The 57,671-nt window shown below is 64.9% G+C and carries 54 protein-coding genes and 2 pseudogenes (1 of these 56 running past the window's edge); 31 read left to right on the top strand and 25 right to left on the bottom strand.

Translation table 11 applies throughout. From position 1 onward, the window contains the following. Positions 1-379: 379 nt before the first annotated feature. Positions 380-729 (bottom strand): annotated as a pseudogene (locus ORS3428_RS17725) (MucR family transcriptional regulator). On the opposite strand from ORS3428_RS17725, the pseudogene ORS3428_RS31585 reads away from it, so the two are divergent. Then, a pseudogene (locus ORS3428_RS31585) lies at positions 722-977 on the top strand (ThuA domain-containing protein); the annotation flags it as partial. The pseudogenes ORS3428_RS17725 and ORS3428_RS31585 sit on opposite strands and share 8 nt — an antisense overlap. Positions 978-1,019: 42 nt before the next feature. Here the strand turns inward: ORS3428_RS31585 and ORS3428_RS17730 are convergent. The 8 genes from ORS3428_RS17730 to ORS3428_RS17760 form a co-directional block, all read right to left on the bottom strand. Further along, a complete protein-coding gene (locus tag ORS3428_RS17730) occupies positions 1,020-1,994 on the bottom strand; it encodes a branched-chain amino acid ABC transporter permease (RefSeq protein WP_071099597.1) in 975 nt (324 codons plus the stop codon). Continuing rightward, a complete protein-coding gene (locus ORS3428_RS17735) occupies positions 1,991-2,869 on the bottom strand; it encodes a branched-chain amino acid ABC transporter permease (protein WP_071099598.1) in 879 nt (292 codons plus the stop codon). Before ORS3428_RS17735 ends, ORS3428_RS17730 begins: the two co-directional genes overlap by 4 nt. A gap of 3 nt (positions 2,870-2,872) precedes the next feature. Then, positions 2,873-3,583 carry an ABC transporter ATP-binding protein gene (locus tag ORS3428_RS17740; protein WP_071099599.1) on the bottom strand — a complete coding sequence of 237 codons (711 nt, stop codon included), beginning with the start codon at positions 3,581-3,583 and terminating at the stop codon, positions 2,873-2,875. Further along, positions 3,576-4,376, bottom strand: a complete 801-nt coding sequence (locus ORS3428_RS17745) for an ABC transporter ATP-binding protein (protein WP_071099600.1) — start codon at positions 4,374-4,376, stop codon at positions 3,576-3,578. The genes ORS3428_RS17740 and ORS3428_RS17745 overlap by 8 nt, the downstream gene beginning before the upstream one ends. 4 nt (positions 4,377-4,380) lie before the next feature. Continuing rightward, the gene (locus ORS3428_RS33675; protein ID WP_210185692.1) at positions 4,381-4,596 is read right to left on the bottom strand and encodes a hypothetical protein; all 216 of its coding nucleotides are present in this window, start codon (positions 4,594-4,596) and stop codon (positions 4,381-4,383) included. 75 nt (positions 4,597-4,671) lie between these two features. Beyond that, the gene (locus tag ORS3428_RS17750; protein ID WP_201788328.1) at positions 4,672-5,730 is read right to left on the bottom strand and encodes an ABC transporter substrate-binding protein; all 1,059 of its coding nucleotides are present in this window, start codon (positions 5,728-5,730) and stop codon (positions 4,672-4,674) included. Positions 5,731-5,744: 14 nt separating this feature from the next. After that, positions 5,745-6,845 (bottom strand): class II histone deacetylase, encoded by a 1,101-nt coding sequence (locus ORS3428_RS17755; protein ID WP_071099601.1) that lies wholly within the window; start codon positions 6,843-6,845, stop codon positions 5,745-5,747. Between the two features lie 106 nt (positions 6,846-6,951). Next, positions 6,952-9,693, bottom strand: a complete 2,742-nt coding sequence (locus ORS3428_RS17760; protein ID WP_071099602.1) for a LuxR C-terminal-related transcriptional regulator — start codon at positions 9,691-9,693, stop codon at positions 6,952-6,954. A 202-nt stretch (positions 9,694-9,895) separates the two neighbouring features. Between ORS3428_RS17760 and ORS3428_RS17765 the strand changes: the two genes are divergently transcribed. The 10 genes from ORS3428_RS17765 to ORS3428_RS17810 all read left to right on the top strand — a co-directional run bounded on the left by ORS3428_RS17765 (position 9,896) and on the right by ORS3428_RS17810 (position 21,780). Further along, the gene (locus ORS3428_RS17765; protein ID WP_083355183.1) at positions 9,896-10,639 is read left to right on the top strand and encodes a FadR/GntR family transcriptional regulator; all 744 of its coding nucleotides are present in this window, start codon (positions 9,896-9,898) and stop codon (positions 10,637-10,639) included. A gap of 86 nt (positions 10,640-10,725) precedes the next feature. Beyond that, on the top strand, positions 10,726-11,889 hold the full coding sequence (gene dgoD, locus ORS3428_RS17770; RefSeq protein ID WP_244508020.1) for a galactonate dehydratase: 1,164 nt from the start codon (positions 10,726-10,728) through the stop codon (positions 11,887-11,889). A gap of 2 nt (positions 11,890-11,891) precedes the next feature. Next, positions 11,892-12,668, top strand: coding sequence for an SDR family oxidoreductase (locus tag ORS3428_RS17775; protein WP_071099604.1), 777 nt, complete (start codon positions 11,892-11,894; stop codon positions 12,666-12,668). 83 nt (positions 12,669-12,751) lie between these two features. Beyond that, a complete protein-coding gene (locus ORS3428_RS17780; RefSeq protein ID WP_083355188.1) occupies positions 12,752-13,744 on the top strand; it encodes a substrate-binding domain-containing protein in 993 nt (330 codons plus the stop codon). Between the two features lie 49 nt (positions 13,745-13,793). After that, on the top strand, positions 13,794-15,314 hold the full coding sequence (locus tag ORS3428_RS17785; protein ID WP_071099606.1) for a sugar ABC transporter ATP-binding protein: 1,521 nt from the start codon (positions 13,794-13,796) through the stop codon (positions 15,312-15,314). Then, a complete protein-coding gene (locus tag ORS3428_RS17790; protein WP_083355184.1) occupies positions 15,311-16,300 on the top strand; it encodes an ABC transporter permease in 990 nt (329 codons plus the stop codon). Before ORS3428_RS17785 ends, ORS3428_RS17790 begins: the two co-directional genes overlap by 4 nt. A 2-nt stretch (positions 16,301-16,302) precedes the next feature. Continuing rightward, complete coding sequence (locus ORS3428_RS17795; protein WP_071099607.1) at positions 16,303-17,268, top strand: ABC transporter permease; 966 nt, start codon at positions 16,303-16,305, stop codon at positions 17,266-17,268. Positions 17,269-17,299: 31 nt separating this feature from the next. Next, positions 17,300-18,382 (top strand): ABC transporter substrate-binding protein, encoded by a 1,083-nt coding sequence (locus ORS3428_RS17800; RefSeq protein ID WP_083355185.1) that lies wholly within the window; start codon positions 17,300-17,302, stop codon positions 18,380-18,382. A gap of 12 nt (positions 18,383-18,394) precedes the next feature. After that, a complete protein-coding gene (locus tag ORS3428_RS17805) occupies positions 18,395-20,905 on the top strand; it encodes an ATP-binding cassette domain-containing protein (protein ID WP_071099609.1) in 2,511 nt (836 codons plus the stop codon). 5 nt (positions 20,906-20,910) lie between these two features. Beyond that, the gene (locus ORS3428_RS17810; protein WP_071099675.1) at positions 20,911-21,780 is read left to right on the top strand and encodes an SMP-30/gluconolactonase/LRE family protein; all 870 of its coding nucleotides are present in this window, start codon (positions 20,911-20,913) and stop codon (positions 21,778-21,780) included. A 97-nt stretch (positions 21,781-21,877) separates the two neighbouring features. Here ORS3428_RS17810 and ORS3428_RS17815 read toward each other — a convergent pair whose 3' ends face one another. The 3 genes from ORS3428_RS17815 to ORS3428_RS17825 form a co-directional block, all read right to left on the bottom strand. Beyond that, positions 21,878-23,233: a glutamine synthetase family protein gene (locus tag ORS3428_RS17815; protein WP_071099610.1), complete on the bottom strand. Its 1,356-nt coding sequence runs from the start codon at positions 23,231-23,233 to the stop codon at positions 21,878-21,880. Positions 23,234-23,616: 383 nt separating this feature from the next. Then, positions 23,617-24,315, bottom strand: coding sequence for a GntR family transcriptional regulator (locus tag ORS3428_RS17820; RefSeq protein WP_071099611.1), 699 nt, complete (start codon positions 24,313-24,315; stop codon positions 23,617-23,619). 164 nt (positions 24,316-24,479) lie between these two features. Further along, positions 24,480-25,262 carry an SDR family NAD(P)-dependent oxidoreductase gene (locus ORS3428_RS17825; RefSeq protein ID WP_071099676.1) on the bottom strand — a complete coding sequence of 261 codons (783 nt, stop codon included), beginning with the start codon at positions 25,260-25,262 and terminating at the stop codon, positions 24,480-24,482. A gap of 266 nt (positions 25,263-25,528) precedes the next feature. On the opposite strand from ORS3428_RS17825, the gene uxuA reads away from it, so the two are divergent. Next, positions 25,529-26,713: a mannonate dehydratase gene (uxuA, locus tag ORS3428_RS17830; RefSeq protein ID WP_071099612.1), complete on the top strand. Its 1,185-nt coding sequence runs from the start codon at positions 25,529-25,531 to the stop codon at positions 26,711-26,713. 14 nt (positions 26,714-26,727) lie between these two features. Here uxuA and ORS3428_RS17835 read toward each other — a convergent pair whose 3' ends face one another. Continuing rightward, positions 26,728-27,537, bottom strand: a complete 810-nt coding sequence (locus tag ORS3428_RS17835) for a LuxR C-terminal-related transcriptional regulator (RefSeq protein WP_071099613.1) — start codon at positions 27,535-27,537, stop codon at positions 26,728-26,730. A gap of 95 nt (positions 27,538-27,632) precedes the next feature. On the opposite strand from ORS3428_RS17835, the gene ORS3428_RS17840 reads away from it, so the two are divergent. The 5 genes from ORS3428_RS17840 (at position 27,633) to ORS3428_RS17860 (ending at position 32,460) form a co-directional block, all read left to right on the top strand. Next, complete coding sequence (locus tag ORS3428_RS17840; RefSeq protein WP_071099614.1) at positions 27,633-28,790, top strand: ABC transporter ATP-binding protein; 1,158 nt, start codon at positions 27,633-27,635, stop codon at positions 28,788-28,790. Next, complete coding sequence (locus ORS3428_RS17845) at positions 28,771-29,934, top strand: ABC transporter substrate-binding protein (protein WP_071099615.1); 1,164 nt, start codon at positions 28,771-28,773, stop codon at positions 29,932-29,934. Before ORS3428_RS17840 ends, ORS3428_RS17845 begins: the two co-directional genes overlap by 20 nt. A 74-nt stretch (positions 29,935-30,008) precedes the next feature. Further along, positions 30,009-30,875 carry an ABC transporter permease gene (locus ORS3428_RS17850; RefSeq protein WP_071099616.1) on the top strand — a complete coding sequence of 289 codons (867 nt, stop codon included), beginning with the start codon at positions 30,009-30,011 and terminating at the stop codon, positions 30,873-30,875. After that, complete coding sequence (locus tag ORS3428_RS17855; RefSeq protein WP_071099617.1) at positions 30,875-31,687, top strand: ABC transporter permease; 813 nt, start codon at positions 30,875-30,877, stop codon at positions 31,685-31,687. The genes ORS3428_RS17850 and ORS3428_RS17855 overlap by 1 nt, the downstream gene beginning before the upstream one ends. Positions 31,688-31,698: 11 nt before the next feature. Next, a complete protein-coding gene (locus ORS3428_RS17860; protein WP_071099677.1) occupies positions 31,699-32,460 on the top strand; it encodes an SDR family NAD(P)-dependent oxidoreductase in 762 nt (253 codons plus the stop codon). A gap of 19 nt (positions 32,461-32,479) precedes the next feature. On the opposite strand, the gene ORS3428_RS17865 is transcribed toward ORS3428_RS17860, so the two are convergent. Further along, positions 32,480-32,920, bottom strand: coding sequence for a GFA family protein (locus tag ORS3428_RS17865; protein ID WP_071099618.1), 441 nt, complete (start codon positions 32,918-32,920; stop codon positions 32,480-32,482). A gap of 501 nt (positions 32,921-33,421) precedes the next feature. On the opposite strand from ORS3428_RS17865, the gene ORS3428_RS17870 reads away from it, so the two are divergent. The 3 genes from ORS3428_RS17870 to ORS3428_RS17880 all read left to right on the top strand — a co-directional run bounded on the left by ORS3428_RS17870 (position 33,422) and on the right by ORS3428_RS17880 (position 37,000). Then, the gene (locus tag ORS3428_RS17870) at positions 33,422-34,798 is read left to right on the top strand and encodes a glutamine synthetase family protein (RefSeq protein ID WP_071099619.1); all 1,377 of its coding nucleotides are present in this window, start codon (positions 33,422-33,424) and stop codon (positions 34,796-34,798) included. A gap of 2 nt (positions 34,799-34,800) precedes the next feature. Then, complete coding sequence (locus ORS3428_RS17875) at positions 34,801-36,093, top strand: NAD(P)/FAD-dependent oxidoreductase (RefSeq protein WP_071099620.1); 1,293 nt, start codon at positions 34,801-34,803, stop codon at positions 36,091-36,093. 118 nt (positions 36,094-36,211) lie between these two features. Continuing rightward, entirely contained in the window at positions 36,212-37,000 is a 789-nt protein-coding gene (locus tag ORS3428_RS17880; protein WP_244508018.1) for a DeoR/GlpR family DNA-binding transcription regulator, read from the top strand. A gap of 12 nt (positions 37,001-37,012) precedes the next feature. On the opposite strand, the gene ORS3428_RS17885 is transcribed toward ORS3428_RS17880, so the two are convergent. Both ORS3428_RS17885 and ORS3428_RS17890 read right to left on the bottom strand, forming a co-directional pair. Continuing rightward, entirely contained in the window at positions 37,013-37,630 is a 618-nt protein-coding gene (locus ORS3428_RS17885; protein WP_244508019.1) for an L-2-amino-thiazoline-4-carboxylic acid hydrolase, read from the bottom strand. A 301-nt stretch (positions 37,631-37,931) separates the two neighbouring features. Beyond that, positions 37,932-39,542, bottom strand: coding sequence for an ABC transporter substrate-binding protein (locus tag ORS3428_RS17890; RefSeq protein WP_071099621.1), 1,611 nt, complete (start codon positions 39,540-39,542; stop codon positions 37,932-37,934). 326 nt (positions 39,543-39,868) lie between these two features. Here ORS3428_RS17890 and ORS3428_RS17895 point away from each other — a divergent pair, with 326 nt between their 5' ends. Beyond that, positions 39,869-41,053 carry a M24 family metallopeptidase gene (locus ORS3428_RS17895; protein ID WP_071099622.1) on the top strand — a complete coding sequence of 395 codons (1,185 nt, stop codon included), beginning with the start codon at positions 39,869-39,871 and terminating at the stop codon, positions 41,051-41,053. A gap of 22 nt (positions 41,054-41,075) precedes the next feature. Here the strand turns inward: ORS3428_RS17895 and ORS3428_RS17900 are convergent, their stop codons facing one another. Genes ORS3428_RS17900 through ORS3428_RS17910 form a run of 3 tightly spaced genes read right to left on the bottom strand, consistent with a single transcriptional unit; the run spans position 41,076 to position 43,570 of the window. After that, positions 41,076-41,492 carry a cupin domain-containing protein gene (locus tag ORS3428_RS17900; RefSeq protein ID WP_071099623.1) on the bottom strand — a complete coding sequence of 139 codons (417 nt, stop codon included), beginning with the start codon at positions 41,490-41,492 and terminating at the stop codon, positions 41,076-41,078. 14 nt (positions 41,493-41,506) lie between these two features. Then, positions 41,507-42,361 carry a phosphoenolpyruvate hydrolase family protein gene (locus ORS3428_RS17905; RefSeq protein WP_071099624.1) on the bottom strand — a complete coding sequence of 285 codons (855 nt, stop codon included), beginning with the start codon at positions 42,359-42,361 and terminating at the stop codon, positions 41,507-41,509. 12 nt (positions 42,362-42,373) lie between these two features. Further along, a complete protein-coding gene (locus ORS3428_RS17910) occupies positions 42,374-43,570 on the bottom strand; it encodes a Tm-1-like ATP-binding domain-containing protein (protein WP_071099625.1) in 1,197 nt (398 codons plus the stop codon). Positions 43,571-43,668: 98 nt separating this feature from the next. On the opposite strand from ORS3428_RS17910, the gene ORS3428_RS17915 reads away from it, so the two are divergent. The 8 genes from ORS3428_RS17915 (at position 43,669) to ORS3428_RS17950 (ending at position 51,298) form a co-directional block, all read left to right on the top strand. Then, positions 43,669-44,373 carry a TetR/AcrR family transcriptional regulator gene (locus tag ORS3428_RS17915; RefSeq protein ID WP_071099626.1) on the top strand — a complete coding sequence of 235 codons (705 nt, stop codon included), beginning with the start codon at positions 43,669-43,671 and terminating at the stop codon, positions 44,371-44,373. Between the two features lie 342 nt (positions 44,374-44,715). Beyond that, complete coding sequence (locus ORS3428_RS17920) at positions 44,716-46,032, top strand: ABC transporter substrate-binding protein (RefSeq protein WP_071099627.1); 1,317 nt, start codon at positions 44,716-44,718, stop codon at positions 46,030-46,032. A 66-nt stretch (positions 46,033-46,098) separates the two neighbouring features. Beyond that, positions 46,099-47,004: a carbohydrate ABC transporter permease gene (locus ORS3428_RS17925; protein WP_071099628.1), complete on the top strand. Its 906-nt coding sequence runs from the start codon at positions 46,099-46,101 to the stop codon at positions 47,002-47,004. 1 nt (position 47,005) lies between these two features. Continuing rightward, positions 47,006-47,962 (top strand): carbohydrate ABC transporter permease, encoded by a 957-nt coding sequence (locus tag ORS3428_RS17930; protein ID WP_071099629.1) that lies wholly within the window; start codon positions 47,006-47,008, stop codon positions 47,960-47,962. Beyond that, positions 47,959-48,180 (top strand): hypothetical protein, encoded by a 222-nt coding sequence (locus ORS3428_RS17935; protein WP_071099630.1) that lies wholly within the window; start codon positions 47,959-47,961, stop codon positions 48,178-48,180. The genes ORS3428_RS17930 and ORS3428_RS17935 overlap by 4 nt, the downstream gene beginning before the upstream one ends. Further along, positions 48,177-49,283 (top strand): ABC transporter ATP-binding protein, encoded by a 1,107-nt coding sequence (locus ORS3428_RS17940; RefSeq protein WP_071099631.1) that lies wholly within the window; start codon positions 48,177-48,179, stop codon positions 49,281-49,283. Before ORS3428_RS17935 ends, ORS3428_RS17940 begins: the two co-directional genes overlap by 4 nt. Next, a complete protein-coding gene (locus ORS3428_RS17945; protein WP_071099632.1) occupies positions 49,283-50,368 on the top strand; it encodes an ABC transporter ATP-binding protein in 1,086 nt (361 codons plus the stop codon). The genes ORS3428_RS17940 and ORS3428_RS17945 overlap by 1 nt, the downstream gene beginning before the upstream one ends. 408 nt (positions 50,369-50,776) lie before the next feature. Next, positions 50,777-51,298, top strand: coding sequence for a c-type cytochrome (locus tag ORS3428_RS17950; protein ID WP_131802914.1), 522 nt, complete (start codon positions 50,777-50,779; stop codon positions 51,296-51,298). Between the two features lie 193 nt (positions 51,299-51,491). Here the strand turns inward: ORS3428_RS17950 and ORS3428_RS17955 are convergent, their stop codons facing one another. Together ORS3428_RS17955 and ORS3428_RS17960 are read right to left on the bottom strand one after the other, a co-directional pair. Beyond that, positions 51,492-51,923 (bottom strand): DUF4437 domain-containing protein, encoded by a 432-nt coding sequence (locus ORS3428_RS17955; protein ID WP_071099680.1) that lies wholly within the window; start codon positions 51,921-51,923, stop codon positions 51,492-51,494. Positions 51,924-52,024: 101 nt separating this feature from the next. Continuing rightward, entirely contained in the window at positions 52,025-53,002 is a 978-nt protein-coding gene (locus ORS3428_RS17960; RefSeq protein ID WP_071099634.1) for an AraC family transcriptional regulator, read from the bottom strand. Positions 53,003-53,094: 92 nt separating this feature from the next. On the opposite strand from ORS3428_RS17960, the gene ORS3428_RS17965 reads away from it, so the two are divergent. Beyond that, positions 53,095-54,309, top strand: a complete 1,215-nt coding sequence (locus tag ORS3428_RS17965) for an MFS transporter (protein WP_071099681.1) — start codon at positions 53,095-53,097, stop codon at positions 54,307-54,309. Between the two features lie 136 nt (positions 54,310-54,445). Here the strand turns inward: ORS3428_RS17965 and ORS3428_RS17970 are convergent, their stop codons facing one another. Next, positions 54,446-54,793, bottom strand: coding sequence for a GFA family protein (locus ORS3428_RS17970; RefSeq protein ID WP_071099635.1), 348 nt, complete (start codon positions 54,791-54,793; stop codon positions 54,446-54,448). Positions 54,794-54,906: 113 nt separating this feature from the next. Between ORS3428_RS17970 and ORS3428_RS17975 the strand changes: the two genes are divergently transcribed. After that, positions 54,907-56,202 (top strand): amidase, encoded by a 1,296-nt coding sequence (locus ORS3428_RS17975; protein WP_071099636.1) that lies wholly within the window; start codon positions 54,907-54,909, stop codon positions 56,200-56,202. Between the two features lie 28 nt (positions 56,203-56,230). Here ORS3428_RS17975 and ORS3428_RS17980 read toward each other — a convergent pair whose 3' ends face one another. The 3 genes in view from ORS3428_RS17980 to ORS3428_RS17990 are tightly spaced (at most 51 nt apart) and all read right to left on the bottom strand, a layout consistent with a single transcriptional unit that may run on beyond the window. Continuing rightward, positions 56,231-56,617, bottom strand: a complete 387-nt coding sequence (locus ORS3428_RS17980; RefSeq protein WP_071099637.1) for a DUF6748 domain-containing protein — start codon at positions 56,615-56,617, stop codon at positions 56,231-56,233. A 51-nt stretch (positions 56,618-56,668) separates the two neighbouring features. Further along, positions 56,669-57,646 carry a hydroxyacid dehydrogenase gene (locus tag ORS3428_RS17985; RefSeq protein ID WP_071099638.1) on the bottom strand — a complete coding sequence of 326 codons (978 nt, stop codon included), beginning with the start codon at positions 57,644-57,646 and terminating at the stop codon, positions 56,669-56,671. A 5-nt stretch (positions 57,647-57,651) separates the two neighbouring features. Beyond that, positions 57,652-57,671: the 3' end of a FadR/GntR family transcriptional regulator gene (locus ORS3428_RS17990; RefSeq protein ID WP_071099639.1), read on the bottom strand. The gene runs 697 nt beyond the window's last position; only the last 20 of its 717 coding nucleotides appear in the window; its start codon lies off the right edge, out of view; its stop codon occupies positions 57,652-57,654.

The raw sequence follows: 57,671 nt of genomic DNA on the forward strand, positions 1-57,671 counted from the left end.
CCAGTGTTGGGCGGACTGCGTCATCAATGACGCAGTCTCAGATCGGGCGCGGTAGAAGCACCTTCAACCAGATTGTCCGCAGTGAGCTCGATCAGCCGGCTTCGGCTGTTCTCAATCTCTTCCGCCCGCCATCCGTTGGCCGCCAGACTTCGCCGAGCTAGTCGGTGTGAAGCGGGACCGGCAAGCCGCCACTGATAGCCCACAATGGCCGCCRCCTTCGGCACCTTCAAAGCCGATAAGCGTCAGGCTATCTGGGGCTTTAGCTGAAGCAAAGGGCGGCGCTCCGCCGCCAAAGGGGGTATATCCACAGGAGGCTGGCAAACAGCATGCGGCCACGGAAGGGCATCATGAGACGTCTGCCAGGCAGAGGCGGATTCAGTCAAACTTCTCGCCGCCGACCCATCGACTTCGCCAGCGATGACCGTTGGGCTGCGTAGTTAGGCGCCACCATCGGGTAGTCCGACTTCAATCCCACTTCTCCCGATACTCATCGGGCGTCAGCCCGTGCACATCGAGGTGGCGCTTCAGCGATTTGAACTTCTTCCCGTCCTCCAAGCAGATGATGTAGTCCGGGAACACCGACCGCTTGGGATTAACCGCCGGCTCTCACTTCGGCTCATCGGCCACTGTCGGATGGCCGATGCCTGACAGCGACGAATGAATCGGCGCGATCAGTTCAGGCAGCCCGGTAATAGGAACGGAGTTCTTGCTTACGTATGCAGAGACAATATCTGCCGTCGCCTACCGCTCGGAGCAGTATTACATGCATGTCGATCCCTCGAACGAGGTGCTGGCAACCACCTTCTCGGGCGAGCATGYGCCATGGATCGACGGCGTGGTCATGCCGGTGGTCTTGGAAGCGCCGGCACGGCAACGGACGGGTGTTTTACTCGTCGCTCGGCCATGTGGCCAAGGAATWCGAAGTACCTGAGATGCGGACGATCCTGCGCCGCGGACTGGTGTGGGCCGCCCGCTGACCGACCGCGCTCAGCTTGGCCTCATGGCTGAACGAGCCGCTCCTATCGCGGCTGGGCGGGCTTGYGCTGCAGCCAGCCGTTCAGCCCGTTCGGCCAGGCGATGACGAAGACGGCAAGCAAGAGCCCAAGGCCGATGTTTCGGTAGTCGGACAAYTCCCGCATGCCTTCGTCGGCCAGCATCAGCACGGCGGCGCCGAGCAGAGGACCCCAGATCGATCCGAGGYCGCCTATGACGATCATGGCGATCAGGAACAGGAGCAGCGAGAACGAAAACACCGTCGGACCGACCACGCGGARATGAACAGCGTAGAAACCGCCGGCGATGCCGGTGAAGAAGGCCGAGACCGCAAAGATCCAGAGCTGGTACTTGAAGCGGCTGATGCCGCGCGACATGGCGTAGCCCRGATTGTCGCGCAGCGCGCGGAAGGCAAGTCCGAGCGGTCCCCTGATGACGACGATCGAAATCGCGACGGCGACCACCAGCAGGACGAGCCCAACATAATAGTGCGCGACGTACCATTTGGACGGGAACAGCGTGCGCAGCCCGATATCGCCGAACTGGCCAATGCCGCGCACGCCGCCGAATAGCGGCATGCAGCCGCCGGTGGTGGTGAAGCAGTCGGTGTCGTTGACGATCAGCACATACATGACCTGCGCGATCGCCAGCGTCAGCAGTGCCACGTAGGGGCCGCGCAGGCGCAGGCAGGCGAGGCCGATCAGCATGCCGACCGCCACGGTGACCAGGCCGGCCATCGGTATGGCGACGAGCATCGGCGCCTTCCAGTAGAAGCCAAGCATCGCGGTAGCATAGGCGCCGGTAGCAAACAGCGCCATCTGCGCCAGCGAGAAGATGCCGCCGATGCCGAGCACGAGGTTCCATTGCACGACGACGATCGCCCAGATGAAGAACAGCGTCGACTGGGTGATGATGTAGCGCCCGGGCATGACGATCGGCACCGCAATGGCGATGACCAGGCAGGCGAGGCCGATCAGTATGTCGCGACGGATGGCTGTCATAGACGCACCACCTGCTGTTTGCCGAACAGGCCRTAGGGCCGCCAGATGAGCACGAGGATGACGAGAAGCAGCAGGGTGGCGAAGCTCCAGCGCACGCCGAAGACATATTGAGTGGCGGCTTCGAGCAGGCCGAGCGCGATTGCCGCGACCACGGCGCCATAGACATTGCCGAGCCCGGCGACGACGCAGACGATGAAGGCCTTCAACATCGGATCGCCGCCCATCACCGGTGTCAGCGTGGCGATCGAGCTGATCATGATGCCGGAGATGGCCGCGAGCGCGCCGGAGAGCGCCAGCACCTGCGCATAGACCCGGCCGACCCTGACCCCCATAAGCTGCGCCGCCTCGCGGTTCATCGAGGTGGCGCGAATGGCGCGGCCGGCGCCGGTCCGCTGCAGGAGGATCGCCATCGCCACCATCAGCACGATCGCGACGGCGAGGATGAAGAGGTTCTGCAACGGAATATGCACATTGCCGATGACGACCTGGCCGTCGACGGCGAGCGGCTGCGGGATCGGATAGGGCCCAAAACCCTTCAGCATCAGGTTCTCGATCACGCTGCCGATGCCGATCGTGGCGATGAAGATATTGGTTTCGAAATTCTCGGCCCTGAGCAGCGGCAGCGCCGCGCCGAAATAGATCAGCAATCCGACTGCGGCACAGATCAGCGCGGCGCCGAGAAGCGCGAGCGCCGGATGCAGGCCGGCATGAACGATCGCCGCGTAGCAGATATAGCCGCCAAGCGTCAGGATGGCGCCGTGCGCCATGTTGAGCATGTTGAGCGAGCCGTAGACCAGCGAGAGGCCGATGGTGGCGACGGCGTACATGGCGCCTAGCGTCAGGCCGGAAGCGACGATCTGGATCAGGACATCCATCGCTCACACTCCGAGATAGGTTTCGACGATTTCGGCGCGCGCCATCAGTTCGGCGCCGAGGCCCGACCAGACGATGCGGCCAGTGTCCAGCAGATGGATGATGTCGGCATGCTCGGCGATGCGCTCGGCATTCTCCTCGACCAGAAGGATGGTGCGGCCCTCTCGCCTGAGGTCGAAGATCACCTCGTAAATCTGCTCGATGACGATCGGGGCTAGACCAAGCGACGGCTCGTCCAGCATCAGCACCTCGCCGCCGGCCATCAGGCCGCGCCCGATACCGCACATGCGGCGCTCGCCRCCGGAAAGGGTCCCGGCGGTCTGGTTCCGCCGCTCCTTCAGCTTGGGCAGCAGCGTGAAGACGAAGTCGAGCCGCTCAGCGAGCCCGCGGCTGTTGGCGTAGGCGCCCATCAACAGGTWCTCGTGGACGGTCATTGCCGGAAACAAGAGGTCGCCCTGCGGCACGTGGATCACACCGCGTTCGACGATCCGGTCGGGACGCAGGTGGTCGATGCGGGCGCCGCCCAGGCGGATTTCCCCCGACGTCACCGGGATAAGGCCGGAGATCGCCTTGAGCAGCGTCGTCTTGCCGTGGCCGTTGGGACCGACGATGGCAGTCAGCTCGCCCTTTTTTGCCGACAGGCGGACAGCATCGAGCACGATGCGGCCAGCATAGCCGGCGCTGGCATCGACGATTTCGAGCGCCGTCTCAGCCACGATCGGCCTCCATGAAGGAGCGCAGGCGCTCGGAAGCGCCTTGGCCAAGATAGACATCGACAACCGTGCGGTCGTTGAGAAGGTTCGCCGGAAAACCTTCGAAGATCTTTTCGCCGTGATGCATGATCATGATGCGGTCCGACAGGCGCACCAGGAAGCGCATCACATGCTCGATCAGTATAATGGTGACGCCAGAGGCCTTCATGGCGCGCACAGCCTCCATGACGCGATCGACCTCGCGTGCGGTAAGTCCGCCGACCGGTTCGTCCATCAACAGGAGCCTCGGTTTTGTCGCCATGGCGCTCGCYATCATCAGCAGCTTGCGGTCGAGCACCGGCAGCTTGCCGGTCACCACGCCGGCGCGGTCCGCGATGCCGAGCATATCGAGCGCGTCATCGGCGGCCTCATGCGCTGCCCGACCGGCGCGCAGCGTCGGTACGGCCCGGTTGCTTTGTCCGAAATAGGCGCCGACCAGCACGTTCTCCCGCGCCGTCATGCTGTCGAACCCGGCGTTGAGCTGAAAGGTGCGGGCGATGCCGGCGTGGCAGATCTGCTCGGGCGCGAGTCCGGTGATGTCCTGGCCGTCCAGCAGGATGGTGCCGGTGGTCGCCGGGTTCAGCCCGGAGATCACCTCGAACAGCGTCGTCTTGCCGGCCCCGTTCGGCCCRCCGATGCCGAGGATTTCTCCCGCCCCGACATCGAAGGACAGATCGCGGACCGCCGCGAGCGCGCCGAAGGACTTACCGACATGCCTGCACGACAGCAATGGCGTCGCGGCGGCGTCTCCCGTCATGCGGTTAGGCCTTGATCCATGGCGGCAGCATGAATTTGGCCGTGCCGTAAGGCGCCGGCGCGATCAGGCCGGGACCCTTGGTGTAGTCCTGGATCTGCAGGAACTGATGCGGCATGCCGAGCGATGAATCGTTGACTTGCGTCGGATAGGTGAAGGCAGCGTTCTCGAGCGGCATGAAACGGGTCGTGCCGGTCACGCCGCGCCATATCATCGAGCTCATCCTGGCCGCAACCTTGCGGTTCTGATCGTTGTTGCCGGGCTCGCCGGTGCCGCCGGCAAGTGCCGCTGCGGTCGCCTAGACATAGGCGCCGTCATAAGGCTGGGCGCCGGAATTGTGGCCGGCGTTCGGGCCGAACTTTTGCTTGTAGCGCTTCTCGAAGGCGGTGCCGATCTCGTCCTGCAGCGCGCCGACGACGGTGGCATAGATGATGCCGTTGGCGGCCTGCTTGGCAATGTCGCGGAAGGCCGGGATCGACGGCCCGTACTGCATGTAGATCAGGCTCGGCGTCGGGTTCGATGCGAACTGCAGCGCGAACTGTCCGAGATCTGCGGGCAGGAAATGGGTGATGCAGATCACCGCCGGCGGGTCCTGGCGGATCTTGGCCAGCGTCGGTCCCCATTCCGAGGCCGGCACGCTGACGGTCTCGAACAGGCTGATCTCCCAGCCGTAGCTCTTCGCCTGTTCCTTGACGGCATTGGCGATGTTGGAGGCGTAGACACCGGCCGAAAGGATCACCGCCATCTTGTTGTTCTGGCGTTTCCACTCGCCGTTTTCCTCCAGCGCCTGCAAGAATTTCAGGAAACCGGGACCGTACCAGTATTCGGCGGGGTCGCCCTGGAAGGAGCCCCAGTAGCGGTCGGGATTAGACTTCACCAGATTGTTGTGTCCGATCGTAGTGTCGTAGTGGACATAGATGATGCCGTTGTCGGCGGCGACCTCCTGGATCGCGGCGCCCGAGCCGATATTGTAGCCGTTGAGGATCGCATGCACGGCGTGCCTGTCGACCAGGCGCTGGGCCGCCTGCACGTTGGTGGCATCGCCCATCTGCGCGGTGTCTTCGAAGAACGGCTCCAGCGGGCGGCCGAGGATGCCTCCCAGCGCGTTGATCTCCTCGCAAGCGAGCGTCAGGCCGTTCTTGAACTCGATGCCGTCGGGCGCTGCGAAGTCGGTGGTCGGACCGCACTGGCCGACCGGGATCGGATCGCCTTCGGCGCGCGCCTCGTTGTTCATCGAAAGCAGCATGGCCGGCATGCCGGTCAGCGTCGCCGCCGTGGCAAGGCCGCCCTTGATCAGAAAGTTGCGGCGGGAGYCGGCAATGACATTCGGTGTCGTTAGCTTTGTATTGCGCTTCATTTTCGATTCCCCTTTTAGTTTATGTTTTTCACCAGTTCGGCTGCCTGGTCGATTATTGCCGTCTGATGCGGTTGCGCCGCCATTCCACCCCACTGTCCCATCAACTGATCCCACGGGTCCTCGACGCCGGTGCGATGGCCGCAAAGCTCCTCGATCACGGCGAGACCGCAATAGGGCACGTACATTTCGGAGTAGCCGCCCTCATGCGTCATCACCAGGCGGCCGCCGCATAGCCCGCGCGCAGCGTCGAGCAGCATGCGCGCCAACCTGCGATAGCCGCTGGAATTCATAAGCATGYGTCCCATCGGATCGACGCCGGAGGCATCGAATCCCGAAGGCACGACGATCAGTTCCGGCTTGAAGCGCATCAGCGCCGGGATCACCACGCGCTCGAAGGCCGCAGCGTAGGCGCCCGGTCCCGATCCCGGCGGCAAAGGCACGTTGATGTTGAAGCCCTTGCCTTTGCCCTCGCCATTCTCGGCGATCGCGCCGGAATTCGCTGGAAACAGATTGTCCTGATGGAGCGAAATCGTAAGCACGCTCGGATCGTCATAGAAGACCGACTGCGTGCCGTTGCCGTGATGTACATCCCAGTCGACCGTTGCGATGCGGGTGAGGCCGAGCAGTTTCTGCGCATGCCGGATCGCTATCGCGGCATTCGAGAACAGGCAGAAACCCATGCCGACATCGGCGGTGGCGTGGTGGCCCGGCGGGCGGATCAGCGCATAGGCGTTGTCGACCTCACCGGTGATGACGGCTTCCATGGCCTTGATCGCGCCGCCCGCGGCCAGAAGCGCGATTTCGTAGCTGCCGGCGCCGAGCGGCGTCAGCGTGCTGGCGTCGCCATAGCCGCGGTCGCTGATCTCCCGGATCCTGGCAATATGGGCGGGCGTGTGAACTCGCGACAGTTCCTCGACGGTTGCGCGCCTGGGCTTGATCGCGACCAGATGGTCGAGGATRCCGCTCACTTCCAGGAGATTGCGCAGGCGTCGCTTGGTCTCGGGATTTTCTGCGTGGGTGCCGGGCTGAACCGTCAGGCTCGGCGGGAACACTTGGGCCCAGTTCCAGGTATTGTGCCAAAGATAAAGTTCGTGGAAAACGAAACCCGTCGCCATGCGGCTCCACCCAGCGTATCTCGGCTGGATGATTGCGCGTCATATTAGCGCTGTCCCGACACCTTCGGGTAATGGGTGGGTTTTTTGACCCCACCCATATGGGTGGCTATCCAGCCACATGGCGCTCGTTGGCACTGTCGAGCCCGATTTCCTTGAGCTTGAGGACCGCTTCGGTCCGGCTGGAGACGCCGAGCTTGCCGAAAATATTCTTCAGATGCCACTTCACCGTGTCGGGCGCCATGGACAGCGTCTCGGCCAACTGGCGGTTGGTATAGGCACGCATGAGCAGGGCGGCGACGTCAGTTTCCTTGCTGCTCAGCATGCGCTTCCTAGGTGTCATGGCGATTGCCATCGGGCGGGCGCGCTCCGGCACGCTCCTGTTCAATTCGCTCAGCAGAGTGTCAACGAAGGTGGCGGTGCCGGCGCTGCGCGACCATGCCGGGATTCGCGCGCGGGCGAATTCGAGCACCTCGCGCATCGGAAGGCCCTCGTCGATCAACGAACGCATGGCGTTCTGGGGCAATGCCAGGGTGACGACGTCGACCGCCGCTGCCAGCGCCAGCAGCGTTTCGCCGGCGGCGTGAGCGGCGATCGCGACCAGCGCACGGACCTGCATGAAGCCGCGCAGGCGTCCGTCGCGGCGCATCCGCTCGGCGATGCGGTCGAGGGCGGCGATGGCTTTCGCCGGGTGGCCTTCGGCGATCAGCACGCGCGCGGCGCCGATATGGGCGTATTCGTCGAGCGGGTGAATGGGCGCCGGCCGGGTTTCAACCGCGGGCTCGATGCCGCGCGAGCGGAGCGCCAGACGCGCTGCACGCACGTCGCCGCGCGCCAGCAGCAATCGGACCCGCTCGTTCAGCGCGGCGGCCGTCAGCCGCCGGTAACGCTTCTCGATGCCCAGCCGTTCGGCGCGCTCAAGAAAGACGATGGCCTCGTCGTGYCGCCCATGCGCGGCGGCGAGCCGGGCGAGGTGCAGCTTGCAGGCCATCTCATGCACGACCAGCCCGCATTCCTCGATGATCTGACGGTGCTGATGCAGGATGCGCTCGGCGCCCTGCAGATCGTTCCATTCATAGGCCAGCTCGACCTGGAAGATAGCTGTCATCGCCTCCGTGTAGGAGCCTGGCCCCAGACGCTCGCGAGCCAGCCGGCAGGCGCGGTCGAGCAGTTGATGCGCCTCGGCGAGGTTTCCGGCGGAAATCTCGACCAGCCCGAGCAGGAGGTCGCAATAGACGATGCCGAAGACGGAATTGGCGACTGCATGATGATCGCGCGCGGCGAGGCTGCGCAGCCGCGCGGCGTCCAACTCGCCCAGCGAATAATGGCTGAAGGCGCAGATGTTGGCGAGCGTGCCGCGCGCGAAAGGCTCGTCCTCCGGAAAATCCGCCAGCCAGCGCGAAGCGACGCGGGTCGCGGTGCGGGAGCGGTCGGTGGCGCTGATGACGCCGGCCGTCAGCGTCTGCAGCTCGGCCTTGAGCGAGCGGATCGTGGCGCGGTCGATCGCGCCGCGGTCGGAAAGCTGACCGACCAGGATTTTGGCCTGTTTAAGGATGCGAACCGCCTGGCGTGGCCGGCTCATATGGAACTGCGCCCAGACGCGCGCCAGGAGCAGACGCGGCCGGGCGGCGATAAGATCGTCGGGAAGCTGGTTCAGCCACTCCGTTAGCCTCGGTATGTGGCCCTGCATGGTAAGCGGCATGGCGCATTCCTCGACCAGCCGCGCCGCGTGGTCGGCGTCGCCGCTGGCAAGCGCGTGGTCTACCGCGTCCGAGACATGGCCCCTGGCCGCCAGCCAGGCGGCTGCGGAACGATGCAGGTTCCGGCGGGCCTCGGGCGCCCAGGCATCGAGCCGGTTGCGCAGGAATTCGGAGAACAGGTGGTGGTAGCGGAACCACTGGCCGGAGGAATCAAGGGCGATCAGGAACAGGTTCGATTGCTCTATCGTGGCCAGTGCGGCAGCGCCGTCATGATCGGGACAGACCGCCTCGACAAGGCCCAGGCAGAAACGATCGAGGATCGAGGTTCTGAGCAGGAAGTCCTGGATCTCCGGCGCCTGGCGCGCCAGGACGTCGTGGGTCAGGAACATCGCCACGTCGCGCTGGCTGCCGGAGAATTCGGYGATGAAGGACTCTTTCGATTCCTCACGCGCCAAGGCCAGAGCTGCAAGTTGCAGGCCGGCCGGCCAGCCTTCCGTCTTGTGGTGCAGTGCCACCACGGCCGAGACGGCGAGGTCGAGGCCGCAGACATTGCCGAGATACTCCTCGGTCTCCTCGAGCGAGAAGCGCAGGTCGCTGTCGCCAAGGCTGACGACATGCCCCTTCATCTTCATGTTGGCGAGCTCGAGCGGCAATTCGCCTCGCRTTGCCAACACGACGTGCAGCGCCGGGGGCGCGTAGGCGACCAGCATGTTCAGGAATGCGGCAATTTCGCTGGAGACGATGAGGTGGGCGTCGTCGAGGACGAGGTAGATCGGCGCGGTGCGGCGCGAAAGCTGATTGATGATGCCGGTGAGGATGGAATCGACCGGCGTCACCGGGCTGGAGTCGATCAGAGATTCGGCGTTGCCGGCGACGGCCGGGTCGACGCGGTGGAGCGCGGCGGCAAGATATTTGAGGAAGCGTGCAAGGTCGTTGTCCAGCCTGTCGATCGATAGCCAGGCAACTTCTCCGTTGCCGTTCGAGATAGCCGCCGCCCATTGCGAGAGCAGCGTCGATTTGCCGAAGCCGGCGGGGGAAGTCACCACCGTCAGCTTACCTGCCGCCGCGGTGTCGAGAATTCGCAGCAGACGCGGCCTATGAACGAGGGCGTCGCGCAGATGGGGCGGCTGCAGCTTCGTTTCGATCAGCATCAGGGTCTCGCCTGGCGGCCAAAGGGCTATACGGTCCGAATACGATGAGGCAACGCGTGCCGCAGCGCCAGACCCTTCTCAACAGCGCGGGCAGCTTCTGCAATCGCTCAATGGCTATAGATCATATGAATAGGTGATTTACATAAGACCTAGCCTTTCATACAACAGTTGCAACGACGTGCTCTGATGGGAGAGGATTTGCGTGGAAACCATCATTCCTTCGGATGCTCTCGGCTGGATGCCTGCGGTCGACCAAAGCGGGGCGAGCGTGCACAACGCCGTCGTCAGCGTGCTGGGCACCCGCATCCTCGGCGGSGAGTACGCTCCGGGCGACGCCCTGCCGCGGGAGGACGAGCTCTGCGCCATGCTGGGCGTCAGCCGCACCTCGGTCCGGGAAGYGGTCAAGGTGCTGTCGGCGAAGGGCCTCGTCGAGGCGAGGYGGCGCGCCGGCGTGCGGGTGCTGCCGCGCGACCACTGGCGGCTGCTCGATCCGGTGGTGCTCGGCTGGCATCCTGCGATCCAGGACGACGAAGAGCTGGTTTCCGGCCTGCTGGAAGCGCGCAGGATCTTTGAGCCCGCGGCTGCGGAACTGGCTGCCAGACGCGCCACCGCGGCCGATCTTGCCGAAATCGAGCGTGCCATGGTTGGCATGCGCGACAATATCCCCAACGATCTCAACGCGGTCTRCCAGGCCGATCTTGCGTTCCACAAGGGCGTCATCGCGGCCAGCCATAATGTCGTGCTTAAGGGGCTGGTCGGCATGCTGGAAGCCGCGCTGCGCGCCACGTTCCTGGTCACCAACCCATTGATGGAGGCGCAGTCGCGCGCGCTGTCGGCGCATGCCGCGGTGCTGGAGGCAATCCGCATTCGCGACACCGCCGGCGCCCGCGCCGCCATGAACAGGCTGCTCGACATCGCCGCCGACGATCTTCACGCCAAAGCCTGACGTCTCGCCTTGACGGCATTTTAGATCATATGATAATTGAGTTTCATATGATCTAAGTGCCTTGGGAGGAGTTGCGCTTGAGAATTGTGGCGATCACCACGCGCGTCGTGAACGCGGAAATGCGCAACTGGGTGTTCGTGCGTATCGAGACCGACCAGCCCGGTCTCTACGGCTGGGGCGAGGCGACGCTGGAATGGAAGACCCAGGCCGTCGTCGGCGCCGTCAACGACCTGGCGCCGCTTCTGATCGGCCGCGATCCGCGCGACATCGAGCAGGCCGTGCGCATCCTCAAGAAGCACTCGTTCTGGCGGCTGGGCGTCATCGGCATGTCGGCGGTCTCCGGCATCGAGCTGGCGCTTTGGGACATTTTTGGCAAATGGCTTGATCAGCCGGTCTGGCGGCTGCTCGGCGGCAAGGTGCGCGACCGGGTCAAGGTCTACACGCATCTCGGCCTCGGCGACATGCGCGCGGTCTATGAGACGCTCGACGCCGAGCCGCTGGTGCAGCGCGCCTCCGAGGTGGTGGCCAGAGGCTACCGCGCGCTGAAGGCCGTTTTCATTCCCTACAGCCACTATCACGCGCCGCTCGCCGAGGTCGACAAGGTCGGACGGCTCATGGAGGCGCTGCGCAAGACGGTCGGGCCGGAAGTCGAGATCATGGTGGACTTCCACGGGCGTCCCGCTTCGGCTTCAACCGCGCTCGCCTATATCGACGTGCTCGCGCCACACCGGCCGATGTTTGTCGAGGAGCCGCTGCCGCCGGGCGAAACCGGCGCGCTGGCGCAGCTCGCCGGCAAGTCGCGCGTGCCGATCGCCACCGGCGAGCGGCTGATCGACCGACCCGAATTCGACGATCTCTTTCGGGCACGGGCGGTCGATATCGTGCAGCCGGACATCTGCCACTGCGGCGGCCTGCTCGAGGCAAAGAAGATCGCAGCCATGGCCGAAGCGGTGTCCGTCGGCGTCGCGCCGCACAATCCGCTCGGCCCGATCGCGGGCGCGGCTGCGCTGCATTTCGCGGTCTCCACGCCAAACCACCTGATCCAGGAAGAGATGGTTGGCGCGGTGCCCTGGTATTTCGAGGTGGTGAAAGGGCCGATCCGCATGATCGACGGCTGCTGGCAGGTCCCGGACGCGCCGGGGCTCGGCGTCGAGGTCGACGAGGCGGTCGCCGACCGGCATCCCTACCGGCCGGAGGTCATGCACACCACCAATGCCGTCCTTGCCGACGGCACCATCGTGGACTGGTGACAATGGCCGGGCGTCTCAAGGATAAGGTGGCGATCATCACCGGCGCCGGTCGCGGTATCGGCGAGGCGACGGCGCGCGCCATGGCCGCCGAGGGCGCGGCGATCGTCGTGGCGGAAAAGGATGCGGCGACGGGAAAGAGCGTTGCCGCGTCGCTGGTCGATAGCGGCGCGCGGGCGCTGTTCGTGGAGGCCGACGTCGCCGACAGAAATTCCTGCGAAGCGATGGCCGAACAGACGCTTGGCGCCTTCGGCCGCATCGACGTGCTGGTCGCCAATGCCGGCATCAACGTCTTCCACGAACCGCTGGAAACCAGCGAGGAAGAATGGCGGCGCTGCTTTGCCGTCGACCTCGACGGCGTCTGGCATTCCGCGCGCGCAGTGCTGCCGGCAATGCGGGCTCAGAGGCAAGGCTCGATCGTCGCCATTGCGTCCTGTCATTCCTTCACGATCATCCCGTCGACCTTTCCCTATCCTGTCGCCAAGCACGGACTGCTCGGCCTGGTGCGCTCGCTCGGCATCCAATACGCGGCCGAGGGTGTGCGCGTGAACGCGATTGCGCCGGGCTACATCGAGACGCAGATCGCTGTCGACTACTGGAACACCTTTCCCGATCCGCAGGCAGAGCGCCAGCGCACCTACGACCTGCACCCGCCGCGCCGCATCGGCCGGCCGGAGGAGGTGGCGATGACCGCCGTCTTCCTCGGCTCCGACGAGGCGCCGTTCRTCAATGCGGCCTGCATCGTCATCGATGGCGGRCGCTCGGTTCTCTACCACGAATGAGGTTTTCGCGCCGGCGGCCGGTCGCCGGGAAACATCTTCAAGCAACAAGACTCCCGCCGGCCGGGAGCGAGGAGGAGGAAACCATGAAAAGCATGATCAAGGCATGCCTTGCGGTTGCGGCGACTGCCGCCGTCGCGCTGACGGTCCACGGCGCCGGCGCGCAGGACAAGATGAAGTTCGGCTATATCAACAAGATGGGCGACCATCCCTGGTTCGTGCGCGAGGTGAAGGGCGCCAAGGATAAAGCCGCCGAACTCGGCATCGACCTGTTGGTCCAGGACGTGCAGTTCGACGCCAACCTCGCCGTCACCACCTTCGACACCTATGTCGGCGATGGCGTCAAGGGCATCGCCGTGGTGGTGCCGGACCGCTCGCTCGGCCCGGTCGTCGCCGACAAGGCGAAGGCCGCCAAGATCGGCCTGATCGCCGTGGATGACGACATCGCCTTCGCCGACGGCACGCCGGTCGCCTATGTCGGCATGAACGCGCTCAATATCGGCAAGCAGGTCGGCACCGAGATCGCCCGCATCGCCAAGGCCGAGGGTTGGGATAAGGACCTCTCCAAGGTGCGCGTCGGCTCGATCGAGGACCAGAAGGCCGACACTTGCATGCGCCGCAACAAGGGCGCGGAGGAGGCGCTCGTCGCGGCGATCCCGGAGATCAAGTCGCGCATCATCTCGATCCCCTATGACAACACCATGGTCAACTCGATCGACGTTGTGTCGACGACGCTGACCGCCAACCCGGACGCCGAGAAGTGGATCTTCTTCTCCTGCAACGACGACGGCGTGCTCGGCGGCGTGCGTGCTACCGAGAATGCCGGCATGAAGCCGGAGAACGTCATCGGCATCGGCATCGACGGCTCCCGCTCCTGTGAGGCCTTCGGCGCCGGCAAGCCGACGGGCTTCCGCGGCACGATGTGGCTGGACAGCRCCAAGCATGGCGCCGCGGCGATCCAGGCGCTCTACGACCAGGCCACCGGCAAGGAGATGCAGAAGGATTATTTCCAGGACGCCACCCTGATCAACGGCGAGAACTTCGCCAAGTTCAAGGATACGCTCGGTTGCAAATCCTAGCCATTCTTCCGGCCTCGCGGCGGGCGGCTTCTTGCGGAGCCGCCCGCCAATGACCGCGCCCGTCGTTTCCGTCGAGAACGTCAGCAAGCGTTTCGGCGCCGTGCAGGCGCTGCGCGACGTCTCCGTCGTCTTCAATGCCGGCGAGATCACCGCCCTGATCGGCGAAAACGGCGCCGGCAAGTCGACGCTGATGCGCGTCCTCGAAGGCGAGCACCGCCCCGATTCCGGACGGGTGCTGGTCGACGGGCAGCCGGTGCAGCTTACTTCGCCGCGCGTGGCGCATGGGTCGGGCATCCGGGTCATCCATCAGGAGCCGGAGATCATCCCGGAACTGACGGTGGCAGAGAACATATTCATCGGCGACATCAAGGCGCGCGGCGGGCTTTTTCTCGATCGCGCGGACCTGGAGCGCCGCAGCCTCGAGCTGCTCGGCACCTTCGGAGTCGTCGACGTGCTTTCGCCCGGGCAGCGCTGCCATGGTCTCAGCCCGGCGCTTCGGCAACTCATCGAGATCATGCGGGCGCTGCGGCCGGGCGCACGGCTGCTTGCCTTCGACGAGCCGACCTCGTCCCTGACCGAGGACGAGGCGCAGCGGCTGTTCCGCGTCATTCGGCGCCTCAAGGCAGACGGCGTCGCGCTGATCTATATCTCGCACCGCCTGCGCGAGATCATCGACCTCGCCGACCGCTGCGTGGTGATGCGCGACGGCAGCCGCGTCGCCGACGAGCCGATCGCCGCGCTCGACGAGCAGCGCATGGTGCGGCTGATGGTCGGCAGGCCGGTGAGCGACCTGTTCAACCGCAGGGAACGCACGCTCGGACCTGTCCGGCTGGCGCTCGAGGGCGTCACGACACGCCGCGTCGAGGGGATCAGCTTCGAGGTGAGGGCGGGCGAGATCGTCGGCCTGGGCGGCCTGGTCGGAGCGGGGCGGACGGAAGTCGCGCGCGCCATCGTCGGCCTCGATCCGCTGCTCTCCGGGCGGATGTCGGTCGGGGGCAGGCCTTACAGACCGCGCGAGCCAGCCGATGCGGTGGCCGCGGGCATCGGGCTGGTGCCGGAGGACCGCAAGCAGGAAGCGCTGCTTCTGATGCAGGCGGTGCGCGACAATGTCAGCCTCGTGGTACCCGACAAGGTGTCGCGCTACGGCTTCTTCAGCCGCAGGCGCGAGCGCGCGCTGGTCGCACGTCACGTCGCCGAACTCCGGGTCAAGACGCCGTCTATCGAGCAGGCGGTGGGCAAGCTTTCGGGCGGCAACCAGCAGAAGGTCGTGTTCGCGCGCTGGCAGGCGCGGGGGCCGGCCATGCTCATCCTCGACGAGCCGACGCGCGGCATCGATGTCGGCGCCAAGGCCGAGATCTACAGACTCATCGAAAGCCTGGCCGACCAGGGCCTCGCCATCCTGCTCATCTCCTCGGAGATGCCGGAACTGCTCGGCCTCGCCGACCGCGTGCTGGTGATGCAGAGCGGACGCATCAGCGGCGAGCTTCCGTGGCAGGAGGCGAATGAAGAGGCGGTGCTGGCGCTGGCCATGCGCTCGGGCAAAGAGACAATCGAAAGGAGAGTATCGTGACCGATACCGCGACCGCCGGCCGCGAGCGTGCGCCGGCGACCTTGTTTGGCCGCATCGGCGCGCAGAACATCAGCCTGCTGATCGCGCTGGCCGTGCTTGTGGCGATCTTCGGTGCGCTCAGGCCCGACGTCTTCTTCACCCCGCGCAACCTGATCAATATCGGGCTCGCGGTCACCATCCTCGGCATTCTCGCCATGGCGCAGACTGTCGTCATCGTGTCGGGCGGACTCGACATCTCGGTCGGTTCGATCGTGGGCCTGAGCACCATGGTGCTCGCCGTCGCCGCCCAGGAAACCGGCTCGATCCCGGCCGRCATCCTTGCCGGGCTGCTCGCCGGCCTGGTGGCGGGCGCGGTCAACGGGCTGATCATCGTCTACGGCCCGGTCAATGCAGTGATCGCGACGCTGGGCACCATGTCGGCCTTCCGCGGCCTCGCCTATCTGATGAACAACGGCAACTCGATCCCGATCACCGGCGACAGTCTGCGGGCGCTCGGCATCGGCACGCTGTTTGGCCTGCCTTTCGCCATCTGGCTGCTGATCGCCGCGATGGCGGCGTTCATCGTCTTCACCCGTGAGACGGTCGTCGGCAGGAACATCTACGCGCTCGGCGGCAATCCGACCGTGGCGCGGCTCGCCGGCATCCCGATCCGCCGCTACCAGATCTCGATCTATGCGATGAGCGGCTTCGCCGCCGCGGTAGCGGGCCTCGTGCTCGCCAGCCGCACCATGTCGGGACAGCCGGCATCCGGCAGTCAGGGGCTGGAGCTCGAGGCCATCACCGCCGCGATCCTCGGCGGCTGCGCGCTGCAGGGCGGCAAGGGCACGATCGTCGGCGCCATGTTAGGGGTGCTGATCATCGGCGTCCTCAACAACGGCATGATCCTGACCAGCGTGCCGACCTTCTACCAACTGCTCGCCAAGGGCGCGCTGCTGATCCTGGCGGTCATCGTGCAGGAGCGTCAGCGGGCGCGGTCGGGAGAGTAGCCGTGTCGTTCCAGCGCACCCTCCAGATCCTGACCAGCTTCGGCGCCGTCTGGGTGGCGGTGGTCGGCCTCTATGTTGTGTCGGGCATCTTGCAGCCGGYGATGTTCAGCACCGCGCAGGTCGTCAATATCCTGCAGGTCGCGTCCTTCCTCGGCGTCATCGCCGCGGGGCAGACGATCGTGGTTCTGACCGGCGGCATCGATCTTTCCCAAGCCGGCATCGTCACGCTGACCAACATCGTCRCCGCCAGCCTGATGGCCGGTCTCAGCGAGAACATTCCGCTGGCCGTCGGGATGACCGTCGCGCTCGCGCTTGCCGCCGGCGCGGTCAACGGCCTGCTGGTCGCCGCCCTCGGCATCACGCCGCTGATCGCGACCTTGGGAATGAACTCGATCCTGTTCGGTGCCGCGCTTGTCTACACCGGTGGAGCTCCGTCGGGCGGTACGCCGGCCTCGTTCCAGTGGCTTGGCAATGGCGCGTTGCTCGGCATGCCCGTGCCCACCCTGTTCTGGATCGCGCTGACGCTGGCGCTGTTGGTGATGACCCGCAAGACGGTCTGGGGCAGGCGGCTCTATGCCACCGGCGCCAATCCGCGCGCCGCGGCGATGATGGGCGTGTCGACGCTGAAGATAAGCCTCTCGGCCTACATGCTGTCGGCGCTGACGGCGGCGCTCGGCGGGCTGCTGCTCACCGCATATACGGGCTCGCCCTCGCTCGGTATCGGCAGCCAGTTCATGCTGACCTCGGTGGCCGCCGTCGTGGTCGGCGGCGCGGTGCTGACGGGAGGCGCCGGCAACGTGCTCGCCACCATGGGCGGCGCCGTCTTCATCACCGAGCTCTCCAGCCTCACCAACATCATTCGCGTTTCGAGCGGAACGCAGTTCGTCGTCCAGGGCCTGCTGATCCTGGTCAGCGTCCTTGCCTATCGCGCGCTGTCCCAGTCGCGCTCAACAAGCCCGGCCCGCTGAGCCGAGGCCGTCAGAAACGGAGGAAAGCACCATGAAGACAATCATCCATTCATCCTTAAGCCGTCGCGCCGTCTTGCGTGGCGCGGCGGGACTGGCCGCGGGCATGGCGCTGGGCACGCGGGCATTCGCCCAGGAAGGCGCGCAGCTTTCGCCGGTCGGCGCGATGGTGAAAGGCACCGCCAAGCCCGGCCCTTACCGCATCGGCTTTTCCAACGGTTTTTCGGGCAATTCCTGGCGCGCCATGGCGATCGCGGCGCTGCAGGCTGAGGCCAAGAAGACGCCCGACATCAAGGAATTCATCGTGGTCGACGGGCAGGGAGACATCAACAAGCAGGTCAACGACATCGAAACCCTGGTCAACCAGCAGGTAGACGCGATTCTGGTGATCRCCAATTCCGGGTCGGCGGTCGCGCCGGCACTGAAGAGCGCCACCGACGAAGGCGTTGTCACCGTGCCGTTCAACCTGCCGGTCGATGGCGAGGGCTGGAGCACCTTTGTCGGCACTGATCCGTCGAAGAAGGGCCAGGCGCTCGGCAAGTGGCTCAACGACGCGCTCGGCGGCAAGGGCAAGATCGTTGCGCTCGGCGGCTTGCCCGGCAATTCCTACACGGCGGCCGGCTGGGAAGGCGCGCAGAAGGCGTTCGGGCCTGGCATCGAGGTGCTGACGTTCAAGGACGCGTTCTGGGAGGAGGACAAGGCCAAGGTCGTCATGGCCGACCTCATCGCCGCCTATCCTGAGATCGACGGCGTCTGGTGCGATGGCGGCCAGAACGCTGCGGGCGCCATGAAGGCCTTGCTCGCCGCCGGCAAGCCGCTCGTGCCCGTCACGGGCGACGACTACAACGGGCTGCTCAAGCTCTACAAGGCCGAGAAGCCGAAGCAGCCGAAGTTCGATATTGGCCTGATGTCGGAGCCGACCTGGCAGGGCATCTTCGCGCTGCGCGCCGCGGTCAGCCTGCTGAAGGGCCAGGAGGTCGCCAAGCAGCAGATCCTGACGCCGTCGCTGATCACCGCGGCGAACTACGAGAAATACCTGCGGGCGGACCTGCCGGACGGCGTGTTTGCCGACACCTCGCTCAGCGACGCAGACCTGCGCGTCATCTTCAAGTCGTAGGGTAGGCAATTCGTGACCGAGGTGCTGCTTGCGGTTTCCGGCGTCCATAAGAGGTTTTCCGGGGTCCATGCGCTGAAGGGAGTCTCTTTCGATGTCCGGCCGGGCGAGATCCACGCCCTGGTCGGCGAGAACGGCGCCGGAAAGTCCACCCTCATGCGCGTCATTGCCGGCGCGCATGCGCCGGACGAGGGCAGGATTTTCGTCGACGGGCGGGAGGCGAGGATCGAATCCCCGGCCGACAGCTTCGACCTCGGGATTGCGATGGTCTACCAGGACACGCGCCTGGTGCCGACGCTGGACGCTGCAGCTAATATCGCGCTCGGGCGTGAGCCCGGGCGCCTGCTGGTGGACCAGCGTAGGCTGCGCCAGGAAGCCAAGTCGATGCTTGCCGGCATCGGCTCGGAGGTCGATCTGCGTCGGCCCGCGGGTGACCTTTCCCGGGCCGAGCGGCAGCAGGTCGAGATCGCGCGCGCCCTTTCGCGGAAAGCCCGCATCCTCATCCTCGACGAGCCGACCTCGGCGCTCACCGCGTCCGAGACGGAAGAGCTCTTTGCCCTGCTGAAGCGGCTCCGAGCCGAGGGCAGGGGAATCGTCTTCATCTCGCACCGCCTGCCCGAGATCATGGCGCTCGCCGACCGCGTTACCGTGATGAAGGACGGCGAGGTGGTCGGCACCGTTCCGATCGCCGAGACGTCGCCCGACAGCCTGGTCGCGATGATGGTCGGCCGTTCGGTCGACCTCGTCTATCCCGCACGCGCCGAAACGGTCGGTGAGCCGCTGCTGACGGTGCAGGCGCTGCGCGTCGACGGCGGGGCGCCCGAGCTCGATTTCGTCRTCAGGAGGGGCGAAATCCTCGGCCTTGCCGGTGTTCAGGGAGGCGGGCAGCAGGCCGTGGCGCGTGCCCTGTTCGGATTGGGCGGGACCGGCTCCGATATGGCGCTGGACGGCAAGCCGTACGCGCCCACGTCGCCAGCCGAGGCGATCGCCGCTGGCGTCGTCTATGTTCCGGCCGACCGCCACGCGGAGAGCCTGTTTCTCCCGCACACTATCCGGGAGAACGTTGCTCTGCCGGAAATCGCGCGCTTCGCACGCAAGGGCATGCTCGACGCGGCCGACGAGCGCGACGCGGTCAGGGAGCAGACGACACGCCTCGCGGTGAAGGCGCCGTCCATCGAGCAGCCGGTCTTCACGCTCTCCGGCGGCAACCAGCAGAAGGTGGTGTTCGCGCGCTGGTTCCTGTCCTCGCCACGCGTCTTCATCTTCGACGAGCCGACGCAAGGCGTCGATGTCGCGACGAAGCTGGAACTCTACCGGCTCATCCGGCAGCTCGCTGCCCAAGGCGCGGGCGTGGTCGTTGTCTCGGCCGACCTGATCGAGCTCATCAATCTTTCTGACCGTATCCTGGTGTTCTCGGAAGGCCATATCGTCGATCAGCTGCCAGCCGCCGAAGCGACCGAGGAGCGGCTGGTCGCCGGCTTCACGCGTGGCGCAGGTGCGGGAATAACGACAGCGTTGCCGGCTCGGCGGCGGCCTGTCGCACGACCGATGCTCACGCGCTACGCGCCGAGCCTGCTTCTCACGGCGCTTGTCGTCGTTCTCATTTTCGGCACGGGGTTCGCCACGCCCTATTTCTTGACGCCCCGCAACTTCGCGTCGATCGCCAGCCAGGCCGCGCCGCTGATCATCGCGGCGCTCGGGCAACTCGCGGTCATCYTGCTGGGCGGCATCGACTTGACCGTCGGCCCCGTGATCAGCCTGGTYACGGCCATCGCCTCACATCTGCTGGCGCCAGGGTCGGGTCTGCCCGTTCCGCTCGGCCTTGCCGCCTGCCTGACGACGGGGTTTGTGATCGGCATCGCCAACGGCCTCATCATCGAGAAGCTCAGGATACCCGATCTGGTCGCCACGCTGGCGACATTCTCGATCGTACAGGGCCTTGCCCTGATCGTGCGCCCGGCGCCGGGCGGAGGGTTCGACGCCGGTCTCAGCGCTGCGATCCTTGCTCGCTGGGGTTATCTGCCGCTTGTGTTCCTGGCAGCGATCTTCTTCGCGCTTGCCTTCGAGCTCATTCTGCTGAGGGGGCGCATCGGCGCCCGCCTCTACGCCACCGGCGCCAGTCCCGAGGCGGCAAAAGTCGTCGGCATCTCGCCCGGCCGGGTGCGCATCGCGGCCTATGCCTTCAGCGGGCTCGCCGCTTCGCTGGCCGGTCTCATTGTCGCGGCGCGCATCGGCTCGGGCGATCCGCAGGCGGGTTCGGCCTTCACTCTGGCCTCAGTGACGTCGGTGGTGGTGGGCGGCACGCCGATCTTCGGCGGATCGGGCACGGCGTCCGGCACATTCCTCGGCGCGCTGCTCGTCATGCTCATCCAGAACGTGCTCAATCAGCTGCATGTCTCGGCCTATTGGCAATACATCTGGACCGGTGCGCTGACGCTCGCGGCGGTGTGTTTCTTCGCATTGCGCGGAAAGGCGTCCCGCGCCGGTGCGAGCCGTTGGCTGAGGCGCATGTCATCGGGGAGGTAGAGGTCATGGTTGCGGTGCGTGAGGTGTATGCATCGAGGGATAAGCTCGGCGAAGTGCCCGTCTGGGACGTCGCGGAGCAGGCGCTCTACTGGGTCGACATCGAGGGCCGCAGGCTCCGCCGGCTCGACCATGCCTCGGGCAAGGTCGACGAGTGGTCGTTCCCGGAGCGGATCTGCTCCTTCGCCTTGCGCGAGAAGGGCGGGCTGATCTGCGCGCTGGCAAGCGGGTTGGCCTTCTTCGATCCCGCGACGGGCCGCATAGACTGGATAGCCAAGCCGGAAGCCCATATCGCGCGCAACCGCTTCAACGAAGGCAAGTGCGACCGGCAGGGACGTTTCTGGGTCGGCTCGATGGACGACCGGTTGAGCGAGCATACGGGCGCACTCTACCGGGTCGATGCGGACCTGACGATCACGCAGGTCGAGACCGGGATCGGAATTTCCAACTCGCTGGTCTGGAGTCCCGACGAGAAGACCTTCTATTTCGCCGATACGATGGATCGCGCGATCTATGCCTACGACTTCGACCGGGAGGCTGGCGCGGTTTCGCGCAAGCGCCTATTCGCCTCGACGAAGGCCCCCGGCTCCCCGGACGGCTCCACCATCGATGCCGAAGGCTATCTGTGGAATGCTGAGTGGGATGGCTGGCGCCTGGTGAGATACGCACCGGACGGATCTATCGACCGCATCGTCGAGCTGCCGGTCCAGAAGCCGACGAGCTGCATGTTCGGCRGCCCGGATCTCAAGACGCTGTTCGTGACCTCAGCCATCTGGGATCTGAACGCAGAGGCATTGGCCAGCCAGCCAATGGCGGGCTCGCTACTGGCCGTGGAGGTTGAGGTGCCAGGCCTGCCGGAGCCTCGGTTCAAGGGCTAGAGCAGTTCACCGTTTCACGGAAACGGCGAACCCTCTATCTCTTTGGTTTCACGCAATTCCGGTTGGAAAACCGCTGCACAGTTTTCCTGGAATTGCTCTAGACGCTTTCGAGATAGGTCTCGATCTCGAAGTCGCTGACATTGAGCGCGAAGGTGTTGAGCTCCTGGCGCTTGCAGGCGACGAAGGCATCGCGCAGCACCGCCGGGAAGATTTCGGCGACACGTTTTCCGGTTTCGAACGCGGCGATGGCCGAGGCCCAGTCGGGCGGCAGCTTCGCGAGTTGCAGCCCCTGTCCTTCGCCGCCGGTCGGCTCGCCGGGCGAGAGCTCTTTTTCGATGCCCATCAGCGCGGCGCCCAGGATCGCCGCCAGCACCAGATAGGGATTGGCGTCGGCGCCGGAGACGCGATGCTCGATGCGGCGTGCGGCCGACGGGCCGCCCGGAATGCGGATCGCCACCATGCGGTTTTCATAACCCCAGGCGACGGCTGTGGGCGCATAGGAGCGCGGGCGCAGCCGGCGGTAGGAATTGAAATGCGGCGCGAACACCAGCGTGCTTTCGGCCATAGCGGCAAGYAGGCCGCCGACCGCGTGGCGCATGGTGCCGGAGCCCTGGTCGCTGCCGTCGTCGAAGATGTTGCGGCCGTGCTTATCGAGCACGCTGAAATGGACATGAAAGCCGTTGCCGGCGCGCTCGCCATAGGGCTTGGCCATGAAGCAGGCGGCAAAGCCGTGCTTGCGAGCGATGCCCTTGACGGTACGCTTGAAGAGCACGGCGTCGTCAGCGGCGCGCAAGGCATCGGGGACGTGGTTGAGATTGATCTCGAACTGGCCGACGCCGTTCTCGGCGATCGCGGTGTCAACCGGGATTCCCTGCATGCGGCAGGCTTCGTAGACGTCGTGGATGAAGGCCTCGAAATCGTCGATCTCGTCGATCGAAAGCGCCGCATCGGAATCGAGGCGACGCCCGGTCACAGGCGAGACTGGCCCAACCGGCCGCTGCGACGTCGGGTCGACGAGGTAGAATTCAAGCTCGGTGGCGGTGACCGGCGTCAGGCCAAGCGCGGCATAGCGATCGAGGATGCGGGCAAGCGCACGGCGCGGGTCGCCTAGATAGGGCGCGCCGGCTTCGTCCGCCAGCCAGAGCGGGAGCAACGCCGTTGGGTGCGCCGTCCAGTTGACCGGGAGGATGCCGCGTCCGGTCCAGTGGCAAAGCCCGTCGGCGTCGCCGTTCGAAAAGACCTGCGCGTTGCCTTCGATGTCCTCGCCCCAGATGTCGAGCCCGATCAGCGAATAAGGCATGCGCAGCTTGCCTTCGAGCGCCTTGCGCGCCTGCTCGACCGGGATGCGCTTGCCGCGCATGATGCCGTTCAGGTCGCACACTGCGGCCCTCAGGCTCTGGATGTCGCTCCTGCTTTCAAGCCAGTTTAAAACGTCCGCAATTGCATCGCCCAATTTCCAGCCCCTGGCTTTTTGGAGGTGCTGTAGCCGTTTCGGCTACGATATCCCATTTTTCAGTTTGTGAGTTTATGAAGGCCGACCTGGTTGTTTCCAGGCGGAGTTCCTTCATTTTTTCAATTCACTAACCGGGATATCGGGCGGCATTTCGGGACCGTTTCTGCGATCTGCGATCGCAATATAGCTGGCGACCGAGCGAAAGCCAAGCGGCATTCGGTTTATTGGACGAGCTGCGGCAGAACCTATGAGATGCCGGCGGAACAGCGCCCGCCTATGTCCTGCCGGACATCTTCCCAACATGGTGGGAGATTGGCCGTCATCGGCGATTTCGCCACTCGCCGACGTAACAGAGGAGGCGAGCCGCAAAGGCTCGCCAATGCTTACTGCCGCAGCTCCGGGAACTTGATCTGTTTGAGAATGTGCGCAGCGCCTTCGTCGATGTCGCGCACTATTGCCGTACGCGCCCGCTCGCCGTCGCCGGCCTCGATCGCCGCGACGACTTCCTCGTGGTAGTCGATTTCGAGGATGCCGGCGAGGTCGTCTTCGAAGCCGATGCGCAGGTTCCTCAGGAAAGGCCCCACCTGCATCCACACCGTCTCGATTAGGAAGATCATCTGCTCGTTGCCGCAGTGGCGGTAGATCGAGAATTTGAAGTCGTGGTTCTTGCGCAGATAGTCGTCGATGTCGCCGCTGCGGGCAGCCTGGGTGAGCTCGGTGCAATGACGGCGGATGGCGCGCAGATTGTTGCCGTTGATAAGCTTGGTGGCGAGTTCGGTCGCTGTGCCTTCCAGGATCGTCCGCACGGCGGTCAGCTGCTGGAAACGATCGGCCGATATCGTCGGCACCTCGACGCTGCCGTTCGGCATCGGGCTCAGCGCCCTGAGCGCCTGCAGCCGCATGAAGGCGCTGCGCACCGGCATGTCGCTGGTGCCGAGCTCCTTGGCAAGCTTGCGCGAGGTCAGCTTCTGGCCGGRCTGGAGCTGGCCCGACATCAGCGCCCGCACCAGTTCCAGATAGACTTTCTCATGCAGGGGTACTGTGTCGAGGGCAGTCAGTCCGAATTGCGTTTTGTCGGCCATTGGCTATGCGCTACTTCATCCGTCCCTGAAATCTGTTTGGTCACTCAATCTGCCGTCGGAATACTTGGCCGACGGTTCCGAGCCGCACGATAGACGGTTCGCGCGCGCCGCTGCAAGTGAGGCCAGGGCAGCGACCATGCTGACGCAACAACGCCCCCGGCTCGCTATTTGACCCCGATGCCCGCCGTCAGGCCGCCATCTATCTTATAGTCCGCGCCGGTGCAGAAGCTCGCCTTGGAGGAACAGAGGAAGGCGATGAGCTCTGCCACTTCTTCCGGCTCGCCGATGCGGCCGATCGGATGAGCTTCGCCGAAGCGCTTGAAGGCCGCCTCGATATCGGCGTTCGGGTCGTCGCCGCGCGCTGCGCGTTCGAGGATCGGGGTGCGGACCGATCCAGGGCTGACCGAATTCACCCGGATGCCCTGGCGCGCATAGTCGAGCGCCAGCGAGCGCGTCAGCGTGTGGATGGCGCCCTTGGTGGTGGCATAGGCGGCGACATTTTGCTGGCAGGCATGGCCCTGCACGGAAGCCACGTTGACGATTGCGCCGCCGCCGCGCTTGATCATCTCCGGAATGCCGAAATGYGCGGTCAGATAGATCGCGCCGACGTTCACGGACATCGCCCGGTTCCAGGTCTCGAAATCCGTGCTGGTCGCCGTGCCATAAGGGTGGACGGCGGCCGAGTTGACGATGACGTCCAGTCCGCCGAATTTTTCGACGCCGGCGGCGATCGCCTTCTCCACCTGGTCCGGCACCGAGACGTCCGTGGTGAGCACCAGCGCGGCCGCGCCCGAGCGATTGAGCTCGGCCTGCAGCACCGCATTGGCGCTCACGTCAATGCCCAAGGCGATGATCGCGGCCCCGCCGTCGGCAAGACGGCGGGCCGTCGCCTGGCCGATCCCGGTCGTTCCCGTCACCAGGGCAACCTTGCCGTCAAAATCGTTCATGGAAAACTCCTGCAATGTGGCCGAGAAAAGCGCTTCGCCGGAAGGCCAACGTCCGCGCGCCGAATGTGGTTCATCGGAAGCTGCAAGCCTGTCGCAATCACCCGATTTGACGGGCATTGTCATCCGACAATATGGTCGATCGCAACCGCACTGAAGCGGATCGCGATCTTTCAGATTCGCTTGGTGCACTTCAGGTTTCGATTTTGCGCATGTCCTTGTCCCGAAACCGGCTCCCGCTTTCGGAAAACATGCTTTGAGAGGCAGTCATGGAACAATGCTGGCGCTGGTACGGCCCGAACGATCCGGTCACGCTCGATCACATCAAACAGGCCGGCGCGACGGGCATCGTGACGGCGCTGCACAACATCTATGACGGCAGCGCCTGGCCGCTCGAYGCCATCCTCGAACGCAAGCGTATCATCGAGGCGGCAGGGCTGACCTGGTCGGTTGTGGAGAGCATTCCCGTCCACAACTCGATCAAGATCGGCTCGTCCGAGCGCGAGCGCTATGCCGGCTCGTACAGGGACACGATCCGGGCTTTGGCCAAGGCCGGTATCTCCACCATCTGCTACAATTTCATGCCGGTCGTTGACTGGAGCCGCACCGATCTCATGTACCGGCTGCCGACCACCGGCTACGCACTGCGGTTCGATGCGATCGACTTCGCGGCCTATGACGTCTTTGTCCTCAAGCGCCGGGATGCTGAGGCAAGCTACAGTCCGGAACGCCTGAAGGAAGCAGAAGCGCGGCTAAAGACTTTGAGCAGCGAAGACATCGACAGAATCGAGCGCAACCTGATCGCCGGCCTGCCGGCGACCGAACGCACCTACAATCGCGAAACGATGCGCGAGGCGCTGGCCGACTATGCGGCGATCGGCTCGGCGGAACTGCGCGCCAACCTCGCCTGGTTCCTGAAGGAAATCATCCCCGCGGCCGAGGAGGTCGGGGCGCGCATGTGCATCCATCCCGACGACCCGCCCTTCTCGCTCTATGGGCTGCCGCGGGTGGTCTCCACCGCGGACGACGCGCGCTTCATACTGGCGACGGTCGACAGTCCGGCGAACGGCCTGACCTTCTGCACCGGCTCCTACGGCGTTCGCGCCGACAACGACCTGGTCGCGATGATCGAGGAATTCGCGCCAAGAATCCATTTCGCGCATCTGCGCAACGTGACGCGCGAAAAGGATGGTTCCTTCTTCGAGGCGGAGCATCTGGAAGGCTCGACCGACATGGCCGAAGTCATCCTGGCGCTGATGAAGGAGGAGGCGCGCCGTCGGAAGGAGGGCAGGGCCGATTGGCGCATTCCGATGCGCCCGGACCACGGTCACCTGCTTGCCGACGACATCGGCAAGACCAGGATCAATCCCGGCTATTCGCTGATAGGCCGGCTCAAGGGTCTCGCCGAGTTGCGCGGCATCATGCGCGCCGTGGAGCGGTTCGAGCTGGCCTGACGCTGCCCTGGCTTTCAGCCGATGCGCGCGTCGATGATTTCGACGAAGCGCGCAAAGAGGCCGGCCTGCGACTTGATCTTGAGCTTGCGATAGATGTTACGGCGGTGGACCTTGACGGTCCCCGGCACGATCCTGAGCGCCCTGGYGATCGATTCCGTCGAATGGCCCTGGAGCACCAGGTCGACGACCTGCTTCTCGCGCGAGGTCAGCGACAGGCTCTTCCATATATGCGCGCGATCCAGTTCGTTGGCGGTCGCGACGGTCTCGCCCGGCGGCGGAACCGCGATCTCGTCAGCGGGCAGGGCCGGCCAGCGCAGCCTGCACAAACCGACCACCGCCGGCGCCATGTCGCGCAGCAGCCTGGCGTCGGCGGTCCCGAACGGCCCGGAGGCGCGCAGCCGCATCAGCGACAGCACCAGCGCATCCTTGCCGGCCAGCGGGACGAAAAAGCCGACCTCCTCGGCGAGCCGGGTCTGGCTGTAATAGGAACGGTAATACTCGCTGGCATAGAAGCGGTCAGGCGCTAGCTCGCGCATGCGCCAGAAACCCTCCTTGCGCTCGACCGCGGCGTGATGGAAGGGGTCGAGCAGGTACGGCCCTTCCTGGTAGAGCGCAACGAAGATGTGGCTTTCGGCCGRCGAGAAGGTCTCGAACAAGAGCGGCGGCCGCGCGGCACCCCGATAGCCGAAGATCACGCAATGATCGAAGCGGACATGCCCGCGCAGCCAGCCGAGGATCGCCTTGCCGAAATGGTCGCCGGTCTCGCGCGTCGCGGCGATGACGGCGGCGAGCGCATTGTAGTCGTCACTGCGGGAGGCGGYCAATTCATACCCCTCTGAACGATAAAATCTGCTAAATATACCACCCGCGAGGTATATACTAGTCACCGTTGGCTCTGCTAGCGTCACGACATTTCCTCATGCTGTCGCTGGAGCCTGGCTTGACTGCAGTGCCCGATATCGAGTTTCGCGCGGTCACCAAGCGCTATGGCGCCGTCACGGCGGTCAGCGGCATCGACCTTGCCATCCCGCCTTCCGCTTTCGTCGCGCTGCTCGGGCCGTCCGGCTGCGGCAAGACGACCTGCCTGCGCATGATCGGCGGCTTCGAGCAGCCGAGCGAAGGCCAGGTGCTGATCCGCGGAAGCGACATGGCCGGCACGCCGCCGTATCGGCGTCCGGCCAACATGGTGTTCCAGCAATACGCGCTGTTTCCGCATCTCGACGTCGAGGAGAACATCTCCTACGGGCTGCGCCAGGCAAGGCCGCGCCTGTCATCACGTGAGATCGCCGCAAGGGCGGGCGAGGCGCTGGCCATGGTGCAGCTGTCCGGCTACGGCCGCCGCAAGATCCACGAGCTTTCCGGCGGCCAGCAGCAGCGCGTCGCGCTGGCGCGGGCGCTGGTCAACAAGCCGGCGGTGCTGCTTCTCGACGAGCCGCTGGCGGCGCTCGACAAGAAGCTGCGCACCGACATGCAGATCGAGCTGCAGAACCTGCAGCGTGAGATCGGCATCACCTTCGTGCTGGTCACCCACGACCAGGAGGAAGCGCTGTCGATGAGCGACTTCGTCTGCGTCATGAATGGCGGCCGCGTCGTCCAGCTCGGCCAGCCGAGCGAGATCTATGATGAGCCGGCGGACCTGTTCGTCGCCGATTTCGTCGGCAAAACCAATCTTCTGAGCGGCAAGGTGGCTGGGCTCTCCGGCGAGCTCGTGGATGTGGCGCTTGCCGACGGCACTGTCATTACGGCGCGCAAGCGCGTGTCRCTCAGCCGAGGCGAAACGGTGTCCGTCAGCCTGCGGCCGGAATCGCTCAGCCTCGCAGCACCCGGAGCCGGCAGCCTGAAGGGCATCGTCCGCAACCGGATTTTCCTGGGCTCGACCGCGGAATACGCGATCGAGGTCCAGGGTATCGGATCACTGCTCGCCAAGGCCGATCACCTGATCGGCAAGGGCAATCTTTTCAAGCCGGGCGAACCCGTCGCCATCGGCTTTGCCGCCGGAGCGCCGCTGGCGTTTCCGGCCTCCAAGAACAACGGGACCAACCAGAGGGAAGACCAACATGCCGAAATCCTATCGTGACGGACTGCCGATAAGCCCCGAGAAATTCGTCGACCAACTGATGCGCATGAAGCGCGGCTCGATCAGCCGGCGCGACTTCCTCGGCCTCACCGGCCTTGGCGTCGCGACCACGGTGATGGCGCGCGAGCTCGGCATCATGCCGACGCCGGCCTTTGCCGCCGAGAGCCTCGGCGACCGCATGTCGATCGCGACCTGGCCGAACTATCACGATCCGGCGACATTCGAGAATTTCAAGGCCGAGACGGGCGTGGCCGTCGAGGTCAATGTCTTCGGGTCGAACGAGGAGATGCTGGCCAAGCTGCAGGCCGGCGGCTCGGGCTGGAGCCTGTTCGTGCCGACCAACTACACCATCTCGACCTACAAGAAGCTCGGCATCATCGAGCCGCTGGACATGGCCAAGTTGACGAATTTCGACGGCAAGTCGGAAGATTCGCGCTTCACCGCGGAAGGCACGATCGACGGGACGATCTATGCCGTGCCGAAGAACTGGGGCACGACCGGCTTCGCGGTCAACACCAAGAAGCTCGCCAAGCCGATGTCGAGCTGGAAGGAGTTCTGGGACACGGCCGTGGCGGAAGCCGACGGCCGCACCATGGTGCATGACTATCAGCTGACCACGATCGGCAATGCGCTGAAATATTACGGCTACTCGTTCAACTCGCTGAAGCAGGACGAGCTCGCCAAGGCCGAGGAATTGCTGCTCAAGGTCAAGCCGCATCTGTTCGCGGTGTCGAGCGACTACCAGCCGTCGATGCGCTCGGGCGATGCCTGGATGACGATGTGCTGGACCAATGATGGTGCGCAGCTTCATCGCGACCTTCCAGAGATCGCCTACGTGCTCGGCAAGGAGGGCGGCGAGATCTGGACCGACTTCTACGCCATCCCCAAGGATGCGCCGAACAAGCCGGCCGGCTATGCGCTGCTCAACTACCTGATGAATCCGAAGGTGGCGGTGAAGGAGCATCTGGCCAATGGCGCGCCTTGCACCGATGCGCGGGTCAACGCGCTGCTGCCGAAGGAGGTGCTCGACAATCCGATCCTCTATCCGGCCGCCGATCTTCTGAAGCCGCTCGAGTTCGGCGCCGCGGCGACGCTGACCGATCCGGGCCGCGCCGAGCTGATGGCGCGCTTCAAGGCCGCGTGAGGCAAAGCACCAACTCCGGTCAAGTACGTGCCGCCGGCGGGCATTTGTCCGCCGGCCCCGAAGCGGCTTTCTCGATGCGCGGCAGCAATCATTTTCGCAAAAACCTCCTGACGGCATTGCTGCTCGCCCCGGCGACGCTGTGGCTTGTCGTGTTCCTGGTCCTGCCGTTCGTCGCCATCGCCATCTTCAGCGTCGGCGAGCGGGCGCCCGAGGGCGGCTACCAGGCCGCACTGACGCTCGCGCAATACGCCAACCTGCCGGCACGGGCGACGGCCTTCTGGAACACGATGCTGCTGGCACCAGTCGGCGCGCTCGCCTGCCTGCTTGTCGCCTATCCGGTCGCCTATTATCTGGCGCTGCGCGCGCCCCAACGCTGGCGGCTGATCCTGCTCGCGCTGATCGTCATCCCGTTCTGGACCAGCCTTTTGATGCGCACCTATGCCTGGATGTATATCCTTGGCGGGCGCGGCATTCCGGCCCTGCTCGCCTATGTCGGCATTGAGGATCTCAGGCTGATCAACACGCCGGGCGCGGTGCTGCTTGGCATCGTCTATGGCTATCTGCCGCTGATGATCCTGCCGATCTATGTCAGCCTGGAGCGGCTCGACCGCCGGCTGCTGGAGGCTTCCGCCGATCTCGGCGCGACGCCGYTGTCGACGTTCATCGGGGTGACGCTCAGGCTGTCGCTGCCGGGCGTGCTGACCGGCTTCTCGCTGGTGATGATCCTGCTGCTCGGCGAGTATCTCATTCCGACGCTGCTCGGCGGCGGCAAGGTGTTCTTCATCGGCAACGCGCTGGTCGACCTGTTCCTGCAGTCGCGCAACTGGCCGTTCGGATCGGCCATCGCCATCACGTTGGTGTTGGTCTCGGTGGTTGTGCTGATTATCGCCAATCGCATCTCGACCCGGCTTTCCGGCGCCCGCCGCGTGGATCTGATCTGATGCGTGCCTTCGTCGTCGCCGTCTTTGCCTTCCTCTATCTGCCGATCGCGCTGGTCGTGCTGTTCTCCTTCAATGCCGGCCATCATGCCAGCGAGTTCACCGGCTTTTCGACGCAGTGGTACGGCAAGGCGCTGTCGAATCCGTTCCTGGTCGAGGCGCTGAAGAACAGCCTGTTTATCGCCACCACCAGCGCCCTGCTGGCCGCCGTCTGCGGCACAGCCGCAGCGCTCGGGCTGCAGCGCGTCGGGGCGCGGACAAGGGCAATGTTCGACGCGCTGCTGGGTGCGGCGATCGTCGTGCCGGGCGTGGTCATCGGCATCTCGACGCTGGTTGCGCTGGTGCAACTCTTTGCCGTCGTCAATCCCTTCCTCGCCTCGCTGTGGCCGACCGACCAGCCGCCGCGCCTTGCGCTCGGCTATGGCTCGATCATCGCCGCGCACGGCCTGTTCTCGATGGCGCTTGTGACGATGATCGTCGGCACGCGCCTCGGYAGCCTCGACCGCAACCTGGTCGAAGCATCGAGCGACCTCTACGCAACCCCGCTGACGACGTTCCGCTCGATCGTGCTGCCGCAGATCATGCCTGCGGTGATCGCGGGCTTCCTGCTCGCCTTCACCTTCTCCTTCGACGACTTCATCATCGCCTTCTTCGTCGCCGGCGCGCAGACGACGTTGCCGATCTACGTCYTTGCCTCCATCCGGCGCGGCGTGACCCCCGAGATCAATGCCGTCGCGACGATCGTGCTCGCCGCGTCGGTTCTGCTTGTGCTGCTCGCGCAATGGCAACTCGGCCGACGAAAACCATCGCCTTGAAAGACAAGCCCATGATTCTGAAAGATCGCATAGCCGTGGTGACAGGCGCCGGGTCGGGTATCGGACGCGCCGGCGCCATGATCATGGCGCGGGAAGGGGCTGTCGTGGTGATCGCCGATCGCGACCCGGCGGCCGGCGAAGCCACGGCATCCGACATCCGCGACGCCGGCGGCCGCGCCGAAGCGGTCGCGACCGATGTCGGCAGCGACAGGGCGGTCGAGGATCTCATCGCGGGAACGCTGGAAAAGCACGGCCGCATCGACATCCTGCACAGCCATGCCGGCATTCAGGTCGGCGGCACGCTGACCGAGGTGAGCACCGACGGCATGGATGCTTCCTGGCGGATCAATGTGCGGGCCCAGTTCCTGGCCGCCAAGACGGTCATGCCTTCGATGATCGCACAGGGCGGCGGCGTCATCCTCAACACCGCTTCGAATTCGGGCGTCTTCTACGATCGCGAGATGATTGCCTATGCCACGTCCAAGCATGCGGTGGTGGCGATGACCAGGCAGATGTCGCTCGACTATGCCAAGCATAATGTGCGCATCAACGCGCTCTGCCCGGGCTGGGTCGACACGCCGTTCAACGAGCCGTTCATCGCCCAGATGGGCGGGCGCGATGCGATCGAGAACTATGTCCGCACCAAGATCCCGATGGGGCGATGGGCGAGCGCGGAGGAGATCGCCGAGGCGATCCTGTTCCTCGTTTCCGACCGCTCGTCCTTCATGACCGGCCAGGCGCTGGTGGTCGACGGCGGCGAAAGCATAGGCTGACGGGCTTTTGGCGAACCCCCTAACGGTCGACGGGATTTCCGAATGCCGGATCGCGGCGGCGCGAATAGGTGTCGATGCGCGGCAGATCGTCGGAAAATTCCAGCCAGGGCAGTCRCAGTCGCCAGTAGGCGTGGGCTTGCGGCTGGAACCACTCCGGATGGTCGAGAAATCCGATCGTGACGTAGAGCTCGTCGCTCAACCCTTCGTCGCGGTAGGTGATCGAGGTGCCGCATTGTTCACAGAAGGTGYGGACGATACCGGGGGTCTTAGAGAATTCCCTGGGCCGGCCGCGGGTCAGCCGGAACTGGTGCGGYCGGTAACCGACCCAGACGGTCAGCGGGCTTCCGATCGCGCGGCGGCAGTCGTCGTCATGATCGAAGCAGATCCAGAAAGGATCGCCCTGCATCTCAGCCGCGATCGCTCCGCAAAAACATGCACCCGTATCGATCCTGCTTTCCATGCCGTCGCTCCTGGTCGTGCTGAAGTTTCCATGCCGCCGGGCGGCCTTTGCGCCGCTGGCGGCTTGATGGGAACATCAAAAGCGGCATCCGGTTCCTCCCGCCCATTCGCGGTAAGGCGGACCGCTTCCATCGGACGGACTTGCGCCGGAAGCAGGGATCGGTCAAACCATAGGCCAGGTTTCTCGATGAGGCTTCTCATGCAGGCGGCAGAAAGGCTTTCCCGCACCCGGCCGTTTCCGGCTTCGGACGTAAGCTCGCGCGCCTCGGCAGGCTGTCGCTAATCATGCGCTGCTGCCGACATGAGAACCTGCAGCGCGCGGAGGAGACGAAAGTCGGCTCGCATGTCGTTCGCGACGGATGGACCGAGGGAGTAGCTGGGACGCTCAATCCGGCCGCTGGGCCGGCCACCAGGCGGGCGTCCTTCGGATAGCGCAGCTTACATCAATACCTACCCGGGACGTGCCCGCCGAAGCGATCTCTCCTTCGTACGGACATGACCGATGCCTGACAAACAAGACTCTTCGCTCTCCAGCAGCGCCGATCCGCAAAGCTGGCTGAAAACGCATGGAATAAACGAGGTCGAGTGCCTCGTGCCCGACGTCAACGGCGTGCTGCGCGGCAAGGCCCTGCCTGCGGCCAAGTTCCYGAAGTCGCTCGAAGACCGGGCGCTCTATTTGCCGAGCAGCGCCTTCCTGGTCGCCATCGACGGCCGCTATTCCGGCTCCATCGACGAGGGCTTTGYCTATCAGGATCCCGACATGCGCATGGTGCCCGACCTCTCGACGCTGTGCCTTGCACCGGGCGGCAGTGCCGGCAGGGCCTATGTCTTCGCCGACACGTTCCACATGGACGGCCGGCCATGGATGGCTTCGCCGCGCCATGTTCTGAGGTCTGTGCTCGACCTCTATCGCCGGCGCGGCTGGCGCGCGGTGATGGCGCCGGAGCTCGAATTCTATCTCACGGCGCCGAACCCCGATCCGGATCGCCCATTGACCGCGCCGGTCGGGCGCAACGGCCGGCCGGAAAGCGTGCAGCATCCCTACGACATGCAGGCGCTGGAGGAATTCGAAGCGGTGACGCGCCGTCTCTATGATCACGCCGCCACGGCCGGCCTGCCGCTTGACACGCTGATCCACGAATCCGGCACGGCGCAGCTCGAGATCAACTTCCTGCATGGCGATCCGCTGGCGCTGGCCGACAAGGTGCTTTTGTTCAAGCGCATGGCAAGACAGGCGGCGCAGGCGAGCGGCATGCACGCCACCTTCATGGCGAAACCGATCGCCGCGCAGGCCGGCAGCTCGATGCATCTGCACATGTCGATCGTCGACGAAGGCGGCGAGCCATTGTTTGCCGGCAAAGACGGCGAGGACAGCGAAATGTTTGCGCAGTTCATCGGCGGCCTGCAGAAATACATTCCGGAGGTGATGCCGCTGTTTGCGCCCAACGTGAACTCGTATCGCCGCATCCGGCCCGGGCACAGCGCACCGGCCAATATCGAGTGGTCGCATGACAACCGCTCCTGYGGCCTGCGCGTGCCAATCGGCGGGCGCGCGGCGCGGCGGGTTGAGAACCGTCTGCCCGGCGCCGACGCCAATCCGTACCTCGCCATGGCCGGCTCGCTGATCGCGGRCTATCTCGGCATCGAGGAAAGGATTGCCCGCTCGCCGGAAGCGTTAGGCAATGCCTATCGCAGCAAGAGCACGCTGCCCAAGACCATGGAGGAAGCGCTCGACCGTTTCGCCGCCTGCGAGCCGGTGCGGGCGCTGCTCGGCGAGGACTTCTTCCAGACCTATCTGCGCGTGAAGAGCGTCGAGCTCGATCTGTTCCAGACCGTGGTGACGTCGTGGGAACGCGATCATCTGCTGCTCAAGGTGTAACCATGGTCTGGACAGGCTTCAATTCCGGTCTCGACATCGGCAAATCCTACTATGTCGCCACCGCCAATCCGGCGCCGGACCATCCGGCGCTGACCGGCGATGTCGAAGCCGATCTTGTGGTTGTCGGAGGCGGCTGCACGGGGCTGTCGGCAGCGCTTCACGCGGCCGAACGTGGCCTGAAAGTGGTGCTGGTCGAAGGCGGCAAAATCGGCTGGGGCGCCTCCGGGCGCAATGGCGGGCAGATGATCCCCGGCCTGCGCAAAGGCGCTAAAGGGCTGGTCAAGGCCTTCGGACCGGAACGGGCGAAAGCGCTGTTCGACCTCGCCTTCGAGGCGCGGGGCCTGGTGCTCGACATCATCGAGCGCCATCGCATCGACTGCGACCTGCGGCTGACCGGCCATCTGGTCGGCGCGGTCAACAGWTCCGACCTGCGCGACTTCGAGGGAGAGGCGGAATGCCTCGCCAAGGTGATGAACTTTGCGGATGTCGAGATCCTGTCGGCATCRCAAGCGCGGCAGATGGTCGACACGCCCTATCAGGGCGCGGTCTTCGAGAGGCTCGGCGGCCACATGCATCCGCTGAACTACACGCTGGGGCTCGCGCGGGYCGCTTCGGCCGCGGGCGTCACCATTCGCGAGAACTCGGTCGCCCTGCGGCTCGAGCACGAGCCCTCCATCCGCGTGTTCACCGACAAGGGGTCCGTCCGCGCCCGGCATGTCGTGCTGGCTGGCGATGCGCTGCTCAAGGGACTGGAGCCGCGCGTCAACAGCCGCATCATGCCGATCGGCAACTACATCGTCGCCACCGAGCCTTTGGGCGAGCGCAATGTCATTCCGGCGAATGTCGCGGTCTCGGACACGCTCTTCGTAGTCAATTACTACCGCATGTCGGCGGACGGCCGCCTGCTGTTCGGCGGCGGCGAGCGCTACACGCCGTCGCCGCCGGCCGACATCGCCGGCTTCGTACGACCGCATATGGAGAAGACCTTCCCGCAGCTCAAGGGCTGCCGCATCGACCATGCCTGGGGCGGGCTGGTGTCGGTGACGACGTCGAGGCTGCCGCATGTCGGGCATTACGGCGAGGTCTATTTCGCGCATGGCTATTCCGGCAAGGGCGTCATCCTGTCGACACTGTCGGGCAAGCTGCTCGCGGAAGCGATCACGGGCGACGCCTCGCGGCTCGACCTGTTCTCGACGCTGACGCCCATGCCGTTCCCGGGCGGCACGGCATTGCGCGGGCCTCTCTATGTGCTCGGCATGCTGTGGTATGCGATGCGCGATCGGCTGAGGCACTGATGCGCAGGCTTTCCCGACAGCGTGGGCGTGGCTAATGTCCTGGCGCCGGGGACGGATCCTCCGGTGCGGCGGCGTTCGCCGTTTTCGGTGATGACAGGGCCGCAGCAGAGGAAGGACGATGAACATCGAGCCGGGTCGACTGACGAAGAAAGAGCGCCATGAACTGATCCTGTCGGAAGTCAGGCGCTCGGCGTCGATCCGCATCTCCAAGCTCGCCCGCCGCATCGGGGTCGCCGGCGAGACCATCCGCCGCGATCTCATCGAGCTTGGCGAGGCAGGGTTGATCAACCGCACCTATGGCGGCGCGACGATCTCGCTGATGACGTCCGAGCCGGTGATCGCCGAGCGCGGCCTCACCATGGTCGAGGAGCGTGCCCGCGTCGGGCGTGGAGCGGCGGGATTGATCGAGAAAGGCCGCATCGTGATGATCGACGGCGGATCGACCACCTACGAAGTGGCGCGCAGCCTCTCCCTGCTCGGCCGGGAGCTCACGATCATCACCAACTCCGTCGGAATCGCATCGGTGGCCGGCGCCAATCAGGGCTTCCGCGTCATCCTTTGCCCKGGCACCTATGACAGCCGTGAGGCCGCGGTGCTCGGCGAGGACACGGTGGAGTTCGTGCGCCGCTACAATGCCGACGTCGCCATTATCGGCGCTTCGGCCGTGAATGCCGAGGGGCCGAGCGACATGATCTCCGGCGCAGCGGCGGTGAAGCGGGCGATGATAGCGCGGGCGCTGTCGACAATGCTGGTCGTCACCAACGACAAGTTCGGGCGCAGCAGCCTCGAACGCGTCTGCCCTTTGAGCGAGATTTCCGACGTCGTCACCGACCGCGAGCCGGCGGCGGATTTGCGCGCCGCGATCGAGGGGGCGGGCGCCGAACTGCACGTCTTTGCCGAAAACTAAGATACTGTCAGGCTAGGCGTCCCTGTTGGTCAGCGCGATGTGGCAGCAGCCGGAGCCGTGGCCCGGCGTCCAGGTGATGTTGGCGAAGCGCACGCCGGTCGCCTCGAACAGGCCGCGGTCGAAGGCGCCCGCGATGCGGCAGAGCGTGGCGAGCTTTTCCTCGCCGACGCCGGCCTCGACCCAGGCGTCCTTGAGCGGGCAACGCTTCACCTTGAAGGCGATGTGGTCCGGCCCGCGGTCGACGTCGGTCGGATACATGCGCCCGTCGTCTGGGCTGGCGGCCAGGAACGCCTCGCCGATCGCCCTGGCGTCGTTGGGGCCGAGACCTGCGAAGGCCGTCGCCGCGACTTCCCGACCGCGCTTCTCGATGGTGCGGATCATCACAGCCTCTGCCTTCTCGGCGCCGAGTTCGGCGGTCAGTTCGTCCAGGAAGAGACGATAGAGATCGGCCCGGTTGCGGAAGGCGGAATCGAGTTCGCGCGACAGTTTTTCGGCTCTGGCTGCTTCGGGATCGGTCATCGTGTGTCCCAGTCCTGGCATTGCCGCGACCAGCGCCTTGCCGATCACCGATTGCGGGTCGGCGATGGCGGCGCGGGYATCGCCGCTCTCGGCGGATGACGCCCAGGTCATGTGAAATGAAAAGGTAGGCGATCCGTTCCTGCCGCTACAGGTCGAGCAGCAATTCCAGGAGCTATTCGCGCACCGAAACATCGGGGGGCGAGGCATGGCGAAACGGCGTCGCCACTTGCAACGTCAGAGGTCGCGCTCTACGGCGCCCCCCTCTGTCCTGCCGGACATCTCCCCCACATGGGGGGAGATCGGCTCTCATCGCGGCTTTCGTCAATTTCCAAGCTTGCAGGAGAGAGCGGGGCGCGAAGGAACTTCCATTCTCGAGGCTGAGCGCCCGAACTGTCTATGCGCAAGTGCGAGRTCAGCCGGTCAAATAGGTGTCCGCCCAGTTCGACACCGCCCAGCGCGGGTTGTTGGCGATGTTGCCGACGGTGTCGCGGGCGACGCTCGTGAAGCTCCATTCGGCGACGTTGATCAGCGGCAGGTCGGCCGCCACCTTTTTCTGGAATTCCTTGTAGAGCGTGGTGCGGGTAGCGGTGTCGAGCGTCTCCGATGCCTCGGCGATCAGCGCGTCCAACTCCGAATTCTTGTAGCCGCCCTGGTTGGAGAAGGGCACGCCGTCGGGAATGCCGCTCTGCACCAGGATGGTGGTCGAGATCGCCGGGTCACCGCTGAACACCGGGGGGCCGACAGCGAGGTCGAAGGCATGGTCRGTGTAGACCGCTTTCATATGCGCGGCGGCGTCATTGTTGACGATCAYGGCGTCGATGCCGATGACCGAGAGCGCCCGGCGCAGATAGTCGCCGAACTGTTTCGTTTCGTTGAAATGGGGCGCCGGCAGGAGTTTCAGGGTAAATCGCTTGCCGTCGTCGGGGCGCTTGTAGCCGGCCTCATCGAGCAAGTCGTTGGCTTGAGAAACGTCGAAGGGATAGGTCGGCACGTCGGCAGTGTAGAATTGCGGATCGTTCTTCGGCACCGGGCCGGTAGCGGTCGCGGCATAGCCGAGGAAGATGGTCTTGACGACGAAGTCCTTGTCGATGGCATGCGCGATCGCCTGGCGCACTTTGAGGTCGGCCAGTTCCTTGCGGCGGTGGTTGATCTCGACGACAAGCTGGTAGGTCAGCCCTTCATAGCCCTTGGTGATGACCGTCAGGCCCGGCACCTTGGATATGCGGTCGAGGTCGACGAGCGGCACGGCGGAGAAGGCGGCGAGATGGATTTCTTCCGCTTCGAGGGCGRCTGCMGCCGAGGTGYGGTCCGGCAGCACCTGGTAGACGATCTCGTCGAGATAGGGCTCGTCCTTGCCCCAATAGTCGTCGTTCCTCGTCAGCCGGTAATAYTGGCCTGCCTTGTATTCGGCGAATTTGAACGGGCCAGTGCCGACCGGCGCGTTGTTGGCCGCGTTCTCCTCGAGCTTGCCGGTCTCATAGATGTGCTTCRGCACGACGCTGGTCAGCGCCGGCAGCGCGTTGCGGATCAACTGGAACGGCGTCGGCCTGGCGAATTTGAACACGGCGGTCAGCTCGTCCGGCGTGTCGACCGCGCTGAGATCCTTGAACACGGTGCGGCCGAGATTCTGCAGCGGCTTCCAGACCTGCAGCGCCGAGAAGGCGACGTCGGCGGAGGTGAAGGGCTTGCCGTCATGCCATTTGACGCCGTCGCGTAATTTGAAGGTCACCGACAGTCCGTCGGCCGCACCCTCCCAGGAAAGCGCCAGCCGCGGCTCAAGTCCATCCTTGCCGTCGAATGAGGCCTCGGCCAGCGTCTCGACGACCTTGCTGGAAATGAAGAAGACGCCGTTGGAGGCGACGATTGCCGGATTGAGGTTGCGCGGCTCGGAGTCGGCGGCGACGATCAGGCGTCCGCGCTTCTTCGGCGCCTGCGCCCGGCCGATGGCCGGCAGCGCGGTCGATGCCAAAAGCAGCGCCGAACCGGCAAGCAGGCCACGACGCGAAATCGTCAATTCGAACATCGCTCACTCCCTCTTCAGGCGCGGGCAACCTCGCAATCGACGGGATTATGGCCCTTGGCAAAGGTTTCGCCAGAGATCGATTTGGCGCATGCTGGATTGGTTTTGAAATTTCGTCCACTGGACCAGCAATGTTCGGGCTGCGGTCGGGCTGCCTGGTAGGGCCAGATTGGAAGGCGAGCGGCTGTATGCTGTCGTAGGAGAGTGACATTGGCCGAACTTGATCAATTCTGGCTGGACCAAAATGGCCGAGATGGTGCAGATTTGGCCGACGACCGTGGTCAAGACATTTGGCCGCTTACGCGGCTGGGCAAATCAGGGAGGGAAAGATGAACATCGCTCCGACCAGCGTGAGCGGCATCCCGTTCGACCAGGCGCGGGTGGACCGGCTGATGGAGGAGGCCGGCATCGACGTGCTCTTCGCCACCTCCAAGCACAACACGCAATATCTGCTCGGCGGCTACAGGTTCATCTTCTTCGCGGCGATGGATGCGATCGGCCACAGCCGCTACCTGCCGATCGTCCTCTATGAGAAGGGCCGACCGGAGCATGCGGCCTATATCGGCAACCGCATGGAAGGCGGTGAGCATCAGAACCATCCGTTCTGGACGCCGACACTGCATGCCGCCTGCTGGGGCACGCTCGACGCCGCCAATCTTGCGGTGGAGCATCTGCAGAAGATCGGCAAGGCGGCGTCGCGCATCGGCATCGAGCCGGGCTTCCTCCCGTCGGACGCCTATACGCTGATCCGCAAGGCGCTGCCGGAGGCGAAGCTAATCGATGCCACCGACATGCTGGAGCGCATGCGCGCCATCAAGACCGAGGCCGAGCTCGAGAAACTGCGCATCGCGTCCGAGCTGATCACCGATTCCATGCTGGCGACGATTGCCTGGGCGCGCGAAGGCACAACCAAGACCGACATCATCGAGCGGTTGCGGCGCGAGGAGACCAATCGCGGCGCGCATTTCGAATATTGCCTGCTGACGCTGGGCTCCAGCCACAATCGCGCGGCCTCGGACCAGGCGTGGAAGAATGGCGAGGTGCTGTCGATCGATTCCGGCGGCAACTTCCACGGCTATATCGGCGACCTCTGCCGCATGGGCGTGCTTGGCGAGCCGGACGCGGAGCTCGAGGAGCTGCTGGCCGAGGTCGAGGCGGTGCAGCAGGCGGCCTTCTCCAAAGTGAAGGCGGGCACGCTCGGCGGCGACATGATCGCCCATGCCGAGAGCGTGCTGAAGGCATCGCAAGTCGCGTCCTACACGGATTTCTTCGCCCACGGCATGGGGCTGATCACGCATGAGGCGCCGTTCCTGATGACCAATCATCCGGTCACCTATGAAGGCACCTATGCCGCCAAGCCGCTGGAGAAGAACATGGTGCTCTCGGTCGAGACTACCATGCTCCACCCGACCCGCGGCTTCATCAAGCTGGAAGACACTGTCGCGGTGACCGATACCGGCTATGTGATGTTCGGCGACCGTGGGCGGGGATGGAACAGGGGCGGGGCGTCGTAAAGCCGAAGGCTGGCRCTGCCCCTCATCCGCCTGCCGGCAGCAGCCTGAAATCCGGCAGGTCGCGCAACGCCAGCTCCGGTCCGGCAGGCGAGTAGACGACGAAAAGCTGCATCGGCTTGTCGCCGGTGTTGAGCGTCKAGTGGAAACGGCTCTCCGGCACGTAGATGGTGCAGCCGGGACCGACTTTGGCGACAACCGGATTGCCTTTCTCGTCCTCCACCATCTGCTCGCCATTGCCCGAGATGACGAAGATGATCTCTTCCGCGCCCGGATGGTTGTGGCGGGTATGTCCCTTGCCGGGCGGCAGGTCGACAACGCCGCCGGAAAAGCGCGCCGCGCCGTTCACTTCCGGCGCGACGGTGAGGGCCAGCTTGCCCCAGTCGAAGCCGAAGGCGCTGACATCCTTCGGGTAGACGAACATTTTGCTCCTATCGGCCATTGCCTCATCCTTCCTTATTCCGCGACGGCTTTTGACGCACCGATCGCGACCGCCTTGAAATTCGCCGTCTGCCTGGCGATTGCCGCCTCGGCCGGCAATCGCTCCATCGAACTTGCGCCGTAGAAACCGTGCAGCCCCTCGCAGCGCTCGAGGATGTAGCGCGCGTCGTCGGGCATCGAGATCGGCCCGCCGTGGCAGAGCAGGATGACGTCGCTGCRCACCGAGCGCGCGGCATCGGCAATGGCGTCGATCTCCGTCACGCAGGCATCGAGCGACTTCGCCGAAGTGGCGCCGATGGAACCGCCGGTTGTCACGCCCATGTGGGCGACGATGATGTCGGCGCCGGCTCGTGTCATGGCGCGCGCTTCCTCCGGATGGAAGACGTACGGCGTGGTCAGAAGATCGAGCCTGTGCGCCTCGGCGATCATGTCGACCTCGAGGCCGAAGCCCATGCCGGTCTCCTCGAAGCTTTGCCGCATGGTGCCGTCGAACAGGCCGATGGTCGGGAAGTTCTGCACGCCGGAAAAACCCATCGTCTTCAGCTCGGCAAGCAACAGCGGCATGATGACGAAGGGATCGGTGCCGTTGACGCCGGCCAGCACCGGCGTCTTCGTCACCACCGGCAACACCTCATAGGCCATTTCCTTGACGATCTCGTTGGCGTTGCCATAGGCGAGCAGGCCGGCGGCCGAGCCGCGCCCGGCCATGCGGTAGCGACCGGAATTGTAGATGATGATGAGGTCGATGCCGCCGGCCTCCTCGGCCTTGGCCGAGAGGCCGGTGYCGGCGCCGCCGCCGACGATCGGCACGCCTTCGGCGATCATCTTGCGGAATTTTTCCAAGATTTCCCTGCGCGGAATGGCTGCCATACTTGTCGCGTCTCACTTCTCGGCGATGTCGAGGAAAGCCTCGGCCGCGGCCTTGGCGAATGCGGGATCGTTGATGTGCAGCGGCAGGCGCGTCACGGTGCGGTTCTTCGTCGGCTTGATGGTGCGCTCGATCGCCTCGAACAGTGCCGCATCGGCATCCGCGTCGAAGAAGGCGCCGCCCTCGATGTCGAGCGCGGAGACGCCCTTTTCCGGAATCAGCAAGCGGACCGGACCGTCGCAGCGGGCGAGGCGGCCGCCGATCCATTCGCCGATCCGGCGGCATTCTTCCGCCGTGGTGCGCATCAGCGTGACGTTCGGATTGTGCGCATAGAACAGCCGCCCGCGATAACGCTCGGGGATCGTCGGCAGCGCCCAGAAGTTCACCATGTCGAGCGCGCCGACCGAGCCGACATAGGGCAGCTTTGTGCGGGCGATCGCGCCGAAGCGATCCTCCGTCGCCGGCAGCACGCCGCCGAAAAGGAGGTCGCAGACCTCGGTGGTGGTGATGTCGAGGACACCGGCAAGCAGGCCGCTGTCCGCGAGCTTTTCCATCGAGCGGCCGCCGGTGCCAGTGGCGTGGAAAACCATGCAATCATAGTCCGCGCGCAGCCGGTCTGCGATCGCCGTGACACATGGCGTGGTGACGCCAAACATGGTCAGGCCAAGCGCGGGTTTCCCGACAGCGGCGGGCGCCGGCTTGGCGGCCATGCCGGCGATCGCCTGGGCGGCATTGTGCAGCACGACACGCGAAAGCCGGTTGAGGCCGGCCATGTCGGTGACCGACGGCATCATGACGATGTCGGAGACATCGACGTAAGGCGCGGTGTCGCCGGAAGCGAGCGTCGAGACCATGATCTTCGGCAGGCCGAGCGGCAGAGCGCGCATGCCGGCGGTGACGATGGAGGTGCCGCCGCCGCCACCAATGCCGATCACGCCGGCGACGTCGTCGCGCGATTGGATGAAGCGGGCAAACGCAATGCCCATGGCGGCGACGGCTATACCTCGATCGTCTATGCCGAGCACCGCGCCCGCTCCATCCGGATGATGCTCCGCGACCTCGCTTGCCGGGACATCCACCGGCGCGGTCGCGCCTCGTGTGCCGATGTCGACACGGGCGACCGAAGCGCCGGCCGCAGTGACTGCATCGGCCAGGAAGGCGAGTTCCTCACATTTGGTATCGGCGGTGCCCACCACATAGACACGCTTCATCCGGGCTCCCCTCATGCGGCGCGCTCAGCCTTGCCGCTCGCCGCTTCTTGCCTGGCGCTGGCCATTGCAATTTTTTGAGACGCGCGTATCGTATTGATATGGATGTCTCACGTCAACAAGCCGGTTCCAACGACGAGGCCGAGCAAGCGCCGGCAGCCGAGAAGGGGCCGCGCGCGCGCACCAAGCGCCTGATGCTGGAGACGGCGACGCGGCTGATGCAGTCCGGTGTGATCCCCTCGGTCAGCGAAGTCGCCGAGGCGGCGGAAGTCTCTCGCGCCACCGCCTATCGCTACTTCCCGAGCCAGGCAGCGCTGGTGCAGGCGGTCGTCGATGAGGGGCTTGGCCCCATCCTTTCCTGGAAATCGGCTTCGAACGATCCGGAGCGGCGGGTGGCGGAGCTGTTTGCCTCCTCCTTGCCGCGCATCGAGGCCTTCGAGGYGACGTTCAAGGCGGCGCTCAAGCTTTCGCTCGATCAGTGGGCCAAGCAGCAGGCTGGCACGCTGGGCTCCGAGCCCGCCTTCAAGCGCGGCCATCGCGTGGACCTCCTGAAGGACGCGATCGCGCCGCTGAAGCGTCGGTTGCCGCCCCGCAAGTTCAAGCGTCTCACCCAGGCGCTGTCGCTGATCTTCGGCGTCGAGGTGCTGATCRTGCTGAAGGACATATGGGGGCTGGACAGCCGCGAGATGATGTCGGTCKCCGACTGGGYGGCGGGCGCTCTRGTGCGCGCAGCGATAGCGGAATCGGAAGCGAAAGCACTTGAAGTTTCGTCGGCATCCAAGACGGGGAAGCCCAAATCTGGTTAGACCAGATTGGGGAGTCAGCTACCAGCGGTAACTGTGATGTATCACCGGGAACAGAGTCCCTGCATATCAATGAGTAGGAAAATTAAGGGAAAACAGACAGATGCCGCCTCGATGTGCTTATCGAGCTGCTTTTCAGCATCCAAGAAAGAGCTTGACGGCTATCTTCAATTGGTAATACCAGATCAGGACRCATAAAGCGGATCGAAAGTGAGGATTGCGATCCGTTTTTCCGGCCGGGCGAGGAGGCCCAAAGCCGGAAGTGCCATCACGGAGGAACTACCAGGGCCGACCACGCTGTCGGCCCTCATGACAAGCTAGAATGCGCACAAGGGAGGAAAAGCTATGCGCAAGATAGTGACCAGCGTGATCGCTGGTATCGGGCTGGCGCTTGCCTGCGGGACATCCGTCCGCGCGCAGGACAAGGAACTCACCATTTTCTGGGCGGAATGGGATCCGGCAAACTATCTGCAGGAACTCGTCAATGACTACACGGCCGAAACCGGCGTGAAGGTCACGGTGCAGACCACGCCGTGGCCGGACTTCCAGACCAAGGCCTTCACCGAATTCAACGCGCATGGCGACGCCTACGACCTGGTGGTCGGCGACTCGCAATGGCTCGGCGCCGGTTCGACGCAAGGGCACTATGTCGACCTCACCGACTTCTTCAACAAGCACAAGCTCAATGACGTGATGGCGCCCGCGACCATCAAATACTACGCCGAATACCCCGGCGGTTCCGGCAAGTACTGGGCGATCCCGCTGGAAGGCGATGCGATCGGCTGGTCATACCGCAAGGACTGGTTCGAGGACCCGAAGGAGAAGGAAGCCTTCAAGGCGAAGTACGGCTACGAYCTCGACATTCCGAAGACCTATGCGCAGCTGCGCGACATCGCCGAGTTCTTCCACCGTCCGGACCAGAAGCGCTAYGGCATCGCCATCTACACCGACAATTCCTATGACGCGATGGCGATGGGCGTCGAGAGCGCCATCTTCAGCTATGGCGGCGATCTCGGCGACTACGCAACCTACAAGGTCGACGGCATCACCAATTCGAAAGAGGCCGCCGCCGGCCTCGAAATGTACAAGGAACTCTACAAGTTCACGCCTCCCGGCTGGGGCAAGACCTTCTTCGTGGAAGACAACCAGGCGATCACCGGCGGCCTCGCCGCGATGAGCATGAACTTCTTCGCCTTCTTCCCGCCGCTGGTGAACAAGGCCACCAACCCCTATGCCGACGTCACCGGCTTCTTCGCCAACCCGGCCGGCCCGGACGGCAAGCGCTTCGCCGCCCTCGGCGGCCAGGGCATCTCCGTCATCTCGTACTCGAAGAACAAGGACGAGGCGATGAAGTTCCTCGAGTGGTTCATCAAGGACGGGACCCAGAAGAAGTGGGCAGAACTCGGCGGCTACACCTGCAGCCAGGCCGTGCTGAAATCGGAAGCCTTCCAGAGCGCCACGCCTTACAACAAGGCGTTCTACGACACGATGTTCATGGTCAAAGACTTCTGGGCAACGCCCGAATATGCCGAAGTGCTCGATCAGCTGAACCAGAACATCTATCCGTTCGTTGTCGGCGGCAAGGGCACCGCCCAGGAAGCGCTCGACAAGACCGCCGCCGACTGGAAGGCGACGTTCACCAAATACAATCGCTACAAGTAAGCATCGCAGTCAGAATGCCGGAGGAGGGCTTCCCCTCCGGCATTCCTGTTTCAGGGAGAACGACCGTTGGCTTCGGTAGCCCTCACACATCTTGATCCTGCATCCAGGGCCGCCRCACGCGGCTGGTCGGATTTGACCATCCGCAACATGTTCATCATCCCGACGCTGGTTTTCCTGATCGTCTTCAACATTTTCCCTCTGATCTATTCGCTCGGCTATTCCTTCACCAATTTCGCCGCGAACCGCAGCGAGCCCTGGCAGTTCGTCGGCTTGCAGAACTATCGAGAGCTGCTCAGCGACGACCATATCTGGTCGAATTTCATCATCACGGCGAAATACGTCATCGTTTCTGTGGCCGGTCAGATGATCGTGGGCTTCGGCCTTGYGCTTCTGCTCAACCGCAGCTTTCCGATGAAGGGCCTGATCACGACGCTGCTGCTGTTGCCGATGATGATGTCGGCGGCGGTCGTCGGCCTGTTCTGGCAGCTGCTCTACAGCCCGTCCTGGGGGCCGATCAATTACTTCTTCGGCCTGGGCGACTTCGCCTGGCTCTCCAATCCTGACAGCGCGCTCTACGCGGTTGCGATCACCGACATCTGGATGTGGTCGCCCTTCGTCATGCTGCTGTCGCTCGCTGRCCTCTCAGCCGTGCCGCAGCACCTCTACGAGGCTGCCGCGATCGACCGCGCCAGCTGGTGGTACACCTTCACCCGCATCACCTTGCCGCTGGTTTCGCCGATCCTTCTTATCGCGCTGATCTTCCGCACCATGGAAGCCTTCAAGACCTTCGACATCGCCTACACGATGACGACCCAGCCGACTGCCGAGCTGATCGCCATCCGGCTCTACAAGCAGGCGTTCCAGCAATGGGACACCGGCAAGTCCTGCGCGCTGGCCTACATCGTGCTGATCATGGTGCTGGCCATCACCAACCTTTACGTGAAGTATCTCAACAAGGTGAAGGAGCGGTAGGATGGCCGCCGTCCGCACTTCTTCCGAAATCGCGCTCAACCGCGCCGCCATCGTCGCGGTGCTGATCGCGACGCTGATCTTCCTGGCGCCGATCTACTGGATCGCTTCGACGGCGTTCAAGCCGAAGGAACTGRCCGTCAGCGTGCCGCCCACCGTCCTCTTCGAGCCGGAGGTGACACCTTTCGTCCGCCTCTTCACCAAGCGCGTGCAGATGCAGAAGACGGTCGACCCGCAAGTCTATGAGGCCGCGCCCTGGTGGGAAAAGCGCATCTATGACGGTGGCGAGCGGGTGCTGAAGGTCGGCACCGACGTGCAGCTTTCGCAATATCCCGACCGCTTCACGAATAGCCTGATCGTGGCGATCGTCAGCACCGTGCTTGCTGTGGGCATGGGAACGTTCACGGCCTACGGCTTCTCGCGCTTCAAGATCGCCGGCGAGGCGGACCTTCTGTTCTTCATCCTGTCGACGCGCATGCTGCCGCCGGTGGTGGTCGCCATCCCGATGTTCCTGATGTACCGCGCCGTCGGCCTCAACGACTCGCATATCGGCCTCATCATCCTCTATGTCGCCTTCAACCTGTCCTTCTCGGTCTGGCTGATGAAGGGCTTCATGGACGAGATCCCGAAGGAGTATGAGGAGGCGGCGCTTGTCGACGGCTACACGYGCATGCAGGCCTTCTTCAAGATCGTGCTGCCGGAAGCGGCAACCGGCATCGCCGCCACTGCGGTGTTCTGCTTCATCACCGCCTGGAACGAATAYGCCTTCGCGCTCATCATGACCAACCGGCGAGCCCAGACGGCGCCCCCCTTCATCCCGAGCCAGATCGGCTCCGGCCTGCCGGACTGGACCACGATCGCTGCCGGCACCTTCCTGTTCCTGCTGCCGGTYGCGATCTTCACCTTCCTGTTGCGCAACCATCTGCTTCGCGGCGTGACTTTCGGAGCGATCCGCAAATGAGTTTTCGCGCCCTCAACGAGAAGTACCTTTTGCCGGCGTCGCAGATCGTCATGGTGCTCGGCATCATCGCGCTCTGCCAGCCATGGAGCCTCGGCCTGCATTCCTATGGCGTGACGATCATCCTGATCGGGCTGATCGGCTTCAACATCACGTCCAAGATACCGCCGGAGCGCATCGAGGAATCCGGCGCCGCGACGCATGAGGGGGCCCGGCAGTGACGCAGATCGAGCTTCGCGGCATCGAGAAATTCTTCGGTGCCGTCCAGGTCATCCACAATTTGAACCTCGCCATCGCCGACAACGAGTTCATCGTGCTGCTTGGACAGTCGGGCTGCGGCAAGACGACGACGCTGCGCGCGATAGCGGGGCTKGAGACGATCGACAAGGGCGACATCCTGATCGACGRCAAGGCGGTGCAGCACCTCAAGGCCGCCGACCGCGACATCGCCATGGTGTTCCAGTCCTTCTCGCTCTATCCGCACATGACGGTGTTCGAGAACATCGCCTTCCCGCTGCGCRCCACACGCATGAGCAGCGGCGAGGTCGACAAGTCGGTGCGCGAAATCGCGAGGATCCTGCGCATCACCGATCTGCTCGACAAGAAACCGTCGGCGTTGTCGGGCGGCGACATGCAGCGCGTGGCGATCGGCCGGGCGCTGGTGCGGCGCCCGAAGGCGATGCTGATGGACGAGCCGATCGGCGCGCTGGACGCCAAGCTGCGCGAGGAGATGCGGGCCGAGATCAAGCGCCTGCACGTCAAGCAGGGCTCGACGACGATCTACGTCACCCACGACCAGATCGAAGCGATGAGCCTCGCCGACCGCATCGTCATCATGCATGAAGGCTTCATTCAGCAGGTCGGCACGCCGGACGAGGTCTATTCGCATCCGGCCAACCTGTTCGTGGCGCAATTCGTCGGCAGTCCGGTGATGAACATCGCCGAGGCCAGCGTCGCCGAGGGAGGCAACGCGGCAGAGGTCACGGTCGGCGGCGCGCCGGCGGGGTTCGAGTTCCCGCGCAAGCTCCTGTCCAGGCTCAACGGCCACGCCGCCAATGGCGGGCTGACGCTCGGCATCCGGCCGGAGGGCGTGCTCGTTCGGCACGATGCCGCGCCCGGCTACATGCCGGTCGAAGCGCAGATCATCGAGCCGCTCGGCTCCTTCGACATTGTCGACCTCAAGGTCGGCTCCAAGATGCTGCGCGCCCGCACCAAGGCCGGCTACGTGTCGGGGCCCGGCGAGAAGGTCCATGCCCGCATCGATCCGGAGCAGGCGCATTTCTTCGACACCRCAAGCGGCAGGTCGCTGGGAGTAAGGCTGTAATGGCCCATATCGAACTGAAGCACATCACCAAGAAGTTCGGCGGCCATGCCGCGCTGACCGGCCTCAACCTCGATATCGCCGACGGCGAGTTCTTCGTGCTGCTTGGCGAGACCGGCGCCGGCAAGACGACGACGCTGCGCCTCATCGCCGGTCTCGAAAAGCCGACCGAGGGTCAGGTGTTCATCGACGGGGTCGACGTCGCCGGATGGGGCGCCGCCGAGCGCGACGTGGCGCTGGTGCTGCAGCAATACTCCCTCTATCCGCGCTACACGGTGCGCGAGAACCTCGAATTCCCGCTGAAACCGAAGATCCGGCGGCTGCCGGATGCCGAGATCAAGGACCGCGTGGCGCGCGCCGCCCGCACGCTGCGCATCGAGCACCTGCTCGACCGCAAGACCGACCGGCTTTCCGGCGGCGAGATGCAGCGCGTCTCGATCGGCCGGGCGATCGTGCGCAAGCCGCGCGTGTTCCTGATGGACGAGCCGCTGTCGGCGCTCGACGCCAAGCTGCGCGAGGCGCTGCGAACGGAGCTCAAGAACTTGCAGATGCAACTCGGCGCCACTTTCCTGTTCGTCACCCACGACCAGATCGAGGCCATGTCGATGGGTGACAAGGTCGGCGTGCTCAACCACGGCCGCATCGTCCAGACCGGCACGCCGCAGGAGATCTACAACAATCCGCGCGACACCTATGTGGCGAGCTTCGTCGGCTCGCCGCCGATGAATCTCGTCGAAGRCAAGCTGGTCGATGACCGCGCGGTGATGACGCCGACGAATTTCGAACTGCCGGTTAGCGGGGGAGCCAAGACGGGCGGTGCGACCGACGGTCGCCCGCTCGTCTTCGGCGTCCGGCCAGAAGACGTCTATCTGGAGAGCGGCGCGCCGATCGAGGCGAAGGTCCATGACGTCGAGAACCACGGCGTCGAGAAGATCGTGACGTTGAGGGTCGGCGACACGATGTTGAAGGCCACCGTGCCGGCGAGGACCGCCGTCGAAATCGAGCAGCCGGTCCGCTTTGCCTGGAACCCGGACAAGGTGGTGATGTTCGACAAGGGCAGTGGGGTCAGCCTGCGGCACGCCGGATAGAGCATGGCCCGGACAATCGGAACGTGTTTCGACCTATTGAACTCGACATAAGCTGAATCATGCAGAGCGTGCGACTATGTGGAGCGGCTGCTTCGCCGCGCCTCGGATCAGGTGGCGCGACACGTCGTGGCGTTCGGCCCGACCGCGCAGCGTTCCTCGCCCGATCCAACCATCTGCAGAGGCAGACCCGCCAGGCAATCCCGTTCGATCCTGGTTGATACACCAGCCGACTGCCACCGCGTTGGCCGCGGCTCGCGATGTCGTGATGACAAGCCGCGGAATAATTTGGCGGCTCCAGGCGTTCGCGATACAGGCGACTTGCATATGCGATGACGCCTGCCGCCACGGGGTCAAACCGTGCGAACATTGGCTACGACCGCTGTTGTCCTGCTAGYAATCATCGTCGGATTGGCAGGCTACATCTATGTCGGATTCTACAATGTTGCTGCCAGCGAGCCGGACCCGGGCTTCGTCCGCTGGTCGCTGAAGACAATCCGGGACAATTCTATTGAACGTCACGCCGGCCAGGGTGTCAGCCCGGATCGATCGCTCGACGATGCGGAGATGATCCGCACAGGTGGCCATCACTACAAGGAGGAAGGCTGSGTCGACTGTCACGGTGGCCCGGGGACGTCTCCGGCTGAATTCGCCAAGAACATGCGGCCCAGGCCGCCGGACCTTACGCGAGCCGCTGCCACCCTGAATGATGCCGAGCTCTATTGGATTTTGCAAAACGGAATAAAAATGACCGGGATGCCRGCGTTTGGTCCAACGCACGACCAGGAAGGGCTTTGGGCCATGGTGGCCTTTGTTCGCCGCCTACCGAAAATGTCGCAATCGGAATACGAGCAGATGACAGAAGCCTCCGAAGGTGAAGGGCATCATCACGCGGCAGGTGAAGACCATGGATCGGCCGCGTCTCACAAGTGAGGTGCAGGGATAGAGGAAGGGTCGTCGATCGTGGTCCGTCGCTGCGACGTGACTCGCCTGCGTAGCTCACTGGGGTGACGAAGCGGCCGACGATCAGCCAGCCCGGCATTTCGGCTTGGCCCACCACATCCGATCRAGCCGGCTGACGAGCCTGCCGTTTCGCTCGCGGGAGACACCGCGGCCGACCGTTCGCCTATTTCGGCAGATAGGTTTCGTAGGGCGTGTCGTTGATCAGCAGGATCACGCATTCGGTGTCCGACAGGCAGGCATCGTCATGCATCTCGTTGGCCTTCTGGGTCCAGTAGGAGCCTGGCGGCAGCTCGACCTTGGTCGCCTCGCCGCCCTGCATCTGCCAGTGCGCCCAGAGCCCCTTGATGACCACGGCGCGGTAGTCGGCGGTGTGGGCGTGGACCGGCGCCCGCCAGTTGCCGGGGACTTTGAGCAGCGTGCCGGCCGGACCTTTCGCCCGCTCGCCCCATAGCGGGCCGAGGCGCTGCGGCTGGTCCGGCGCCTCGACGGCATAAGGGATCTTGTCGGCTGGCAGGTAGCTGTCTTCAAGGGCAAGCGCCGGGCCCGGCAGGACGGTCAGCGCGGCGAGCGCGAGCGGTGCAAGGTGATTGGCCATGGCAGGTTCCTCCGCCGCCCAGCTTATGCGGTCCAGGTCGGCGGAGAATGACGCGTCGTCCAAAAGACTTGGCAATTCCTCCAGGGCATCTGGAACCGGGCTCAGGCGCCTGGAGTGTCCTCGCTGTCTGCGGTGTTGCGCAGATGGCTCGGCGCGACGCCCATCACCCGCTTGAAGGYGCGGCTGAAGGAGGCTTCCGAATCATAGTCGAGTTTCGCCGCGGCCACCGATACCCTCATGCCGTCGCGGGCGAGCCATTGCCTTGCCTGATGCATGCGCACGCGCAGCACGTATTTAGCCGGCGTCTCGCCAACCACGGTGGCGAAGCGCTGCGCGAAGGBGGAGCGCGACGCCCCCATCAATCGCGCCAGTGCTTCCACCGTCCAGTCGCGGTCGGGCTGCAGGTGAATGGCGGCGAGCACCTTGCCGACGTCCGGATTGCGAACGGCGGCGATCCATCCGGTGGCGTCGCCGCAGCCATTCTCCACCCAGGAGCGGATGATGGTGGCGGCAAGYACGTCTGCCAGGCGGGCAAGGATACCGCCGGAGCCAACGCGGTCCATCGTCACCTCGCCGGCCATCGCGTCGAGCAGATGCTGGATGCCCGGCRCATTCGCCATCAGCTTATGCGCCTGCATCAGGTCGGGCATCATGTCGAGCAGCGGATGCGAGCCATCGAGGTTGAAGTGCATGCTGCCGCAAAACAGCAAGGTCTTGCAGCCGTCGCAGCCATTGGAGACGTCATAGATGTTCTCGCATACCGGCTCGATCGTGTAGCGCCCGATCGGCACTGGRGGAACGCCCGGCGCGCTGGCCAGCACATGCTCGTCGCCGCGCGGGATCAATAGCGCGTCGCCGACCGAAAGCTCGATCCATTCCCTGGCCGGCGAGAACAGCCAGCAGCCCTGCTGGCCGATGAAATGGAACCGCGCCGCCTTCTGCGCCGGGAAGGAAACGGCCCATGGCTCGCCCAGCACGCAGCGGCCGTAGTCGACGCCGTCGAGCCGCAATCCGCGCAGCATGTCGGTCAACGGATCGCCCGATGCAGGCAATGCGGTTTTGGACGAATTGTAATTCATTTCGGTGTTTCTAGCATGGAAACTCCAGTCGGTCACTCCCTATGTTGCACCGCAGCCAAATGTTGCGCCGCAAACAGATCGGAGAATTTGCCATGACCGAACCCGCCACTGGCGTCATCGACGCCGCTGTTCTCGACAGGACCGAATCCGAGGAACGAAGCGAGCCCGTGTGGGGCGCGGTGGTGTCGCTGGCGCTCGGCGTGTTCGGTCTGGTGACCGCCGAATTCCTGCCCGCCAGCCTGTTGACACGGCTGGCCCAGGATCTCGGCGTCAGCGAAGGCGCCGCCGGCCAGGCGGTGACAGCGACGGCGGTTGTCGGCGCCATTGCCGCGCCCACCATGGCCATCGCCACCAAGCGGCTCGACCGCAGGCTGGTCATGTGGATGCTGACCGTGTTTTTGATCGTCTCCAACCTGCTCGCTGCCTTCGCATCCTCGCTCACGATGCTGCTTGCGGCCCGCGTGGTTCTGGGCGTCGCGCTCGGCGGTTTCTGGTCGATGTCGGCCGCCATGGCAATGCGGCTTGTGCCGATGCGACTGGTGCCGCGCGCCATGTCGATCATCCTCACCGGTGTTTCGGTGGCAACCGTCACCGCAGCGCCCGTCGGCGCCTATGTCGGCGACGTCTGGGGCTGGCGCACGGCCTTCATGATCGCGGCGGTCGTCGGCGCGCTGACCCTGCTGGTGCAGCTTGCCACCATCCCCAGCCTGCCGCCGACGGCCGTGGCGAGCTTCCGAACTCTGATCGAGGTGCTGAAGCGGCCGACGATCCGCGTCGCCCTGCTGGTCGTGCTGCTCGTCGCTTCAGGACAATTTGCAGGCTTCACCTATGTGCGGCCGTTCCTGGAGACGGTGCCGGCGATGCCGATCGCGACCATCTCGCTGGTCTTGCTTGCTTACGGCATCGGCGGCTTCTTCGGAAATTTCGCCGGCGCCTTCCTTGCCGAGCGCAACCTGAAGCTTGCGGTCGCGCTGGCGCCKCTGCTGATCGCGCTCTCGGCCCTTGCCATGCTGACGCTCGGCGCCTCGCCGGTCATCGCAGCCATCGCCGTTGCCGCCTGGGGCTTTGCCTTCGGCGCGGTGCCGGTCGGGCTGCAGACCTGGCTGGTGCGGGCCGCGCCCGACCAAGCCGAGAGCGCCGGCGGGCTGATGGTGGCCACGTTCCAGGTGGCGATCGCTCTGGGGGCGGTGTTCGGCGGCCTGTTGGTCGACCACGCCGGCGTGGCGAGCGCCTTCGCCTACGGCGCCGCGGCGACGCTGCTCGCGGCCCTGGTGACCTTCGCCGTCGGGCCGAGAGCGGCTGAATAGTTGGATCAGTTCTATCTCTTTCGCATCGGCCCGGGACCCTCAAGGCTCCGGGCCGATATCTTCGATGATGGCTGCTGCGGACCGCTTCAGCATGGCGCAGGCCGGCCGAGCTAACGGGGGAGCGGTAGAGCGCTGCTCAGGCCGAGCGGCCGTCGAAATCGAAGACCTGCACCGCGGTCCGGTCGACATCCTCGAGGCAGTTGATGTTGATGTAGGCGCTGCGCTCGCTGCCAAGGCTGACATCCTCGGCGAAGGGATGGATGCCGCAGGTCCTGCAGAAGCGATGCGCGATGGCCCCCTTGCYGAAGGTGTATTTGCCGAGGTCGTCGCCCCAGGCGACCAGGCGCAGGCGGCCGTGCGGCACTGCCCAAAGCAGCGCGCCCTTGCGCATGCAGATCGAGCAATTGCAGCGCACGACGCCGTCGAGCTCGCCTTCCACCTCGAACGCTACCTTGCCGCAGTGGCAACTGCCTTTGTAGTGCATCGCTTCTTCTCCGTCTGGCAGGTGCAAACGCACGCTTGCCGGGTTATCCCTTCCTCAAGGCCTGCCGGCCTATGGCTTAAAGACGTTGCAGCTTTCTGGAGTCCGACATCGCTATGCAATCTGCCCGCGACCGCCTCGAAGCTGCCCTGTCGCGCATTGCAAATCGCGTCGCCGACGAGAAAGTCTACACCAAGCTCTATCTCGACGCGGCGCGGGCTGCTGCGGATGCGGCCGACGCCCGGCAGAAGGCCGGCGTGAGCCTGGGGCCGCTCGACGGCGCAATCGTCTCGATCAAGGATCTGTTCGATGTCGCCGGCGAGCCAACCCGGGCAGGCTCGCTGATGCTCGCCAATGCCGCGCCGGCCGCGCGGGACGCGGCGGTCGTGCACACGCTGCGCCAGGCGGGAGCGGTGATTCTCGGCAAGACCAACATGACCGAATTCGCCTTCACCGCGATCGGCGACAATCTGCATTACGGCACGCCGGGCAATGCCGCCGATGCCAGCCTGATCCCGGGCGGCTCGTCGTCCGGCGCCGGCGTCGCGGTGGGCGAGGGCAGCAGCCGGATCTCCATCGGCTCGGATACCGGCGGCTCGGTGCGCATTCCGGCCTCGCTCAACGGCATCGTTGGCTTCAAGCCGACGGCGCGGCGCGTGCCTTTGGGCGGCGCCTTTCCCCTGTCGCCAACGCTGGATTCGATCGGCCCGCTCGCCCGCAGCGTTGCCGATTGCGCGATCGCCGACGCGATCATGGCGGGGGAGGAGCCGACCGCTCTTCAGCCGATCCCGCTCGCCGGTCTGCGCATCGGCATTCCGCGTGGCGTGCTGTTCGGCGAGACGCAAGCCGAGATCGCCGACGCCTTCGAGCGAAATGTTCGCGGGATGGAGCGGGCGGGTGCGCGCGTCGCCGACTTGCCGATCGACGATCTCATTGCCGGGATGCGCGCGGCGACCAGGCGCGCCTCGATCGCGGCGATAGAAGGTGCCGAGGTCCATGCCGACTGGCTTGAGGCCGGCGCCTCTGTGCCCGTCGATCCGCATGTCACGGGCCCGATGTCGCGCGCGCTGACGGTTCCCGCCTCCGTCTACATTCGGACAATCCGTCGCCGCACGGAATTGGTCGCGGCAATGGACGATCGGCTGGGGGCGATTGACGTGCTTGCCCTGCCGACCGTGCCGATGGTCGCGCCGTCGATCGCCGCCATGGCCGGCGATGAAGAGCTTCGAGACCGAACGGAAGGCCTCCTCTTGCGCAACACCCAGGTCGCCAACCAGTTCGATCTCTGCGCGATCTCGCTGCCGATGCCTGACATGAAGCTGCCGGCCGGGCTGATGCTGGTGGCGAGGCATTGCCATGATCGTCGCCTTCTCGGCATCGGGGCGGCGGTAGAGGCTTTGCTGAGGCGTTGAGGGCAGCTTGCGGCTGAAGCTGTGAGCCTCAATGGGCCGAGCAGTGGGCGCGCTCGCTGTCCTTGGCTGCGCGCTCGATGCCGGTCGCGACCAGCGTCGGCAGGTTGTATTGCTTGCCGTTGAGTGTCTGCGGCCGGTTCTCGATCGTGCCGGCGACGACGAGTTTGCCGGCATAGAGCTTGTCCGAGAGGTCGAGCGCCTTGTCCTCCTGGGGCAGGCGCTCGATGTCGATCGATACACCCCGGATGATCTTGCCTGTGGCAAGGTCGAGGGCGCTGTTCGAAGGGCAGGGCGCCATCACGCAGCGCAGGCCGTTGTCACACGGCACGTAGCTGCCCTGCTCGTTGGCTCGAGCCTCCGCGGCCATCACGCATGTGCCGGCAATCAGAGCAACGAATTTTGCGACCTTGACCATCGGACAAGGCTCGGCGCGAATTCCGGGAAAATTGAGGCCGCCCGCCGGGTGTCAGTCGGCTGGGAAACGCTGGCGGTAGTGCTCGATCGCTTCGGGATTGCGCAGGTTGGCTGGCAGCTTGTTGGCAAGCACCAGCAAGGCCTCGTTCGCCGCGCCGACTCCCATGCRCATCATCGATTCCTCGGTGATACCGGCCATATGCGGGGTGATGATGACGTTGTCGAAGCCGAAATAGGGGTGGTTCGCGGGCAGCGGCTGGGTCGCGAAGACGTCGAGCGCGGCGCCRCCGATGCGGCCCTTCCGCAGGGCTTCGATCAGCGCTTCGTCGTCGATTACCGGCCCGCGCGAGACATTGATCAGCAGCGCGTTGGGCTTCATGCGGGCGATGYGCTCGCGGCTGATCAGGCCGCGCGTCTCCTCGGTGAGCGGGCAGCAGAGCACGATGATGTCGCTCTGCTCGACCAGCGCGTCGATCGACTGGAAGCCGACGCGCTCGGGCGCCGGTCTCATACTGCGTGTCGTCGCCACGACATTGAGGTCGAAGCCATGCGCGGCGATGTGGCCGACGGCCTGGCCGACTGCGCCGAGGCCCACAATGCCGATCGTCTTGCCGGCAAGCTCGCCGGTCGAATTGGCGTGCTCGCGCCCGGCGAGCCAACCCTTGGCGCGCAGGTCGCGGTCCATCACGCGGAAGCGCCGCACGAGCGCGAGCGATACGAACATCACATGCTCGGCGACCGAGCGGGCATTGACCGCCGGCACGTTCGCCACCAGCACGCCGGCGGCGGTTGCGGCCTCGACGGGGATCATGTCCAGCCCCGCGCCATGGCGGATCGCGGCGCGCAGTTTTTTGGCGCCGTCGAAGAGTTCCGCCGGCAGCGGCGCGCGCACGATGACGATGTCGGCGTCCCTGGCCTCTGTGGCCAGCGTCCTGGCATCGAGCGCAGACGCGATCGCCAGCCGGCCGGCGCCTGCCAGCATGGCCGTGGCGCGYGGGTGCAGCGGGTGCGTCGACAGGATCTTGCGCATAAGATTCAGGCTTTTTCGAGCGCCG

Source organism: Mesorhizobium sp. ORS 3428 (genome assembly GCF_001854785.1).
In the GTDB taxonomy this organism is placed as follows: Bacteria; Pseudomonadota; Alphaproteobacteria; order Rhizobiales; family Rhizobiaceae; genus Mesorhizobium.

Excerpts from the sequence above, each read along its gene's own strand:
- ORS3428_RS33675 (WP_210185692.1), bottom strand. The coding sequence starts at position 4,596 with ATGAGCTCGATGATATGGCGCGGCGTGACCGGCACGACCCGTTTCATG.
- ORS3428_RS17980 (WP_071099637.1), bottom strand. The coding sequence starts at position 56,617 with ATGGTCAAGGTCGCAAAATTCGTTGCTCTGATTGCCGGCACATGCGTG.
- ORS3428_RS17955 (WP_071099680.1), bottom strand. The coding sequence starts at position 51,923 with ATGGCCAATCACCTTGCACCGCTCGCGCTCGCCGCGCTGACCGTCCTG.
- ORS3428_RS17845 (WP_071099615.1), top strand. The coding sequence starts at position 28,771 with ATGCCGAAATCCTATCGTGACGGACTGCCGATAAGCCCCGAGAAATTC.
- ORS3428_RS17935 (WP_071099630.1), top strand. The coding sequence starts at position 47,959 with ATGAGTTTTCGCGCCCTCAACGAGAAGTACCTTTTGCCGGCGTCGCAG.
- ORS3428_RS17895 (WP_071099622.1), top strand. The coding sequence starts at position 39,869 with ATGAACATCGCTCCGACCAGCGTGAGCGGCATCCCGTTCGACCAGGCG.
- ORS3428_RS17975 (WP_071099636.1), top strand. The coding sequence starts at position 54,907 with ATGCAATCTGCCCGCGACCGCCTCGAAGCTGCCCTGTCGCGCATTGCA.
- ORS3428_RS17860 (WP_071099677.1), top strand. The coding sequence starts at position 31,699 with ATGATTCTGAAAGATCGCATAGCCGTGGTGACAGGCGCCGGGTCGGGT.
- ORS3428_RS17785 (WP_071099606.1), top strand. The coding sequence starts at position 13,794 with ATGACCGCGCCCGTCGTTTCCGTCGAGAACGTCAGCAAGCGTTTCGGC.
- ORS3428_RS17910 (WP_071099625.1), bottom strand. The coding sequence starts at position 43,570 with ATGAAGCGTGTCTATGTGGTGGGCACCGCCGATACCAAATGTGAGGAA.